The 53,735-nt window shown below is 56.8% G+C and carries 41 protein-coding genes, 1 tRNA gene, 1 rRNA gene and 1 pseudogene; 21 read left to right on the top strand and 23 right to left on the bottom strand.

Annotation, left to right across the window (positions count from 1 at the left end):
* Nucleotides 1-52 precede the first annotated feature (52 nt).
* Genes NF876_RS06805 through NF876_RS06795 form a run of 3 tightly spaced genes read right to left on the bottom strand, consistent with a single transcriptional unit; the run spans nucleotide 53 to nucleotide 3,179 of the window.
* A complete protein-coding gene (locus tag NF876_RS06805; RefSeq protein ID WP_262268060.1) occupies nucleotides 53-1,054 on the bottom strand; it encodes a metallophosphoesterase family protein in 1,002 nt (333 codons plus the stop codon).
* Nucleotides 1,051-2,886, bottom strand: a complete 1,836-nt coding sequence (locus NF876_RS06800) for an AAA family ATPase (protein ID WP_262268059.1) — start codon at nucleotides 2,884-2,886, stop codon at nucleotides 1,051-1,053. The genes NF876_RS06805 and NF876_RS06800 overlap by 4 nt, the downstream gene beginning before the upstream one ends.
* Nucleotides 2,883-3,179 (bottom strand): hypothetical protein, encoded by a 297-nt coding sequence (locus NF876_RS06795; RefSeq protein WP_262268058.1) that lies wholly within the window; start codon nucleotides 3,177-3,179, stop codon nucleotides 2,883-2,885. Before NF876_RS06795 ends, NF876_RS06800 begins: the two co-directional genes overlap by 4 nt.
* Nucleotides 3,180-3,469: 290 nt before the next feature.
* On the opposite strand from NF876_RS06795, the gene NF876_RS06790 reads away from it, so the two are divergent.
* Genes NF876_RS06790 through NF876_RS06780 form a run of 3 tightly spaced genes read left to right on the top strand, consistent with a single transcriptional unit; the run spans nucleotide 3,470 to nucleotide 4,809 of the window.
* Nucleotides 3,470-4,084, top strand: coding sequence for a hypothetical protein (locus tag NF876_RS06790; protein ID WP_262268057.1), 615 nt, complete (start codon nucleotides 3,470-3,472; stop codon nucleotides 4,082-4,084).
* 5 nt (nucleotides 4,085-4,089) lie between these two features.
* Nucleotides 4,090-4,503, top strand: a complete 414-nt coding sequence (locus tag NF876_RS06785) for a hypothetical protein (protein ID WP_262268056.1) — start codon at nucleotides 4,090-4,092, stop codon at nucleotides 4,501-4,503.
* Nucleotides 4,504-4,533: 30 nt separating this feature from the next.
* Complete coding sequence (locus tag NF876_RS06780) at nucleotides 4,534-4,809, top strand: hypothetical protein (protein ID WP_173945587.1); 276 nt, start codon at nucleotides 4,534-4,536, stop codon at nucleotides 4,807-4,809.
* Between the two features lie 52 nt (nucleotides 4,810-4,861).
* Here NF876_RS06780 and NF876_RS06775 read toward each other — a convergent pair whose 3' ends face one another.
* A complete protein-coding gene (locus NF876_RS06775) occupies nucleotides 4,862-5,668 on the bottom strand; it encodes a class I SAM-dependent methyltransferase (protein WP_210806854.1) in 807 nt (268 codons plus the stop codon).
* 246 nt (nucleotides 5,669-5,914) lie between these two features.
* Here NF876_RS06775 and NF876_RS06770 point away from each other — a divergent pair, with 246 nt between their 5' ends.
* The gene (locus NF876_RS06770; protein ID WP_285892596.1) at nucleotides 5,915-6,415 is read left to right on the top strand and encodes a single-stranded DNA-binding protein; all 501 of its coding nucleotides are present in this window, start codon (nucleotides 5,915-5,917) and stop codon (nucleotides 6,413-6,415) included.
* Between the two features lie 92 nt (nucleotides 6,416-6,507).
* Here the strand turns inward: NF876_RS06770 and NF876_RS06765 are convergent, their stop codons facing one another.
* Nucleotides 6,508-7,422: a hypothetical protein gene (locus NF876_RS06765; RefSeq protein ID WP_247654127.1), complete on the bottom strand. Its 915-nt coding sequence runs from the start codon at nucleotides 7,420-7,422 to the stop codon at nucleotides 6,508-6,510.
* A gap of 703 nt (nucleotides 7,423-8,125) precedes the next feature.
* Between NF876_RS06765 and NF876_RS06760 the strand changes: the two genes are divergently transcribed.
* A complete protein-coding gene (locus tag NF876_RS06760; RefSeq protein ID WP_371823100.1) occupies nucleotides 8,126-9,130 on the top strand; it encodes a glycoside hydrolase family 5 protein in 1,005 nt (334 codons plus the stop codon).
* A 1,427-nt stretch (nucleotides 9,131-10,557) separates the two neighbouring features.
* Here the strand turns inward: NF876_RS06760 and NF876_RS06755 are convergent.
* The 6 genes from NF876_RS06755 to NF876_RS06730 all read right to left on the bottom strand — a co-directional run bounded on the left by NF876_RS06755 (nucleotide 10,558) and on the right by NF876_RS06730 (nucleotide 17,753).
* A complete protein-coding gene (locus NF876_RS06755; protein ID WP_262268055.1) occupies nucleotides 10,558-11,337 on the bottom strand; it encodes a LuxR C-terminal-related transcriptional regulator in 780 nt (259 codons plus the stop codon).
* Nucleotides 11,338-11,979: 642 nt separating this feature from the next.
* On the bottom strand, nucleotides 11,980-12,366 hold the full coding sequence (locus NF876_RS06750; RefSeq protein WP_210807112.1) for a DUF3572 family protein: 387 nt from the start codon (nucleotides 12,364-12,366) through the stop codon (nucleotides 11,980-11,982).
* Between the two features lie 633 nt (nucleotides 12,367-12,999).
* Nucleotides 13,000-13,329 (bottom strand): VanZ family protein, encoded by a 330-nt coding sequence (locus NF876_RS06745; protein ID WP_210807110.1) that lies wholly within the window; start codon nucleotides 13,327-13,329, stop codon nucleotides 13,000-13,002.
* Between the two features lie 670 nt (nucleotides 13,330-13,999).
* Nucleotides 14,000-15,244, bottom strand: a complete 1,245-nt coding sequence (locus tag NF876_RS06740) for a calcium-binding protein (RefSeq protein WP_210807108.1) — start codon at nucleotides 15,242-15,244, stop codon at nucleotides 14,000-14,002.
* A gap of 270 nt (nucleotides 15,245-15,514) precedes the next feature.
* Nucleotides 15,515-16,300, bottom strand: coding sequence for a WecB/TagA/CpsF family glycosyltransferase (locus NF876_RS06735; protein ID WP_256439479.1), 786 nt, complete (start codon nucleotides 16,298-16,300; stop codon nucleotides 15,515-15,517).
* Between the two features lie 316 nt (nucleotides 16,301-16,616).
* Nucleotides 16,617-17,753: a glycosyltransferase family 4 protein gene (locus NF876_RS06730; protein ID WP_210807104.1), complete on the bottom strand. Its 1,137-nt coding sequence runs from the start codon at nucleotides 17,751-17,753 to the stop codon at nucleotides 16,617-16,619.
* Between the two features lie 644 nt (nucleotides 17,754-18,397).
* Between NF876_RS06730 and NF876_RS06725 the strand changes: the two genes are divergently transcribed.
* Nucleotides 18,398-19,348: a glycosyltransferase gene (locus NF876_RS06725; protein ID WP_262268054.1), complete on the top strand. Its 951-nt coding sequence runs from the start codon at nucleotides 18,398-18,400 to the stop codon at nucleotides 19,346-19,348.
* 213 nt (nucleotides 19,349-19,561) lie between these two features.
* Here the strand turns inward: NF876_RS06725 and NF876_RS06720 are convergent, their stop codons facing one another.
* From NF876_RS06720 to NF876_RS06705, 4 genes are all read right to left on the bottom strand, one after another.
* Nucleotides 19,562-20,707, bottom strand: coding sequence for a glycosyltransferase family 4 protein (locus NF876_RS06720; RefSeq protein ID WP_256439478.1), 1,146 nt, complete (start codon nucleotides 20,705-20,707; stop codon nucleotides 19,562-19,564).
* A gap of 252 nt (nucleotides 20,708-20,959) precedes the next feature.
* On the bottom strand, nucleotides 20,960-22,168 hold the full coding sequence (locus NF876_RS06715) for an HAD-IIIA family hydrolase (RefSeq protein ID WP_210807098.1): 1,209 nt from the start codon (nucleotides 22,166-22,168) through the stop codon (nucleotides 20,960-20,962).
* Between the two features lie 20 nt (nucleotides 22,169-22,188).
* Nucleotides 22,189-22,794: a D-sedoheptulose 7-phosphate isomerase gene (locus NF876_RS06710; protein ID WP_315974915.1), complete on the bottom strand. Its 606-nt coding sequence runs from the start codon at nucleotides 22,792-22,794 to the stop codon at nucleotides 22,189-22,191.
* On the bottom strand, nucleotides 22,776-23,810 hold the full coding sequence (locus NF876_RS06705) for a GHMP family kinase ATP-binding protein (protein ID WP_210807096.1): 1,035 nt from the start codon (nucleotides 23,808-23,810) through the stop codon (nucleotides 22,776-22,778). Before NF876_RS06705 ends, NF876_RS06710 begins: the two co-directional genes overlap by 19 nt.
* 582 nt (nucleotides 23,811-24,392) lie before the next feature.
* On the opposite strand from NF876_RS06705, the gene NF876_RS06700 reads away from it, so the two are divergent.
* Nucleotides 24,393-25,808 (top strand): O-antigen ligase family protein, encoded by a 1,416-nt coding sequence (locus tag NF876_RS06700; RefSeq protein ID WP_210807095.1) that lies wholly within the window; start codon nucleotides 24,393-24,395, stop codon nucleotides 25,806-25,808.
* A 263-nt stretch (nucleotides 25,809-26,071) separates the two neighbouring features.
* Here the strand turns inward: NF876_RS06700 and NF876_RS06695 are convergent, their stop codons facing one another.
* On the bottom strand, nucleotides 26,072-27,172 hold the full coding sequence (locus tag NF876_RS06695; protein WP_210807094.1) for an acyltransferase family protein: 1,101 nt from the start codon (nucleotides 27,170-27,172) through the stop codon (nucleotides 26,072-26,074).
* Nucleotides 27,173-27,532: 360 nt separating this feature from the next.
* Nucleotides 27,533-28,711 (bottom strand): acyltransferase family protein, encoded by a 1,179-nt coding sequence (locus tag NF876_RS06690; protein WP_210807093.1) that lies wholly within the window; start codon nucleotides 28,709-28,711, stop codon nucleotides 27,533-27,535.
* Between the two features lie 437 nt (nucleotides 28,712-29,148).
* Here NF876_RS06690 and NF876_RS06685 point away from each other — a divergent pair, with 437 nt between their 5' ends.
* From NF876_RS06685 to NF876_RS06675, 3 genes are all read left to right on the top strand, one after another.
* Nucleotides 29,149-30,588: a GumC domain-containing protein gene (locus NF876_RS06685; RefSeq protein ID WP_210807092.1), complete on the top strand. Its 1,440-nt coding sequence runs from the start codon at nucleotides 29,149-29,151 to the stop codon at nucleotides 30,586-30,588.
* Between the two features lie 117 nt (nucleotides 30,589-30,705).
* Nucleotides 30,706-31,887: a glycosyltransferase family 4 protein gene (locus tag NF876_RS06680; RefSeq protein ID WP_210807090.1), complete on the top strand. Its 1,182-nt coding sequence runs from the start codon at nucleotides 30,706-30,708 to the stop codon at nucleotides 31,885-31,887.
* 220 nt (nucleotides 31,888-32,107) lie between these two features.
* Entirely contained in the window at nucleotides 32,108-33,619 is a 1,512-nt protein-coding gene (locus NF876_RS06675; protein WP_262268053.1) for a flippase, read from the top strand.
* Between the two features lie 561 nt (nucleotides 33,620-34,180).
* Here the strand turns inward: NF876_RS06675 and NF876_RS06670 are convergent.
* The 4 genes from NF876_RS06670 to NF876_RS06655 form a co-directional block, all read right to left on the bottom strand.
* Nucleotides 34,181-36,442, bottom strand: coding sequence for a cellulase family glycosylhydrolase (locus tag NF876_RS06670; RefSeq protein WP_210807086.1), 2,262 nt, complete (start codon nucleotides 36,440-36,442; stop codon nucleotides 34,181-34,183).
* Nucleotides 36,443-37,067: 625 nt separating this feature from the next.
* A complete protein-coding gene (locus NF876_RS06665) occupies nucleotides 37,068-38,447 on the bottom strand; it encodes an exopolysaccharide biosynthesis polyprenyl glycosylphosphotransferase (RefSeq protein WP_210807084.1) in 1,380 nt (459 codons plus the stop codon).
* A 1,519-nt stretch (nucleotides 38,448-39,966) separates the two neighbouring features.
* A complete protein-coding gene (locus NF876_RS06660) occupies nucleotides 39,967-41,604 on the bottom strand; it encodes a hypothetical protein (protein WP_210805870.1) in 1,638 nt (545 codons plus the stop codon).
* Between the two features lie 470 nt (nucleotides 41,605-42,074).
* Nucleotides 42,075-43,454: a glycosyltransferase family protein gene (locus NF876_RS06655; protein ID WP_210805868.1), complete on the bottom strand. Its 1,380-nt coding sequence runs from the start codon at nucleotides 43,452-43,454 to the stop codon at nucleotides 42,075-42,077.
* A 97-nt stretch (nucleotides 43,455-43,551) separates the two neighbouring features.
* On the opposite strand from NF876_RS06655, the gene NF876_RS06650 reads away from it, so the two are divergent.
* The 11 genes and pseudogenes from NF876_RS06650 (at nucleotide 43,552) to NF876_RS43400 (ending at nucleotide 53,364) form a co-directional block, all read left to right on the top strand.
* Entirely contained in the window at nucleotides 43,552-44,196 is a 645-nt protein-coding gene (locus tag NF876_RS06650; protein WP_210805866.1) for an acetyltransferase, read from the top strand.
* Complete coding sequence (locus tag NF876_RS06645) at nucleotides 44,186-45,307, top strand: DegT/DnrJ/EryC1/StrS family aminotransferase (RefSeq protein WP_262266296.1); 1,122 nt, start codon at nucleotides 44,186-44,188, stop codon at nucleotides 45,305-45,307. The genes NF876_RS06650 and NF876_RS06645 overlap by 11 nt, the downstream gene beginning before the upstream one ends.
* On the top strand, nucleotides 45,300-46,067 hold the full coding sequence (locus NF876_RS06640) for a glycosyltransferase (RefSeq protein ID WP_210805864.1): 768 nt from the start codon (nucleotides 45,300-45,302) through the stop codon (nucleotides 46,065-46,067). Before NF876_RS06645 ends, NF876_RS06640 begins: the two co-directional genes overlap by 8 nt.
* On the top strand, nucleotides 46,064-47,296 hold the full coding sequence (locus NF876_RS06635; protein WP_210805863.1) for a glycosyltransferase: 1,233 nt from the start codon (nucleotides 46,064-46,066) through the stop codon (nucleotides 47,294-47,296). Before NF876_RS06640 ends, NF876_RS06635 begins: the two co-directional genes overlap by 4 nt.
* Nucleotides 47,297-47,409: 113 nt before the next feature.
* A pseudogene (locus NF876_RS06630) lies at nucleotides 47,410-47,554 on the top strand (integrase core domain-containing protein); the annotation flags it as partial.
* 53 nt (nucleotides 47,555-47,607) lie between these two features.
* The gene (locus NF876_RS06625; protein WP_262268052.1) at nucleotides 47,608-48,267 is read left to right on the top strand and encodes a hypothetical protein; all 660 of its coding nucleotides are present in this window, start codon (nucleotides 47,608-47,610) and stop codon (nucleotides 48,265-48,267) included.
* 80 nt (nucleotides 48,268-48,347) lie between these two features.
* Nucleotides 48,348-48,542, top strand: a complete 195-nt coding sequence (locus tag NF876_RS06620; RefSeq protein WP_210805859.1) for a hypothetical protein — start codon at nucleotides 48,348-48,350, stop codon at nucleotides 48,540-48,542.
* Nucleotides 48,526-48,705 carry a helix-turn-helix domain-containing protein gene (locus NF876_RS06615; protein WP_210805857.1) on the top strand — a complete coding sequence of 60 codons (180 nt, stop codon included), beginning with the start codon at nucleotides 48,526-48,528 and terminating at the stop codon, nucleotides 48,703-48,705. Before NF876_RS06620 ends, NF876_RS06615 begins: the two co-directional genes overlap by 17 nt.
* Nucleotides 48,706-48,878: 173 nt before the next feature.
* On the top strand, nucleotides 48,879-50,585 hold the full coding sequence (locus NF876_RS06610; protein WP_210805855.1) for a site-specific integrase: 1,707 nt from the start codon (nucleotides 48,879-48,881) through the stop codon (nucleotides 50,583-50,585).
* Nucleotides 50,585-51,646, top strand: a complete 1,062-nt coding sequence (locus NF876_RS06605) for a tyrosine-type recombinase/integrase (protein ID WP_210805853.1) — start codon at nucleotides 50,585-50,587, stop codon at nucleotides 51,644-51,646. The genes NF876_RS06610 and NF876_RS06605 overlap by 1 nt, the downstream gene beginning before the upstream one ends.
* Nucleotides 51,643-53,364 carry a recombinase family protein gene (locus NF876_RS43400; protein ID WP_210805851.1) on the top strand — a complete coding sequence of 574 codons (1,722 nt, stop codon included), beginning with the start codon at nucleotides 51,643-51,645 and terminating at the stop codon, nucleotides 53,362-53,364. The genes NF876_RS06605 and NF876_RS43400 overlap by 4 nt, the downstream gene beginning before the upstream one ends.
* Here NF876_RS43400 and NF876_RS06590 read toward each other — a convergent pair.
* Nucleotides 53,321-53,397, bottom strand: a tRNA-Met gene (locus NF876_RS06590). The two genes, NF876_RS43400 and NF876_RS06590, sit on opposite strands and share 44 nt — an antisense overlap.
* A gap of 251 nt (nucleotides 53,398-53,648) precedes the next feature.
* Nucleotides 53,649-53,735, bottom strand: a 5S ribosomal RNA gene (gene rrf / locus NF876_RS06585); the annotation flags it as partial.

Raw genomic sequence — 53,735 nt, 5'->3', positions numbered from 1 at the left:
GGGGGGGCGCTTTGGGCCGGGCGGCCCCCCGGCCCCCCCCCTGAACGATGCGCTAGGACTGCGTCGCGTGGCGCTCGACCGCTTCGCCCAGAAGGGAACGCACGATGGCGCGCACCGCGTCCGACGTATTGTCGGATGCGAACTTCGCCTCGATCTCGTCGCGGATGATCGACCCGTCGCCGCTGCGTTTCAGCTCCGTGGCGGATTCGGCCTGCAGCAGCGTGACGAAGGCGCTCTCGACCTCCCGCGCCACCGCATCCCCGTCAGCCGCGTCGACCACGCGTCCGGTGAGATCGAAGACATTGCTTTCGAACGGCAGAGCCTGAGGTTCGAGTCCGCCTCCGGCATCCAGGATCCAGGCGCGGGGAACGTGATCCACGAGATCGACGGATTGGCGCGTGATGGTGCCGGGATTCATCCAGCGGGTGCGTCCGGCAAGAACGGATTTCTGCGTCTTGTGGATGTGTCCGTTGATCAGCACGTCGCAGCCCTCGACCGCGAAGGGCGGCACCGCTCCCGGATAGCCCCCGTCGAACGCGATGTCATGATGCGTGAACCAGGCGTGAAGGTCGACGCCGGCGAATGAGCCGCGCGCATCGGTCGGAATCGCCTGACCGTAGGGCGTCATCCCGATGCCGATCCGCCGCGCGCCGATCTGCACCTCGGTTACCGGAGATGGCGCGGCCACAACGTCGATCACGTCGCACAGGCCCAGGAGCGCCAGCGAGTCGCTGTCGGTCAGCGTCGTGTGCTGGATATCGTGGTTGCCCACGTTGACGATGGGCCGGTGCCGGAAGCCCTTGAGAACGCGGATGAGCTGGTTCTTGAGGGCCTCGTCGGTCTCGACCGGCCGGTCGAACAGATCGCCCAGGATGACGACGGCAAGCCCGCGCTCGTTGGCGATGGCAACACAGCGCTCGAGCTTGCCGAGAACGGCCTGCGGCCAGACGGCGTCCTTGCGCCGCCCCGGCCGCCGCGAGCCCACATGCGGATCTCCGATGACCAGGACACCGTTGCAGGCGACAGGGGGAAGTCGATCTCCGGACAGGATCATGCGGTCAGCCGCTCCGATGGCGTGGGGGAATGAGAAGGATGGGCGTGATGGTCCAAGAGGGTCTCCGGCTTGACCGGTGAGCCGCAAGTGGGGCAAAGGCCGCCAGTTTCCTCAATGAGCTTCGCCATGTCGGCCTGGACGGATGCAAGACCCTCATCGACCTTCGCGAGCCGGCCCTGAGCAATCAGAGCGGCGCTGCGAAGATCGTTCACACGTTTCAGAATGTTTTGCGCCGACGCAGTGTTTTCAAGGACTGGAACGCCATCGGGCAAGCCGCGCAAGGCGGCCAGCCGCGTCCTGCTCTGAGCGAGGCGCCGTCCGAGCTGCAGGACCCGCTCTCCCAGCCGCTCGCGCTCGCGCGAGCGCTCCACCGTGCGCGTCAAACGCGTCAGTTCCTCGGCGTCCGGAAGCGTTGCCGTGACGGTCGCCCGAGCCTTCGCCTTGCCCAGCCGGCGATCGAGATCCGCAATCTGCGACATGCGCTGCTGCAATCGCTGGAGGCGTGCTGCGGCGTCATTGAGATCGTCCCCTTGCTGTCGGATGGCCGACAGCCGGTCCTTGAGACGATCGAGAACCTGCAAGCCTTCGAGCGTTTCCTCGACGGCGATCAGTTCCCGTTCGCCATTGCGCACGAGATCGTTGTCCCGCCGGCAGCGCTCGCGATGGATGACGAGCATGTCGCGGATATAGCCGGCCTCCTGGCCGATCGAGAGCACGGCCGAGCGGCGCGACGGCGTCTCGCCGAGAAGGAACACGGGAAATTTCTGGTGCGCGATATGGACGTCGAGATCCTCCACCTTGCGGATGCGGATGAGATCGGCGACCCAGTCGGGAACATTGCGCCCGCCCGTCTCGTAGCGCATGCCCCGCTCCTCGACGACGGAACCGTCCGCCTCATGCAGGGACCAGACGTTGACCGGGGAACGGCGGGGCTGACGCGTGAAGCGCAGGACCCTGTTGCCGGCGAGGCCGATTTCGACCCCTGCCGCCTTCGCGCCCGCCCGCACGAGGCTGTCTCGGGCCTCGCCGTAGAACACGGCCCGCAAGGCACGGATGAAGGTGGATTTGCCGCGGTTGTTCGGACCGATGAGCGCGTTCACGCCCGGGCTCAGAGGCAGCGTCGCATCCTCGTAGGCCTGCACGTTGACGAGCCGGATGAACCGCAGGCCCGGCTGCCCATCGTCCCACGCGGCGGCTGTGTCGGTCGACTGCACATCGACGCCCGAGACCGGCTCTCCGACGATGCGGGCGATGTGGAACTTGCCCGAGAACTGCGACAGGTCGTGGTGAGACACGGCCAGGCACTGCACGCCGAGCCGGGCGGCGCCGTCCTCCAGCACCTTGTAGAAGGAGGAGACGCGATCCGGTGCAATCCAGCAATCGGCTTCGTCGAGGGCGAGGAAACGCGCGACATCCGCCTTGACGACTGCGATCAGGCGCAGCGCCATGCCGATCACGTTGGTCAGCGCGCCGCCGTTGTCCTCCAGCACGTCCTCGAGCGTGCCGTCGGGACGGCGCACGCAGATGTCGAGCGAGGCCAGGCCGCGCTCCGTCGAGAGATCCAGAGCCACTGGCTTCTCGCCCGGCAGCACCTCCTGGACGAGGGCCGTCAGAAGCGTCTCGAACGCCGAGAGGCTGCGGCGGTTGGCGCTGCCGTGCACGGCCTCGATGAAGGCTTCCACCTCGTCCTTGACGGCAAGCCGCCCCTTGGCGAGTTCGATCGCACGCGTCAGTTCCCCGCGCCGCGTCCGCAAGGCATCGCGCCGCCCTTCCAGACGTGCGAGGGCAGCGGCCGCCCGCGCGAGGTCATGATCGACGGACGGCGCGATCAACGCTCGTCTCCAAGCTGCTTGAGACGGGTTTCCACCTCGCGCAGGGCAGCGGCGAATTCTTCGGCGAGCTTGGCATTGCGGGCCTGGGCATCCTCGATCAATCCCTGGAGCTGCCCCTCGTCGTCCGTGCCGAACTCCGATAGGGCGAGGGCCCGCGCTTCTTCCAGCTCCCGGGCGAGACGCTCGACTTCGCCCTCCGCCCGGATCCGCTCCGCCCTCAGTCTGTCGAAGGTTTTGCGCATCTCCTCCAGGCGTCGGAGCTGGTCCGTTTCGAGGCGTGAGAGAGTGGTCATGGCGTCGCGAATCCGCTGCGTTGGAATGGTCGAGCTTCAGTTATCGTCAGCGGTATTTCGCCGCAACGACTTTGCCTCTTTTTGAGCGGGATCGGGAGCAAACTCTTCAATCCTGGCATCAGTCCCTCCACATAGTATCGGTTACTCCAAGATTACAGTCCCAGAGCGGCGTCTTTGCTTGACATCGCGGAAGCCAGGAGTATGTTCTTGGTTTGTTCGCATCCTGTGTATGCGTCGTGGATGTGACGCCATTAGGGCAGCCGCGCCTGACCACCGCGAAGGAACCTGCGATGACCGCCATGACGGATGAACGCCCGATCTTCGAGAACGAGGAATGGCTCGTGATCGACAGCGGCCTGGAGCACAAGCGGACCGGCTATTTCATCGACCGCGAGAGCCTCGGGCAGCGTCGGGAGGATGGCCTTTGGACGTGGCCGCTGCACATGGCCGAAAAGAGCTGGTGCGCCATGCAGCCTTTCTCCGAAGCCTTCTCCTGTGCGGCCTCCGTCTATGGTGTCACGACCGGCGCCGAGCTGGCGCGGACCTTCAGGATGGCGCGCTGCGAGATTTCGCCCTGGCCGAAGGCCGCGCGGGCAGCTCATCGCGGCGCCAACCCCGTTCCGTTGATCCCGCAGACCTTGCATTCGCAGGACTCGAACCCCATCTTCATCGAGCCGCGTTCTTCCGAGAAGTCCTTGAACGGTCAAGGTTTTCAGAGCCCGGACAATGCCTGGCGCATGCGCCCTCAGACGAGCGCGCGGCTGTTTCTGAAGTCCCTGCGTGAGCGTTCCGAACGCCCGAGTCTGGCACGGGAAGCCGAGCTTCCCTGGCGGGCGCAGCGCCGGATTCGCAGGACGGGAACAAAGCTCGTCCGGCTGCTGCAGGCAGCCTGGACCACACGGTGAGAGAAATGCCGAGCTTCGGACTTGAAGAGATCATGCGCTACGGCGCGAACGCCTTTGCGGGAGACGTCTCCGGCGCGCAGACCAGCTCGCCCGAGACGGCGGAGGAGTTTGCGCAACACGTCATCGAGGCGATCTGCCATACCAGCGTGACGCCGAGCGTCGGACGTCGCACCTTCGAACGCTGCATGCGTGCCTTGAGCCTGGGATCAACGGCCCGAATCGGCTTCCGACATCCCGCCAAGGCTGAAGCGATCGACCGGGTCTGGTGCGACCGCGAGCGTCTGTTCGACGAGTACAACGGGAGTTCCGACAAGCTGAGCTTTCTCGCGACGCTGCCCTGGATCGGTCCCGTGACGAAACATTCCCTGGCCCGCCGGCTCGGCATCTACGCCGAGCATGGACAGCGGGCCGTCGCCTGAAAACGAAACAACAAGAAGAGGTATCACCCCATGGCCAAGGTCCGCGCAAGCGATGTCGGCTTCTGCGTCGTCGATGACAACGCCAATGTCATCGCCGACAATCTCGTTCACCGCATCCGTGAGGCTGCCGTCGACATGGAAAGCCAGGTCAACCGGCTCTACCGGGGACGCCAGGCCTATGATCTCGAGGAAGGCACGAAACTCGATCTCGACAAGGCGATCGAGCAGCTGGCCTACATGGCCCGCACCCTGCGCGAGATCCGAAACGAGCAGTCGAAGGTCGTCTACCTCCAAGCCGCCGAGTAACGCGGCTGAGCACCCAACGCCCTCGAGAGCGGTGACCCTGTCACCGCTTTTTTCATGCCTTGATGGCCGATACGAACAGGACGAGCGGCGCGTGCCGATACCAGCGGTCCAGCCAATCGTGCTTGCGCGCCAGCTCCTCTCCCGGCCGCGGCTCCTCGACCCTCACGATGCGAAAGCCCGCGTCAATGACGGCATTGACGTAGTCGGACAGGGTTCGCGGAAACCGCGGTACCGTAAAAGGCTCCCGCCCGGCCTGCCCTTCACTCCCGTCCCGCCGGCTGAACCGCCAGTGCTCGACGAAGGGCATTCTCTCGAAATAGTGCCCGACACGAAGCCCGAGAGGAGCCCCGGTCTCGTCGGTCAGCCATTTGATCGCGGGCGTAATGAAGCAGGGATGCAGAACGCTGAAGCACAGGGTCCCGCCCGGCTTCAGCACGCGGAACGCGGCGTGCAAGGCGGCTCCAAGATCCGGCCCGTCCATGAGCGCCATGGTGGACAGGGCACAGTCGAAGTCTCCATCCCCGAATGGGGCGAGTTCACTGAAGGATCCGATCTCGTAGGAAATCCCGAGAGGCTCCTGGGCCTCCTGCTGCCGGGCCTGTTCGATCATCGCGGTGGAGAGATCGATCCCGGTCATCATCCCGCCGAGCCGCGCGAAGCGGCGCGTGTTGGAGCCCTCGCCACAGCCCAGGTCGATCGCGCGCCTCCCCACGATGGGAGGCATGAAGGCGAGGAAGGCAGGCAGCGTATAGAGCTCGCGGTAAAGATCGAGCCCGTTCCGCACCTCCCGGGTCCAGAGATCGGCATTGCGGTTCCATGCTGCGGCGACGGCCGCTTCGTCCAGGATCGTATTGGTCAAGGCAGGCTCCTGAAGCTTCGATTTCCGTATTACACGGGCAGCGACGCCCCTCGGCAACCGAGCTCCGGTTGCTTCGAAAGGCGTCCTGCTCTGGTCCCGTTCTCGGCACCCTCTTGTGTTTCACGTGGAACAAATATAGAACAGTCGGTGATGCCTCCCGTCAGGCAGGAGTGTGCAACCGACCTGAAAACGTGAGGCATTTCCGATGCCCCAGCCGTTCAGGAGAGATGAAGTGGAGAGGCCATCATGGCTGGAAGCGTGAACAAGGTGATTTTGGTAGGGAATCTGGGGCGGGACCCTGAGGTTCGGCGTCTGTCGAACGGGGAGCCTGTGGTGAACCTTCGGATCGCCACGTCGGAGACCTGGAAGGACAAGGGCACGGGCGAGCGCAAGGAGAAGACCGAGTGGCACTCGGTGGTGATCTTCAACGAGAACTTGGCCCGGGTGGCGGAGCAGTACCTGAAGAAGGGCTCGAAGGTGTATCTTGAGGGTCAGCTGCAGACGCGCAAGTGGACCGACCAGAGCGGCCAGGAGAAGTACACCACCGAGGTGGTGCTGCAGCGCTTCCGGGGCGAGCTGACGATCCTGGACAGCCGCGGCGGCGGCGGGGCGTCGGAGTTCGGCGACGACGAGCCGGGCCAGATCAGCCGCGGCGGCGACTTCGGACGATCATCCCCCATGGAGCGCAGGCCCGAGCCGGCCGGCGGCTCCCGGCACAGCGACTTCGACGACGACATTCCGTTCTAGGGCTTCGCCGTTCTAAAGAACACTGCCCACCAAACGTTCGAAATCCGGGCTCCAGCCCGGATTTTTCGTGCCGGCCTCCGCTTGGCCCCACCTCAGGCGTCGATTGAGGTCTTGCGGGTCTGATGCCGCGAGCGCTGAGCCCGCTCCACCTCCCGGAGCCTCCGCGCCCTCTCCTGCAGTTCGTCGCGGCTCGACCACCACCATCCCCGCGCGGAGCGGATCTCGGATGCCTCTTCGGCCTGCACGGGGCGTGTGCGGTAGATCTCCTGAAGGGTCGGCATCCGCCAGTGACCCCAAACGTAGTGGGACGGATCTCCCTGGAGATGAGCGTAAAGCCTGGCCGCGGCAGGATCGTCGATGGGATCGACGTCGATCGCCTCGAACACGACAACCCCCCAGCTGATCGTCGAGAGCGGAAAGCCCAAAGGGGGAGGATCGTCGACCGGCACCGGGTAGCGCCTGCGGCGGCGCTCCGCCTGCAGCGGAGCAGCCTCATCCGGGCCTTCTCGCCTCTTCTCCTCGCGGCGTCTCCGGCGGGCCTCAGGCTCGTTGCGCCGCGCCGCCTCCTCGATCTCGGGCCAGCGCGACTTCAAATCCTCGTAGGAGCGGAACGGCACCCGCCAGACCCTGTCCTCGGAATCCCAGTGGGCCCACGGAATCGACCGCAGTGCTTCCACGATGGTGCGCGAATAGGGCGTGCGCACCATCAGATCGTCAGCGACGGTCAGATAGGGGCTCTCCAGAGGCTCGAAGACAAAGGCGTCCCGCCCCTTGGCGTCGGCATGCCGGTCCAGGGTCTCCAGCTCCTGCGCCGTCCAGGTGGTCAGCCGCTTCGCGGCCGTCGTTCCCGGCACGAACCAGCGCTCCTCCCCGGCCCGCCACCGCGCCCGAGGGAAATGCTCCCGAAACCGGCGGACGAGATCGCGGTCATAGGGAAACCGGGCATAGGCACCCGGGCGCTCCTCGTCATCAGAGGGCAGAATCTGGAAGGCGGAGGCGATCTCCATCGGCCGTCAGAACCGCTCGCGATTGGTGTCTCTGAGCACAACCGCCCGTCTTGATTTTGGATCCCGCCGCTAAGCGATACCGTCACGGGAAATGCCTGTCAGGCATCTCCCGCAGTGTTGGGCGAGCCATAGACATCCTGACCTGTCAGCCCACGCAGGACCTCGTATGTCTGATGGAGCCTTGAATGAGCAGGGGCCCAAATGCAAGCCAACGCCTCAGATACGCCGCTGCCTCGTGCGGCAGAAGCTCCGACACATGGGTGCGAACGCCCTCCAATGCCCGTTGCTCCAGGTAAGCAAACCGATGGAAGTGGACCTATCGGGCAAGATCGTGCCGCGCGAGTGAGGAAGGAACACACGCCATGCTGAAGCGTCTCCACGGTCGCATTGTGAGCAGCGGACTCCAAGCTAAAACAGCCTGCTGTCCATCTGGCGATCGTCGCAAGTACCATGTGGCTGGCAGTTAGATGCTCAGACCTGGTTTTTCATGATTCCGAACTGAGCACCAACTGCCACCGTGAACAAGCCTCTGGCGAAAGGCGACGGCAAGCCGGTGTCCGACCCCAGGGGCGGCCCGGTGCACGACCCGGCCATAGTGCGGGCAAGAGCGCTGTCGATGCCAAGTTAACGGCACAGGTTGTCGTCACGCTGAAATAGGTCTACGCCGTCGTGGTATGACCTGAGATTGTAAAAGGCCTCTGTAATGGCATCTCCTCGCGACGGATCCTCCCCCCTCCCGTTCTTGAGGGGCGTCAGCTTTACAGGGATGAACTATACGCCAGGTGAACAATGGCCCCGAGCTGAGGCGGCGGATTACTTCATCAAGCAGAAGCGGATGAACGTCGTCCGGCTCAGCCTTCTTTGGGAGCTGATGCAACCCATCCTCGGTGGGCCCCTGGCCGTTGCTCAAACCAGAGGCATCCAAACTCAGATCGGACGAATTGCTGGGCTTGGGGCTTATGTCATCATTGAACCGCACATCTACGGTCGCCGCACGGAAGGCGGGGCAGAGCACATCATCGGGGAAGGCCCGATCGTCACCATTGACCACTTCTCCGACTTCTGGCGGAAAGTGGCCGCCCAGTACAGCGGTCCGATGATCCTGTACAGCCTGATGAACGAGCCGCACGATCAGAACTCTGGAAAGCTTGTCGAGGTCATCAATGGCGCCATTGCTGCCATTCGCTCCACAGGCGCGACGGGCCCGATCCTCGTTCCAGGCAACAACTGGACGAGCCGCACGAGCTGGAGGCGGGGTTCCGCGAATTTCTCCATGATGGCGGATATCGTTGACCCGCTGAACAACTGGATCATCGACTACCATTGCTACTTCGACGAATGGTCGGCTGGGCAGAAAGCAACCATTGAGAAAGGCTTCATCAACGATGTCGCGTTTTTCTCGAATTGGCTGGGCTCAAGTGGGCGGAAGGCGTTCGTCGGCGAATTCGGCTGTGCCGCAGATGTCGAATCCTTGAAGGCACTTCAGCGTTTCCTCGACCACATCGAAGCTAACAGGGAGTGTTGGGCCGGTTGGGCTTACTTCGCTGGAGGCGGGTGGTGGAAGTACGATCATATGCTGCGGCTCGACCCTTACGCATCGAAGTGGGATCCACACAATGTCTTCGCGAAAGAGGCTCAGACTTGGGAAGATCCTCGTCCAGACATGCCGCAGATGCGCACGTTGATGAGGTATCTCCCGCATCCATGAATGTCCATGGCATGACTGATGCCGGGTGCTAGCGTGAAAGTCTGGTAGGAGAGTTCTTCGCTACGGCTCACGTTCGAGCTGAGGCTCTCCCTGATAGTTCGACAGTTCCTCCGGAAGTATGAGCGGCGTTTCCGGCCCAGGTTTATTGTGCTTGGCTCCAAGGCACTCGTCGCACATCGATCGGACAGAGCGCTTGGCCGCTGCACGATGGCGATCGTACATCTCGTTCCACCCCTCGCGTCGAGCCGGTGCCTTAGGTTTCGGAGCCGCGACAATAGCTCGGAACTCGTCCGCATTTTCAAGTCGTGGTGGTGTCCCTTGGCCGATGTCCTGTGCGATCGAAGCAGACGCCAGCATTGATAGAGGGAGAATAATAAGAACTTTTCGCATGGCACGATTACTGTTCGAAGGTGCTGATCGGTAAGGGCCGATGTCAGTAGAAATGCCGCTCGAAAAGGTTCTGCGGTGTGACAAACAAACGCCCCGGCTGAGCAGCTTGCAGACCATCTCAACCAGGGCGCTCATGGCTCTGTGGGGGCGAGCCATAGACGGAAAACTATCCTGTTCCGGCTGGGTCTCAATGTCCCAATCGGTGAGTGCCGATGGCGCGAAAACCCCATTCATCGCATCAGTGGTAGCTCAGGTAGACAAACGCCCCGGCCTTGAAATGGATCGGGTCACCTGCCGCCGGAGCGTCAGCAGCACCTGGGCCGCGGTGTTTATCCAGGCTGATTCATGACAAGCAGGACAAGGCCTCTGACCGAGCAAGCTAAACGATCAGTATGGCGGTATCGAACCCCCCTTCTATCACGATTAGCCGGCAGGAATCTTCTCCCGAACGGCTCGCAACAAAAAGAGCTGCAATCTCAAAGATTTTTGATTAACATAGGTGAATAAGAATAAATAACTTTGTTTCAAATGGAGGAAACGATGCTGTGGTGGGTAAGCTTTCATTTGAGTTGTCTATTAGGTTTCTTAACCTTGGTCGGTGATCCGCCCGAACTACCCTGGCACGACTGATCCAAACGAAAGCGCTCCGATTAGGGCTCAAAGAGGCGGTGCTCAACCTGTGCGCTCAGCCGAAAGCCTCTAAGGAGATTTGCATTGGCAGCGCCGCCTTAACCCTGACCTAGGGCTAGGGTGATCTGGATCGGGCGCTCGTCGGCACCCGCCAAAGGATCGTTCTTTTTCGTCAGGCCGCCAGGGGAAAGCCCATGCCGCCGCCTGCGGCCCGTTGCGCCGCGCGATCAGATCGAAAGCATGAATGGACCTGATCCAGGGGTGAAGCGCGCTGAACTCCTCCTCTCTCTAACAGAAGTCGTCCAACAATTCTGTCAGAAATGCCCATGCTCTGGACCTCAGCCGGGCCCGCCAAAGGTCAGCCCGAGCGCTTGGGCGCTTGCCGTGTAAGATCGTGCGAAATCTACTCAGATCTCTCTCAGCAACAACCCGTTATCTCCCACGGCCAGGGGCATCCCCGCATCCTCAGTCGGAAGAACACCTCGAGGACGATTTGGGTAGGGCCGCGCACCGGCGACGGCCGCTGCAGCCCGGTTGTTGACGCCAAAGTAGCGGAAGATCGCCGCCATGTGGATCTTGACCGTCCCCTCCCCGAGCTTGAGCGCCAGGGCGATTTCCTTATTCGATTTGCCCTGGACCAGAAGGTCGAGCACCTCGCGCTGGCGCGAGGTCAGGGCATGGACCGAAGCGGCGGGCGCAGGCTCGGGCGGCACCGGCTGCGGCTCAGGGGCGACGTCCGGCAGCTCCCGAAGCGGCTGCAGCGAGCCGCCGGATGAGATGTCGGCCAGGCATGGCGGCACGTAGATCCCGCCCTCAAAGACCACGCGCAGCGCCTTGACCAGATCCGCAACCGGCAGGCTCTTGAGCATGTAGCCGTGAACGCCTGCCTCCAGCGCCGAGAGGATGTCCTGACGGGCGTTCGATGCGGACAGGACGGCTACGCGGGCATGCGGAAAGCACTCGCGGATCGCCCGCAGGTTGGTCGGGGTGCGCATGCCCGCCATGGACAGGTCCAGCAGAGCGGCTTCGATCCGCTCGTTTTCGGTGAGCCGCTCCAGCGCCTCGTCGAGGGACGACGCCTCGATGAGCTCTGCGAAGCCGAAGTGGTGGGTCAGGATGGCGGCCGCCGCAACGCGGAAATAGGGATCGCCATCAGCAATAAGCCCCATTCCTTTACCAGCACTCATGACATCTGCCCCAGCGATCTGTCGTTCGAAGCGACGATAGACCCCTACGATTAATATGTCGTATTCCTCTTACATCGCGCCGGCGCTCTGAAACTCTATATCAAACTGGTCCGCAATTCGACATTCTACCAGTCGAAGACGCTTATTAGAGAGTACCGGGAACTTCGTATCGAGGATCCCGGACAGAGCGTGCAGACTGGGGCGATGTCCCGCTGCGGTCCTAACTCTAGGTTGGCAGGGGCGCGATGGCGGGACGTCGAGGTGAACAGATGAGACCGTCGGACGAATGCGCCCCTCAATCACGGTTCAACGAACCGCGCAGATCGACCATCTTGAGCACGCAGTCTGAGTCGGGAAGTAAGCTCCAAAACGGTCACCGATCCTGTTCAAGCCCTCCACCTTTGATTGTGCGAATTTGATCGCTCCGTCAAAATTATCGATGGTGGGGCAATGAAACTGAGCCGCCAGATATTACTTTCGGCAGTAAGCGCTGCGAGCCAGCGCATTCGACGCGCTCGGCTAAATCTAGAACAAATCCGGTTCCAGGAATCATAGAGGGTCACAATGCCCTGTCGTTGCCACGACGCACATTGCTTCGAGTCGCTGGGCATACTGGAGCAACAGTTGGAATCCCAGCCGCCCCTATGTTGGCTCTGAAGATCCGTCGCCCTGTCGGCTGAGTTGCACGATCTCGACAGACACCTGAAATAACAGGCGAGCCTGACACATCTGAACAATCTCGTGCGTGATGCCCTGCTGTCGCGCGAGAGCGCTCAAAAGCTGCTGATCTTTCGAAACAGCATCTAGGATCGTCAACATGAACAAAGGCAGTTGAGCAGCCGCTTGATCCGCGTCCGGACGAAAGCCGCTCGTTCTCAAAAAGCTGTGTAGCCTCTCTTCATCCGCAATAATGAAATCCAGAATACGTGCAACGGTAGCCTTTACCTCATCCAAACCAGGATCGGAGACAGGAGCGACATTCAGTCTTGGGAGGGGCGGACCCGGGTAGAACACAGACCTGTTGCGCATGAGATGACTCCAGCCGACGGACAACCTGTTCTAAAATGAGTAGGCATTTTTCTCTACATAGGCATATTAGTTATCTACAAAGCTCGGAGGGACCAACTTCAGTCCGAGAGCAGTACCCCCCGCAAAGAAGCACCTCAGTTGAAGGCCGCGGGCGTCACTTGAACGATCACGAACCAGTCAGTTGGTGGAGCTTTGCTTGCAACAATGAAATGCATGCGTCGTAACAAAGGCAAGGGTATGGCAGCCGATACTCGGAAAAGCGTGTTCTAAATCTAGCCAGCGGCGGTCACTCTCGAGCGGGGTATGCTCTTCTGTGAGATCTCAAACGGATTGTCCGCTCGCTGAGAGACCAACCCGATAGTTCTCGCCCTGCTAATTCACGACTGGATGCCGATGGAAGGCCATGCAACAACCTGCATAGAGCGGCTGCATTAAGAGTTTATTGACCCAGTTTCGCCCGACATTGCAGCGTTGCTCGTCGTGACGCCGCTAGCTCTGAAAATCCCGCCACCTGAGGCAGAAATGCCGTTTGCCGCATGCAAGTGCCTCGAACGCACAGCGTCGGGCTCACCAGTTAGCTCCGTTAATAGGCAGTCAGAGGCTCGTCGATTCTCACTCTCCAGAACGTTGGCCCTAGCGGCTCAAAATTCTGGCGACCGCCACCCCGAGAAAGGCACCCGATAACTTGGTGATGCTGTCAGGCAGTCGCCCGTGTCGATCCGGAATGTAGTTCTGGGCCATTTCAAGGAAGCCAACAAGGCCAATCAGCAGGACAAGAACAACGGCGTAGCGCTTTGGGTAGGCCAAAGAGAAAACCGCTCCAAGCGCAGCGAAAGCGGCAAATCGTTCCGCCGTGGCCGACGCCCCGGTGGTGGGGCGAAGATCCAGCGGGGAAAGTGTGACAAACACAATCCCAATGATGAGAATAGCTGCAAGGATGCGGAAGAAGATCGTGGATTTCATGGCGCGCTGTTTAGGTCACTTCAGAACGATCCTGTAACTCTTATTGCCCGAGTGTCAAAATATGATCATGCGTCGGTCTAGAAAACTCGGACGTTACGATGCACGATTGCAGGCGGCTCCGATGGCGCACCCACCTGTTGGAGATTTCAATCTCGGCATGTCGTGGACGCAAGCTAGGGGGAGAAGCCGTCATGGGGACATTCGCGCCATCCACGATTCTCCATCGAGCCTCATCGCTCCCGCGAAGCGTCGTTCTGAGATCTTCTTCTGCGCGCGCTCGGTGGCCCATGTGCGGGAGAGGCACTACAAGTTGCGCGAGACACCTGACCAATTCGGATAGCTTCTGCAAGGAGCCGCGATCCAGCCAATGGACGTCGGCGCCTCGCAGGGCGCGGAGCCCTCCACGCATTAGGGGTAGACGCTCCCTCGACCGTCATCGAAAGCGCCAGTCCCTTGTCAGCCGCACATCATACATGCTGCAGGTGAGCCTCGCAGTCGGCGCCGCTCCATGCTTGGCACCCGGATCAAATATCGCGACTCCGTCGGCATAGCGCATCGGGCTCAACGGGCGACACCCTGCCGGATCAAGGAGTTCAATCCACACATGCCTAGGATCCGGTTGCCCTTTGCCATCAATCCATGGAAAAGGGCAACCCTTATTCTCCTCGGCTTAGACGACGAAGAAATCCTTCTCGGTCAGCTTGAGGTTTTTGGCGAGTTGAGCGAACTCGACGGCCTTTCCTTTGCCTGATCCGTCTGCGTCGTACGACAGGATTCCGGTCTTCTTGTTGTAGAGAATGAAGTCGTTCTTGTCCGCCGCACGACCGCCGACGTTGAAGTAGTCTGCCTTGAGTTGCTTAGGATGAGATCCGCTGCCAGCACCAAGCTTCTTGAAAATCGCATTGTCTAGCCAGATCGAATCATTCTTGACGGAAAAGTCAGTGATTTTGTCGAAGTTCACTTTCCGGTCCGTCTTTGACGTCCCGAGCTTGGTATTGAAGACGAACTTATCCTTACCCGTGCCTCCGGTTAAGGTATCGTTGCCATGCGCTCCATTGATAGAGTCATCTCCAGAGCTTCCGGCAATCGCATTAGAGATTGAGTTCCCCAACAACTTCACAGATGCCGGTCCAAGAGCAGTCAAAGACTCTACTTCGCTATTGGGGTTAAGCGAGAAGCTCGTCGTCGTCAGGACCGTATCATAGCCCTCGCCTGCATATTCGATGACAACGTCAGAGGATTTGTCGACGAGATAGGTGTCGTTTCCCGTCCCTCCGAACATCGTGTCCGAGTCAGATCCGCCATCGAGCGTGTCGTTGCCGCCTTGGCCATACAACGTGTCAAAGCCAGCGTCACCGTACAGGTAATCGTCGCCGTTATCATCGAGAGCGAGTTCGCCGGATACACCGGCCCAGACATGCGATGCGATGGCTGCATCCGTCTCTCCGGAGTAGCCGACTAAAATTGAGAAGGCGTAAGGCTCACCAGTCCCACTTCCACCGAAGAGAACGTCGTTGCCGGCGCCGCCGGAGATTGCGTCAGATCCATAACCGCCCCACAGAACATCGTTCCCGTCGCCACCATCAACCCGATCATCGCCACCACGGGCATTGACGAAGTCATTTCCTGCACCTCCGAAGATGGTGTCTGCTCCCCAGCCCAGTATCCAATCGGCATCTCCAGTGGCGCCGTACGAATACAGGCTGTCGTCACCAGCGATCAGATTGTCGCCACTCGTGGCGTCAATATAGTCCCTGCCTTGCCCGCCAGTGATCGTATTCGACCCTACGGACGTCAGCACGTAATCGTCGCCAAATCCCGCATTCACGATGCTATTGCTGCCGACCCGGACGATGAACTCCTCATTTCGCCCTCCGATTCCTGTGTATGTAGCAACGCTATAACCTAAAGACATGACTTTCCCCAGCACTCAAGAGTCCTAGGCGGTCAGATGTCACAACTAGGAAGACAGTTCTAGCGAAATGAAATGGTTTCTCACAAAAAGCCTGCTCACAACGATCAGGCAGACATGTGACTTTCGAACATTCCGCCCTGGAGCCAAGGCATCGCGGGAATGCTCTCTTTTGCGCGCTCGCTTGATTCTTCACCTGAGAGTAAATGCCACGTGAGTGATTCTGCATCTCCATTCGCAGGAACGATGCACCCTCAGGCTACCCTATCAGCCTCAGCCCAATTCTCGGGCCGCCGAATTCACCACCTCTCTTCGAACGATTGCGACGCGAGCCAGGAACAGTATGTTTCCCACGACATATCGTGAGAATAGTCGCCTCGGTTCGCGTGCGAGACGGAAAGCCCATTCAAGATGCAAGCGTCGCATCCAGCGCGGCGCTCGTTGAACACGGCCACTCAAAAAATCCAGTATGGCACCTCCGCATATAATGAGGCATGGATCTCGCAGATGTTGGCTTAGCAACCGTGCTACGCGCTCCTGCTTCGGCATCCCCATTGCCAGAATTATAAGTTCGGGCCCCGTCCTTTCTGCATCCTCGAGGTAGACCTCATCAGACTTGAATCCATCTATCGTGGTCACGACATCGATAGCGCTGCCCCTGAGCACCTCCGCCGCCGTTGAAAGGAACGGCTCGGCAGTCCCAAAGAGTGCGACCCGTTTTCCAGCAAATTTGGCGACAATTTCAGGAATAAGGTCGGTGCCATTCATGTTCTGCCCTGCTGGCAAACCCAGAGCGGAATACAAGATCTGCATGCCTATCCCGTCGCGGACCAGGACCGTGCATGATCGGAAGCAAGATCTGGTGAAGGCGTCGCTCCAGGCCAGGTTGAAGGCGTGAGCGTTAACAAACCCGAGAACCTCTGGGCGGTCAGGACTCGAAAGAAGCTGAATCAGTCGTTCTCTGTCATCATGATCTGAGACAATCGTCACTTCATGGATAGCCCAAGAAAATCGGCTGGATCTTTGAGCTGTATCATCACTATATCTTTGACCGAGCATGACCTTTCCACTTCGGTAACTGCCAGTTATGAACACTATCGCGGTTGAACATGACACTCTGCCGCATCTCGAATGAGCTGCACTCAAGTGCCTCTCCTGCCAAATCAATATCGACGCCGACAATGAGTTGGCTCGCACTGCCGAATTGCAAGCCTTGACCTGCACGCTTTAGGACAATCTCTGCGTCGACACAAACCGCTCCCTTCCTAGGGTTCAGGAATTCTGTGATTCCAGCACTCCTGAACCCTTGTACTGACCGTTCAAGAGTGGACGATGCCGCCAATCACGTATTCCGAGCGCAGCAGGAGAAGAGGATCTACCTAGTCGGATGCTTTGGACATCCACCATCGGCATAGATCGTTTGGAGCCGTTCCATATAGCTCTCCAAGGCGAAGTTGTCCTGATATAGAGCTCTCGCATTCGCTGTGAGAGCTTTTGCGAGGCGAGGATTCGAAATCAGTTTGTTGATTGCGCTCTTGAGCGCTTGAGAGTCACCAGGCGGAACCAACAAGCAATTCACGCCGTCAGTAAAGACTTCTGGAATCGCACCAACGGGCGTCGTCACGACCGGAATCTCGGCACTTACTGCCTCGAGGATTGACATGGGCAGACCTTCATTGAACGAAGGCAGCACGAATACGTCCGTCCGCGCCAGAATGGAACGAACCTCGTCTCGGTTCACCCAGCCAGTAAATTCGACGACATCGTCATCCAAGCCGAGTTGTCGAGCCTCTTGCCGATAGCGATTAATCTCGCCTCCCCCACATAGAACGGCGTGAACAGGTATACCTTCAGCATGGAGTTCCGAGAGAGCCGCGAGGAACTCGGAAACGCCTTTCCGCGGAGAGAGGTTAGCGAGCAGAAGGAGGTTTGTTGCTCCGGACTGTGGGTGTGACGCACTCACACTTCGTTGGCGGATCGACTGCACATGCGAGCGTAGATCGGATACGGCGTTTGGAAGCACGCACACCCGACTTGGAGTGGCGCCAACGATGTCGACCAAGAACTCCGCCGCCTTACGACCTAAAACAATGTTGACATGCGCCATTGTAACGATGGACTTCGTCCAGAGCATAAGACTTTGGTTTGCACCCAAATAAAAACTCTCGAATTCTGCGCCATGGTGATGCAGGATTGTACGCTTTCTCAACAATCTGCCGAGAAAAACAAAAATTCCCTTTCTAATTACGCTGGTTCTTTCTGATACTTGCACGTGAAATATCACGCGGCGAGATATGATACTCAGGAATATTGCCTGGACGAATGCCGAGATGAGGTAAAGCGGGGACAATAAAACTGTTCCCTCTCCTCTCGGATCCAGCACGCTGACGCGAACATCGACATCATTGATCTCGATCCATCGCGCTATGCCGTCTGTTACGGATCCGATCCCTCCGCCCCCGCTTCTCCCGCCTGGCGAAATCAAGATGATTCTGTCGAAGTGTCTGATCATAGGAATATAGATTTCATACGGTGCTCTCTCTCGGCGTTTTATCGACTTCTCCGATCTTTGGCCACAGACGCATCGCCGGGATCGGCAGCACCTCTCACTTGCGACCACCTCGCTTGTCGGTTTCGCCGGCATGAGGGTCCAGCGTATTGCTTGCGACGTGCCCCACCAGAAACGCTCCTCCCGCGACGAGAGGCTCGCATACTTCGCCCTGGAAGCTACCCGGGGCAAGGTCGGCAGCTTGAATTCGATGACGCTCGCCTACTCCGGATCAATATCTATCAAGCCCTCTCTCAGCTGCAGACCTCATGTCTCATTGAGCCAAGGCAGGAACGATCACGGATTTCGCGCAACTGTTACGGTCGATCTTCGGGCCGAACGACCGGATGGAACCAGCAGGACGGCCCCTTCTTCAGTTTCCTGTTAACCCGCCGCCCTACAGACACTGAGTTTCACCTTTCTTGAGATCCGGATATAGCTGTCCACGCTGGCTCGATAATCAGTCGTAGACTACAACAGCATGTCAGTCGCCCAAGCAAATATGTGGTTCGGAGCTCTGTGCTAGAATGAAGTCAAATACCCCAACCGCAATTATTATTCTAAACTATAAGGGGTGGCGTGACACGATAGCCTGCTTAGAAACTCTCTTGAAGCTGCAGCATGACGGGTTTGGAATTTTTGTTGTCGACAATTGCTCGCCGGATGATTCCGTGGTCAGGATTCAGGACTGGGCCAAGAACGGATTAGCGAATGGAAACTCTCACCGCGAAAAAACGGGCCTTCACCCGTTAGAGTTTCGGATGGCCGACAGTGATCCGGATGGCACAGATGCGCCGATCTTCCATTCCACCTCAAGCATGCCATCAATCACATTAATCAAGGCGGAACGGAATCGTGGGTTTGCGGCAGGAAATAACATTGCGCTTCGAAAGGCACTCCAAGCTGGATACCAGAGCTTTTGGTTGCTGAATAACGATACCGAGGTCCTTCCAGATACGCTGGATTGGATGCTGAGCCGAATTCAAGAAGATGCAAGGATTGGGATGTGTGGATCGACGCTAGTGTACGCGGACCATCCTGAAATCGTACAGAATCTAGGTGGAGGGGGCTTCCTGAGGCTCAAGGGAAGAGGCTACGGCCTCGGCCAAGGCATCCCGGCCTCGCAGCGAGTCGATCGGAGCGCGGTCGAGAGAGAGTTGCGCTTCGTAAGCGGCGCGTCCATGCTCGTAACCCGAGAGTTCCTCGAGAGTGTAGGCTTGATGGAGGAGAGCTACTTTCTGTATTGGGAAGAGATGGATTGGGCTGCGCGGAGCAGCGGGCGTTTTCGATTGGGATATGCGCCTCAATCCATTGTTTTTCACAAAGTAGGCGCCTCGATAGGAACGAGCGACTTCGGCGAGTCATCGCCGCTGTCTGACTATTATATGACACGCAACCGCATCCGATTCTGTATTCGGTTCTCGAAGGTCTCCCTACCATTCGTTGTCTTAGATGTAGGTCGAGCGATAGGCCGCCAGCTTCTGCGTGGCCGCTGGTCGCGTGCGAAACTGCTAGCCGGCGCAGCCATCGGATTTCCCTACACTCACAAAGGGGTCTGAAACCCGTGTCGCGAGACAGCATGCAGTCAAACGCAGGTCATCTTTACTTGGAATGAACCATTGCGCCCGCGAAGGCTCAGCGTTTGCCGCATCATCTCATGGTCACAGGCGAGGAACTCTGCTGCCGTCCGCAGCCAAGGTGGTCATGACGAGCCATCCCGCTCCCGGTCGTTCGGTTATCGCTACCCGTGATCATTGTTTCCTTCTACGAGATCACTCCTGCTTGATCAATTTCACATAGGCCGATCCAATGTCGTCCCAGGACAGTGTTTCAGCAACACGTTCAGCACCAAGCGCCGCGCGTCGGTGCCACTCATCGATAGGAATGGAATAGAAGGCTTCAATACCAGAAGCGATACTTTCGGCGGTCACCGGGTGCTCGATCACTTGGCCGCTCATTCCGATTTCGAACAGTTCCGATAGTCCTCCCGATCTCGTACCAATGACAGGGCGTCCGGCAAGTGCTGCCAGTACGGCGACGCCGCTTTGGGAGTGAAAATTGTCATAGGCAAGGACGAAGGCGTCAACTTCGGCGAGAAGGCTTGGAAGATCATCGTCAGAGATGAAAGATGCCCTCACATCAAACCCTGACGGATCCTCCGAAATCACCTTCAGACATTCGTCCCAATAGCCAGGCTCTTCCCGAAGGGGCTCACCAGCAAGTATAAGCTTGACATCCATCCCCTTGCGGCGGGCCATAACAATGCCCTGAGCAACTTCAAGCACGCTCTTGTTTCGGCGTAGACTTCCGAACATCAGCAAGTGACGGAGCCCAGGCGCCGGCGGCACGCTATCAACGACGAACGGACCGTGAGGTATTACGACAATCTTGTCCGGTGCAGCATCGATCATACGAGTCAATGCATCGCGGACAGTTGGCGTTAGAACGATGATCTTTGTTGCAAGTCGGTATGACCATAGATGCGCGGATCGTTCGAGGGCCCGAAGCGCTCCGCTGAACTTCCATGCATGTGGTTCCGCATCGTGCACAAGGAAGAGGATCTGTCTTCTGGTCAGGCGAAGCAATACCAACAATGGCAACGTGAATAAGAGTGGCTCCGGTATCATGAACAGGAACGCGTTAGTCGCTTTCTGCTGCCTCAGAGCAGCAAAGCTACTGCTCATTATGCGGCGGAGCGATGCAATGGCACGCCTCCAACGAGGAGCATCCTCCGTAATCTCACGCGGTACAAGAATTCTTTGTAGATTTTCGTCCCTCGGCTCTCGCGCTTCAGGCTCGGCCTTGGGTGCAATAAAGACAACCCTTGCACCTGCGCGTGCGATCGCACCGGCAATCATCTGAGCCTGCCAAGCCGCGCCGCCACGCCACGTCTTCGTTATGATACATAGGTCAGCCAACTTATTCCCCTTTGGCGTGATGATTTGAGGCGAAGCTTTGAGAGACAGCGTGTCGAAAGTCGGAGCTTTGGCTTGTTACGAGGCATCCTGCTGCCCAGTTGACCAGGTGGATCTCAACCGAGCTTGACCTCTACAGTGCTGCGGAAAGGATCAGTATCGTTGATACTTCAGCGTCGATCGCCACGCTACAACGCCGCTCGGCAGTCGCTGGAACAGGGCGAGTGCTACATGGCGAGACCCAAACGTTTCAAACTAAGATCGCAAAACTCTGTTCGTGAGATCATTCAGGTTCCCACCACTATACAGCTGCCCATGAACGCCCGCAGCATGCGCAGCATCCATGTCACTTTGCTTGTCGCCTATGACAACGCTGCGCGAGAGGTCGATTGGCCAAGCCTTTGATAGCTCAAGGATCATTCCAGGTTTCGGCTTCCGGCAGGGTGAATCGACTCTATATTTTTCTACGCGACCTTCCGGGTGGAAGGGCGAAAAGCGGAACTCGTCTATGTGTGCATCGCTGTTGGCAAGTTCGACGTCCATCGTCTCATGGAACAGATCAACCGCGCGCTCCGAATAGTAGCCTCGTGCCACGCCTGCCTGATTGGTGATGACGAATGCATACCATCCTGCGTCGTTGACGCTTTTCACCGCCTCGATTGCAGCATCATTCCATACAAGATCTGCTGGTTTATGGGTGTAACCTCGATCATAGTTCAAGACGCCGTCGCGGTCGAAAAACACGGCTGGGCGTGTTCGAGCCTTCGAGATCAGCTCGGGCGCAGCAGCAAGATCTTCTGGAACACCGATGTCGATAAAGAATCCGCGGTATGAGTTTGCAGAGATGCGTCCGGAACTCGCGAGAACAGGAAAAACATCGTTCTCGAGTGAACAGGGAACTCTATCGACCATATCGATGATGTCGCGCCGCATTACATAGATACCGGCGTTTATGAGCCCCCTGCCCGCTCCATTGGCTGGAACTCCAAATTCCGAAACCCAGCCTTCGCTGACTTGGACAGGACTGAACCGACCAGTTTCATGCACCTCGCGTAGAGCAATGTGGACCAGCGCCTTCTCATGAAGATGTCGAGCAGAAGCAAAGGCTCTGAGATCGATATCGAACCAAGAGTCACCGTTCATCAACACGAAACAGTCTTGAGCGTGCTCCTTGAGGGAGACCAGGGCACCACCTGTCCCAAGAGCCTGAGGCTCAACAAGAACCTTGATCGTTACATCTCGTCCTGCCAAGCGCCTGACGCCCGAAAACTGTTCCGCTATGACTTCACCGCGATATCCCGCAAGCAGAACGATTTCCGTGAATCCGAAGCGTGCAGCTTCCAGCAGCAAATACTCCAGAAATGGCCGCCCCTGGATGGGCATTAGCGGCTTTGGCGTCGAACGGGTGAGTTCTCCCAGCCGGGTACCCATCCCACCGACAAGGATGACGCACTGACGAATCACTTCCCAATCCTTAGTTGATTTTATCTTGAAGCATCGCTTCGTGGATGTATGGCTTGTTCGACGAGGGCGCACAGAATGTGTCCCACGAGGAGATGCCCCTGCTGAATAAGCGGCGTTCTGTCGGAAGGGATGCGAATTTCAAGATCGCAGAGATCAGGCATATCGCCGCCATTTCCTCCCGTGAGTCCAATGGTATGGACCCCAAGTTGCCTTGCCGCATGCAGGGCGGCAAGGATGTTCTTGGATCGCCCAGATGTAGAAATGCCGACAAACACATCGCCCGCGTGGCCAAGAGCCTCCAATTGCCGCGCGAATGCACGGTCGAATCCGTAATCATTGCCAATTGCAGTCAGGATCGACGTATCCGTTGTAAGGGCGATACCGGCCATTCCGGGACGATCATAGTTGAAACGGGACACAAGCTCCGCCGCGAAATGCTGAGCATCGGCAGCACTTCCTCCGTTGCCGGCGAAAAGGACCTTCTTTTGGCTGCGGATCGCAGTCACAACAACTTCGGCTGCAACTGCCACTTTTTCGATGAGCTCGCCGTCATCTAGAATCCGGCTGTAGACATCCTTAGAACGCTCAATGTAATGGACAATATCATTTACATAGCTGAGTGCCACGACTCCGCTCCTTTCTCCGTAAAATGACACGTGAGCACGGGAAGATCGAGCTCTTTGAGCCGACGAACGAGTGTCTGTCGTCGTTCGGGGCGTGTGAGAAGCATCATGTATCCACCGCCTCCAGCTCCAGAGATTTTCCCTGCGGTTGCACCGGCGGCTCGCGCCTGATCATAGATCTCGTCGATACGGCTGTTGGTGATGCTCGCGGCAGTAAGCTTCTTTGCGTTCCATGACCGCTCCAGGACCTCGGCCATCCCTTGTATATTCCCACTCAGGAGACAGACCTTCATGTCCTGAGCGTCACGTTTGATCTGGTGCATCGCTTCAACAGATTTGCTCGAGGCCTGCTGCATTCCCGCGATCTGGTTTTCAATAATCTCGGAGGATACCCGCGAACGCCCCGTATGGCAGACCACCAGCGAGGTCTCCAACTCCAAACGGTACTCCTCGTGGATGCGGAGCGGATTTACAACGACCCGATCATTCGGAAGAAACTCGATGAAGTTACACCCCCCGAAAGCTGCCGCGTACTGATCCTGCCTCCCCCCTGCCATTGCAAGGTCCACGCGCTCTATTTCATAGGCTAAGCGAGCGATGTCATAATCGCCCAGAGGCAGCCTGAGGAACTCGCTGAACGCTTTCACCAGGGCAACTATGAGAGCCGAGGAGGATCCCAGACCGGAACCCGGCGGAGCATCAACGGCGGTGTAGACGCTTATCGAGAGAGGGCGTCCGGCGTTGAAGTCGCGAACAATGCGGTTGTACACGGCGCGATGCAGCGAGAGACCTTCGTGCGGCGGCAGAAAAGGCTGCGGCGCAACCTCATCCTTCTTCTCGATGTCATCTGCGGAAAATACGACGAGCCAATCCGCCCTTTCTTCTATGACCGCGTACGCGTAGACGCCGATCGTATAGTTAAGGACACACCCCCCGAAGTCATCACAATACGGGGATAGATCCGTCCCCCCTCCTGCAATTCCCAGTCGAAGTGGCGCTCTCGCTCGAACCTTTTTCATAGTCAATCTCGGTGGTGCGCATATGGCAGCGTATCGGCATAGTGACAACTTGCGTTAACCCGTCGAACGTCTACCGGCAAGGCGTTTCAGTCACCCGAGCGCACAAATGGAAAGTATGTTGCATCCTTTCCTCTCGGTCTGATGCCAGAATTGGTGGCCGCTCTGACCGAATATAGTTTCAGAGGGACTTTGGCAGCCGTACAGAACATCCAGCGCGCTCAGACCGCTTCCGACCGTGGGGCCTCATTGATCGACCGCAGGCGGGCGATTTGGTGCTGAGCTGCACCGAACTAAGTCACACCTGTCGCGGCAAACCGCCGTGAGGACGGGATCCTCGCAACATTTCGCAGCGATTGATCGTCCGATTTGGGGCGCATTTGGAGAGGGAGCGTCAATATCTACACGTTCTCAAGCTTGCTGCGTCTTCTTCACTACAAGAAAGAACTCCATACGGTTTGAGCGATTCTGCGCGAAGCGGGGCATTCCTGTTCAATGATGCGGCACCAACCACCCTCGGTCATCCGGCAGCGCAACACGCTAGGCCGCATTCCTCCGCAACGTTGAGAATCCAGCGGGCCCACCATGTTCGCCAAGCCTCCATTTCTGCAACTTTCAAGCCATCGCTACCTTACGCGTTTTGTGGTTTCGCCACCGATGGGGATCCTGTATAAGCGAAAGTATAAACAAACAACAGCACCTGCTCGCAGCCTCTGCTATCATGAGCAGATACTAATCGAGCAATATAGCCCAAGCGTCATGACAGATACTCAGAGAACAGAAGCACAGAATTTTGCTGGCTATAATCCAATATACCCCCTGTGGATACACAAGTCAGCAGTGTGGGTTCTGCTTGTAGCCGACGTAATTTTCACTTCGCGACTCAATCGGATTATTGACAACCCTAATAGCCAACCAGCGCTTCTGGGGATTTTTTTACTGTCCTTCCTGATCTATACAGGAGTGATCCTGATCAACGGCCGAGCATTGATCGCTCTTGGAGCTTTTGCTGCAGCTGTATTGATCGTTTTTCAAGTCATGCTGTTTTCGAATGTAACGGGTATGCCAAGCCCCATTACGACGGCACTGCAATTTTTTCCCGTTCTAAGTTTTACAGTATTCTTTTCCTTGGCAAACAGCGAATTACGACAATATACCTGCAGAACATATTACTATATATCGCAGTTGTATGTCTTCATTTATCTACTAGCTAGTATATGCTACATATTCAATATTCTACCGACTAACATATTGCGATCGCTCGTCTTAACAGATGTTGAAAGAGGAGAACGCCTATTCTTCTATCCCGCAGCAATGGCTTTGTGCTGGTTCTTCAGCCTCAGTTCAGTTCGCAGAAACATATCAGCGACCTCCATCACTCTATTAGCGATCAACGGCATAGCTAATGTCTTGACACTCTCGCGCGTGTATCTGCTCTGCCTTCTGGCAATAAGCCTCGTATATATAGCCACATCCGAGCGCCGCATCATTCGGTTCCTCAGCCTGTCTGCTCTGTTCTTGACGTCCGCAGTGCTGGTCTATGGCATCATCGATACGCGATGGAATCCATTCGAGCTGTTCTCAGGCGACTCGTCCGGAGGAGCGCGAGCACTGGAGTATCGAACAGCTCAACACTTCTTACGGCTCTACCCCATCGCAGGCATTGGGATAGAACCTTCATCGTATGAGGTAGGCTTTCTGACAGGCAACTACTACTTCGCAGCGGGCGATTTGGGCGCGGTTGGCGTGTGGTGGAACTTCGGATTATGCGGCCTTCTACTCTTCCTCGTCGCATCGATCATTAGCTGCCAACCGATCCGAAATCTGGATACAAAATTTCAATGGCCCTTTTTTCTGACCGGCTGCCTAATCGCCGCCTATGGGAGTATCGCGCCCGTTATTTTTGCGGCGGGTGGATCCACGTTTTTCGCGCTCATCTTCGGAATGTGGCTCAGCGGCAAGGAGTTGGAGCGTCAACGTTCGAGGCCGCCTCACAATTAAACCGCGGGAGAGGAACAGGGCTTCGAAAGGTTCCCATCCGGGTCTGAGCTGTGGTTCCCTTCCGATTATAGCCACAGGAACTCTGGAGCTGCTTCAATGCCGCCGAGTACGTGTCCGATGCTCTATGGGCCTGTGAGTGCTTGATCCAGTCGAGGGTAGCGACGACACAAAGTACTCCAAGGAAGGATCGGGCGGCTTTCAAGATCCCGAGTTGCGAACCATGCACGCTGACCCGCGAGCCATTGAGCGGCTCTTCGTGAAATCTATGGTTTCGTTTGGACCGTGTGAGAATGTCTCCGCAGGAGGCGCTTCTCTATGAGCGTCCAGGAGAGTAGGCCGGCCGCATAGGACGCAGCCAGCACTAGGTAGAGGTAAGCGCTCCGACCAACGAGGCCGAACTCAACGCAAAGGTTCACGAAGAGCCCATGATAGAGATACGTCCCGTACGAGATGTCGTTTCCCTCCAGCCAGTTGCGCCTCACGAACGTGTAGGCGGCAGAGATGGTGAAGAGCGCAAGGAATATCTGGCCGAGGACAATCCACACCGCAGTGGGGGGAACGAGAAAATGACAAAGGATTACAGCCACCAGCCACACTGCCGCTCTTCCCTTCAAGAAGGAGCTGGTATGCAACGCCAAGTAATAACATATGGCGCCGATCAGGAACAGGTAATAGTGTGAGATGAAGCTATATTTAAGCAGCTTATGGAAAGCCGGAGCCGCATCTGTGCTTTCCAAACCCATCACGCTGGGAGCAATGATGCGGATCAACACGGCGAGGGCTATCGAAATAAACAGCAATGCGAGTAGAAAAGTCACCTTGTGATGACAGCGCCTTAGCAGCAGAGCCAGAACCGGTACTGTTGCATAGAACTGAAGCTCGACAGGAATCGTCCAAAGGCTTCCGTTATATGAGCCGAACCCAAACTCACGCAGGAAATTGGGAGTGTATATCAGCGCTGCAAGCTGAGTGAGGAACCATTGTCCTCCCTGAAGGCTGATCAATGGATAGCCCAGGAACCAGACAACTGCCGCCGTTGCGGCGATGCAGCCCCAGAGGCCAGGGAAAATCCGGCGCGCCCTGCTCAAGGCATAGGACTGTACTGACGAACTCCGCTCATACGATGCCGTGATCAAGAAGCCGCTGGTGACAAAGAACATCGGGACTCCCGAAAAGGGAGCCAAAAGCGAACCCCATTCGGGTGTCGCGATCTGCAGATGGTGAACAGCGTGGAAAAGCAGCACCTGAGTCGCAGCGAAAATACGGATATAATCGAAGTTGTTGCGAAACAGCTCGCTCTTGCTCGCTCCCATATACGGGAGCGAGCCACCTAAGGCATGCCCTCTCAGTGATAATGGCTTCACGAAAGGCTCTCCCCCAATTGGCCAATGTTGCCAAGCTCACGTGTCTGTAGTTGATTTTTTCGTAGTCTTTCAAGGTAAACCTGCCCATAGGCGCTTCGAATTTGTATAGGGACTCACAATACGCATCTGCGCGATCGCGATCAGGATCACCGGAATACGTGCTGCGGCATGGTACCTGGCAAAGCCGCCCCGCATGGCCGTCCAGGTCAGCACCCATGAAGCGCCTGATCCATGTTCATGAAGCGAATATGAAATGCCTCGGATGATCACGATCTAAATATCGCATTGTCTCAGGTCCGAGAGTGTTGCGGCAGAATGTCCTTTCTCCAAATGCAGATCCCGACTTAGCGCAGCCTACGCTTACTCGGTCGATTCGTTTGGTCTCCCGTCGACGCGAGCTAAAGCAGAACGCTGAACGAAATTCCGCATCATGTGCCATGTCGACCGTCGGCTAAGACGCACTTCGACAACACGATGGAACAGGTAACCGGCCGCTGCGGCCCCGGTTACAAGCAGGAGGAATGCAGCAGACAGCGGCAGAGTCTGCCCACTGAAGCGCACAAGAAGCTGTGAGATGAGCGAAAGCGCCACGCCGTGTACCAAGTAAATGGCATAGGAGGCCGCTCCTGCTCCCCGGAACAATCCGTGTACCTTCATCCCATAGCTTCGCTCCCATTCGACGAGGCCGAGAATACCGAGCAGCGCGGATGTGCCAAATGCCAAACGCCCAAGTAGGGAAATTTTGAGGAAATCAGGCGCGCCCAAGGCAAGGACAATGAACGACGTGCAGCCAAGAACCGCGAAAAGGGCTGGAGCTGGGATTCTTGTCCGCCGCAGACAAAGCGCAGCGAGAGCCCCCATGAGGAATTCGAGGTTGAGTGCGTTCAAGAATATCGATGCCGGGAATGGCAGGCGGGAATACCAAAGCTCAGCCAGAACGATCCCTGCGATCCAAACCGGGACAAGCCAGAGCAATCGCCGGCCAGCAAGAATGAGCAACCCGAACAACGAATAGAAAAAGATCTCGTGTACCAGCGTCCATGCAATCCCTAGAACGGGTGGCTGCGGGTACGGCAGAAGCATGGCCGAGAACACGAGGTTGATCGGATCGTGCTGGCTCGGAGTCCCAGCGCCTGGATTGAGGGAGTAAAGAAGCGCCAGGGGAAACAGAACCGCCCAATATGCGGGATAGATCCGCAAAAACCGCCGCTTGGCATACTGCCCGAGCCGTCCAGGCTGGCCCACATCTCCCCAATGCACCCAGGTAATGATAAACCCGCTCAAAACGAAAAAGAAGTCGACGCCGGCACCGCCAAGCGGCAGAAGAATTCCGTCCCAGATCTCCTGCCCATAAAACCGCGGCTCGGACATGATCGCGGTGGCGTGGGCGAGCACAACCCAAATGGCCGCGACCCCTCGGCAGACCTCAATGCCTCCGAATTTACTGGTGTTGCCCCCCTTCTCCGCGACAGCCGCGCCTTGGTGATCGGCGACGACATTTGCACTGGCTTGTGGTGGCTGGCTCGAAGGCATGGTCATTCGCAACCCTTACTGCAAGATCAAATAATGGCGCAAGGGTCGAAGCATCGGTGTTCAGCCGAATACGGTTAGCTTAACCGTCAGGGAGATCCGCTTGGCCGAGGGCTTTATGTAGCCTACTCTTTCGATGCCGTAGTATTGAAGATCTCAGATCTCCATGCCCTCAAAGAACTCCGAGCCCTCCGACCATGCTCCTCGTTGCTGTTTGATGTCGCACCCAGGCCTGAATCCAATGAATTATTGATGCCCAGGTGCCTTGGCTTCTTGCGCACCTGCCATCCCTTGTCTAATGCAATCCTATGACGGTCCGGCGCCAGGGCGGCTCCGCAGATATGCTTTGATATAACGCGCCAGCTCGCTGCTCCTCTGCCTCCTTGAGGGTTTCGATGAGCAGATGCTGTCGGTCCGCAGTTTGTAATACGATGAGGGGCTGAGAGATGAGAAGTAGTCCGTCCCGGACCTTTAGGCGCCTGGCTTGGGGATTCGCGATCCTCACCGCGTTCATTCTTCCTCTAGGGTTGGCCGCCGCTCTTTCGTTTCTGCCGTCGAGGCGTTTTGAGGCAGCCACTTGGATCATGGTGGATGCTAGTCGAGGGACGCAAGCTTTCGCGAGTTCCGAGGCGCAACGTGCCGGAAACGAACTCATCACTTATGACCAGGTTCTGAAGACACAACTCAGCATCGCAGGATCCGAGGATGTCGTCCGCAAGGCCCTCGCCGCGATGCTCCCTGTTCGCCTGTATCCCGAACTCCTCTCCCCTTCGGAAACAGCACAGACCGAACCAGCGGGCGACACGGTTGACAGCCAAACCTACCGCCGCCAACCAGCTCTTGAGGATCGGGAGTATGCGGCTGCGGTTGCGAACCTCAAGCTGAGCGTCGAACCGAACACCTTCATCCTGAAGATCGCGTTCAGACATAAGGAGCCGATCCTTGCGGCGAAGTTCGCCAATGCGCTTGCAGCCGAGTTCCTGGCGAGGCGCTCGGCGCTGTATAGCAATCAGGGTGACGTAGACTTCTTCAAGGCACAGGAGGCGCGATTCAACCGTGACTTGCGAGAGGCGAATGTTGCGTTAGAAAAATTCAGCCGAGAAACCGGCGTTTTTGACGCGGCGGTTCAGCGCAATCTCCTGCTCGAAGCGCGGGCTCACGCGGCGAAGGAAATTGCCGATAATGCCATGCGCATCGCGAGAGCTGAAAGTGCACTCGATTCGTTGAAGCGGCAGATTTTCGCACTGCGAAGCCGGACGACGCTGCCTCCGGAGATCTTTGGCGAAACGAATGGTCCGACCGCGGATAAAGGCACGAGCCGCGACAATCCCTTGGCCAGCGACCCGCCACTACTGAATATCAAGATCTACCAGGATGCCGCCGCCAAGCTTGTGGAGGCGAACACCGAACTTGCCGGCTTCAAGGCTATCGAGGCAAGGCATGCCGAGGATCTGCGGCGGCTCGACGGTGAGTTGGCGAAGCTCGCGGAATCAGAAGCCAAGTTCAATTCGCTGCGCCGATCGGTTACTCAGGCCGAGGGATATATAGACAATCTGTCAAAGCGAGCCGGCGAAGCACAGATCAACAGCGCTTGGCGGTCGAATGAGGCATTCTCGAGCGCTCAGATTCTCCAGGCGGCAACTGTTCCACTTGCTCCTGCATTTCCGAACCCTCCAGTTTTTCTCGCTGGCGGTACATTGGTCAGCATCTTCCTGTCTCTGAGTGTTTTCTTCTTGAGCAGAAACATTGGAGCTCGTCGTATCCAAGGTCACGCCACCGGTCTTCAGGATCTCAGTAGACAGCAGCCCGAGCACTATTCCGAGTTGGACACTGGCCGCTACGACCAGAGTGCAAGAAGGGGCCACATCACAGGCGTTCCAACCTAGGGCCTGATCGTAGACTGCAGGGTACTGGAATGTGACGCCGCGTCTACCGGCGTCACCAAGAGAAACAACACGTAAAACACCTTAGAACTAATCATCATAGGGTGATTGGAGCAATCGATGCCGAGACAAGGGACACGACTGACAATCGTTCAGTACGCCGGAGACTTTCGAGAGGCATCTGAGCGCCTGTCGCGTGGAGGGCCTGAGACCTACCGCGGGCAAAGGTACACAGTAGAATATGTCGAGAAGCTTACTCAACGCCTCGATGCCGTTACAATCATCACCGGATTTACCGATGAGGCATATGATGTTGTGTTGCCCAGCGGGGCAAGGGCTATCGGAGCAGGATTCACCAACGGATTCGATGGTCAACGGATTGCTCAAATCGTCGACAGCACAGCACCTGATCTCCTAATTCTGCGTTCGCCGATACGACCGGTTCTTTGGTGGGCTGTTCGGAAACGCTGTCGCACACTCGTGCTCCTTGCCGATTCATTCAATGAAACATCACTGAAAGGTCGTGCAAGCCAGGCCATCCTGTCGATGTTCCTCAGGTCCCGCGTCTTCGACTGGGTAGCAAATCACGGCCATCGTGCTGCTGAACAGCTTGTAAAGGGAGGCGTCTCATCGAACAAAGTTCTCCCATGGGATTTTCCTGCATTTGACACGCCAAGGACGAGGGCGGCCAAGCTTCAGGCTTCAAAGCAGCCTCGCATTCTATATGTTGGAGCAATGTCTGCCGAAAAGGGTGTTGATGACCTCATCGTTGCAGCTAAGCTTCTTCACAAGGAGGTAGGATCTCTTCAGGTTGATCTGGTCGGCAAGCTGGATGCGGGGAGAATTTCAGAGTTGATCTCAAAAAATGGACTGACTGGGGTTGTTAACCAGGTAGGTCCGGTAATGAATTCTGAAGTCGTACCGCTTATGGCGCGGGCGGATGTTGTTGTTGTGCCCAGCCGTTATGATTTCCCAGAGGGTATGCCACTGACGATTTACGAGGCGTTCTGCTCCCGAACCCCTCTTGTCGCTTCCGATCACCCGATGTTCGTCGGAAATGTTATCAATGAGGAAAGCGGATTGTTATTCAAAGCTGGACAGGCTGATGACTTGGCTGCCCAAATAAGACGCTTACTCGACAATCCAAGCCTATATAATAAAGTATCGGAAGGTGGCCTTGCCTCTTGGGAACGGCTTCAGATTCCGTTGAAGTGGGCGGATTTGATTGATCATTGGCTTGAAGATTCCGCGGAAAGCCGTAGTAGGTTGGCAGCTTATAGTATGGCCTCAAACTACAGATAGCTGATCGGTGAGACGCCCAACTGGCCCCTTGGATAAAGAGCCTGGTTCATCAACAGTAGCACTGCCGAGGTCGAACATGCTTCAAATAAGTCTGCTGCTGATGAATGATACATCGAAGCCATCTATTCAGCTTATCCTGCAGCCTTGACCTCTGAAGAGCCGCGTAGTCTTCGAACTTGACATTACAAGCCGCAATCATTTTCGGCTATGCGCCCCAGCATTGATCGAAAAATTATCCCAAAGTGAGCAATATTCGATGATGCAGAAGGGGATCAGCAAACATTTTGTAATCAATTCGGCTGGGAACGTCTTCACTCTCGTCGTTTCGCTTATAATCGTACCTATCTATGTTCACCAAGTTGGTGATGCACGCTACGGTATCATTTCGATTGTCTGGCTGCTGTTGGGCTACTTCGGCTTCCTTGATCTCGGCCTTTCACGAGCATCGACAAACCTGCTGTCGCAACTCAGCCATTCGTCGGACGAAGAGCGCACTCGGGTCGTTGCAACCTCTTTGATCCTGAACCTGGTTCTTGGTTGCATAGGCAGCGTTATTCTCTACGTGTCAGGCGCTTTTTTGCTAGAGACGATCGTATCGGTTCCTGCGGAACTCAAGCCTGAGATATCGGGCTCTCTGCCCTGGGTGGCTATCCTGCTTCCATTGGCTCTCGTTTCTGGCGTTGCGGTCGGAACCCTTGAAGCCCGTGAAAGGTTCGCGGCGGCGAACGTTCTCCAGGTCATAAGCACGACGATAGGACAGGTTGCTCCCGTGGTCTGTGCGGTGCTGCTTGGTCCTGAACTGACAATCGTCATTCCGGCCGCCGTGCTGTCTCGAGCCTTCGGCGTGCTGCTGATTCTCGCATACGTCGCGCTCTTCAATGGACCTTGGACGTCGATCAGGTTCCATAAGGCTACCAGCCGCCAGTTGCTGGGCTACGGGGGCTGGGTCACCATCTCAAGCGTCGCAAGCCCCATCCTACAATCTCTGGATCAATTCGTGATCGGCTCCAATCTGGGCGTTGCTGCCATTACGTATTATGCGATCCCCATGAACCTGGTGATGAGGAGCCAGCTCTTTGCGGCGGCGTTGTCGCGAACCTTGTTCCCGCGAATGTCCCGGCTCAACCCGTCGGAATCGAAAGCTGTCTCTGAAGCCTCTCTTGTCACCCTGTCGTTCGGCTACGCGGCTCTGTGCGCTCCGGCAATCATCCTCGCAAAGCCCTTTATCTCTCTTTGGATCAGCCAACCTTTCGGCGACATAGCAGGTCCGATCGCTCAGGTTCTTCTCATCGGGGGCTGGATCAACGGTCTAGCGTTCATTCCCTTCAGCCTGCTTCAGGCCCAAGGCCGGCCGGATCTTACTGCGAAGTTTCATCTCCTTGAGATCATCCCGTTTATCGGTATTCTTTGGTTTCTTTCTTCGGCATTCGGACTCATGGGCGCAGCCGTGGCCTGGACGCTTCGTGTGGGAGTTGACGCAGCGCTTCTGGCGTTTGCAACTCGCATCAGTGTCCGTACGCTCGCGAGGATTGCCCCCGCCGCACTCTGTATGCTCGTGTGCTATGCCATTGTCGGGTTCGTTTCCATGACCTTCTGGCAGGCCTTTGCAGCAGCCGTCGTTGCAGGCTGCAGTGTCGTCGGGCTCGCCATGTATTTCGACTTGGGAGTCAGAAGTTTACTGTTGCGATTTAGAAAGGGCGTGCGCGACGATGCCGTCCGTGAACTTGGCTAGGGTAAATGGCCCGACAGGCGGTCGACGCCCTCTTTGGTGACCAAACAGGTTGAGAGCGAAAGCCCGTGGCAGCAGTCTGTCGCAGGGTTGTCGCATTCGGTGGCCCAGCCAGGCCAGTCGGGTGATCTTAGATCCCCCAAGGTATCACTCATCGGTTGCCCAAATCGTAACCCCGACCCTGCTGATGACCTCTCGATATCCGAGAGGTTCGACAGAGAAATGCCTTTGGCTTGCTATGCCGCCGAGGCAGGGCTCCAAGCTCTTGAGGCTACCTCCCGGACGAGACATCGCGAGTTCTGTCTTCCAGATCAGCAGCATCAGCGTTGTCGGCGAGGTGCGCCTCGGGCGCTATCCGATGATGCCAGGCCATTGACGTTCGATGCTCCGTGCCGGAGTGCCTGCTGACGGGCGAGCCTGCCAGTGAACGTCTGGGACTCTCCGGCGTGGATCGGCACGCTGCACGTAGTTATCCCAAGTCATAGTCTCCTGTCGCGCAGGCCGCATCAACGCGCATTAATTGAACTTGAGCGGATAACCGGTCGCGACAGTCACGATCAGCCCTTAGATGACGAAAAAGTCTTTGTACGACATGGCAGGATGCTTCGAAAACGTAGCAATCTCAACAGGCTTGTAGTGGGACTCTGAACCGTCTGCATCGTAGTAGAGCACGCCCTTTTTGGTGTCGTAGACGATGTAGTCGTTCTTATCCTTGGCTTTTGTACCGAGGGCAAAATTATCCTTCTTCAGCTGCGTCGGCTTGGCTTCGGTGCCTTTGCCCAATTTAGTGAACACCTTGTTGTCGAGCCAAATGGCGTCATCGGACGCCTTGAAATCGGTTACAATATCTCTGTTCTTGGCCGCGTTTGGCTTTGAATTGAAGACGAATACGTCTGCTCCACCTCCGCCAGTGAGACGATCGTTTCCAAGCTCGCCCCTCAGTTGGTCATTCCCTGCACCTCCGTTGAGGCGATCATTCCCGGATCGAGCCCACAGAGTGTCGTTCCCCATGGTTCCATTGAGGGTGTCGTTCCCTACTGTGCCCCAAACGTTAGTGTCGCCGGTGACTGCCTTCATAGGGATGGAGTCGACGAAATTTACGACGCTTTCGAGACCTCTCGGATCGGTCACGACAGGGTAGTTGTCTGTTGGCCCTTGGATAATCGTCTCGCCGCCAGAGCTGTCAGTGGCAGTGCCACCGGTGCTTGAGGGAGATCCGTTCGGAGCCTGTAAGAGACTATCGATGATTTTCTGCACATCCGGCAGCTGAACTTGGTAGATCTTGGACGGCTGGCTGCCAGCGTTGAAAGCAGTCCACGAGATCAGCGCCCATGAGGCACTGAACTCGGCCCGATTGGCAACCAGACCAGACTTCGTATTGTACGTGTCGATCGTATTCCGCCCGTCCTCATATTGGATCTGAACCGAGGCGACAGAACCTTGTGAGTCGAACGTCGTGCGCATTTCAAGGCGCCATTTCAAGGTGTAGTGCTCGGTTCGAATAAGTGCCCCATTCTGGTAACTGAGCAGAAGGTGTCCGGACGCATCATTCTTAACAACTTGGGTTAGCTCGCCTGCTGCAGAGTAGCTCGTTTCCAACGCAGAATCGTGAACGCCTCCCGGGAAGAACTTCTCAACCCTCGAGCCATCGTCGGACCATACGATCTCCTGGATGCGCTGATAGTCAGCATTGTATGTCTGCGTGCTCTCGACACGAGCTCCGAAAGTGTCATAGGTCGTTAGCACCCAAGTGCCGTTTGCTTTGCGAGAGATCTCGCGCTGCGGATGCGACTGGGCATCCCTAATGGTTCGGGAAATGAGATCCCCGTCCTGGTCGAGAATGTCGATGATGCGGGGAGCGAGGCTATTGTCGCTGATCGTCTCCACCTGAGTGTTGCCGTCAGCCAGCGTCGTACGGATCGTCTTCAGGCCGGTGTAGTTTTCGAGCACATCCATTTGTGCAACGTCTAGGATCCCGAGATCGGGCGTTGCCGCGAAGATGTAGCCCTCCGGCAGCCCTCCTGCAGCCCAGTATGCTGCCCCCTTCCAGACATCCTGGTTCCCATCGAGGAATTTCAGCATGTTGTCGAGCGCGGTGAGGGACATCGAGTTTGCTGCCACGCCGAACTCGCCCAGATAGAGCTTGGCTCCGGTGGTTCGAGCCCAATTCGTGATGGCCTGAAGGCGCTCAACACCAATAGTCTCCGAGACGACCCATGCGTTCTGGCCCGAGGTGTCGTCGAGGTATTGATGCACCTCGAACATCACTTTCGAGAGTGGGTCGATCACGGCTCCCGGCGAACCGATTACCTTGGCGTTGTCGGTTGTCGTCCAACGATCGGCCGTGTCCCAGTAACTGCCGGACACGAGGATCTCTTGCGTGGCTCCAGCATCGCGGATCTCATCAATGGCGGCATTCACGGCAACCAGCCAATCGGCTGCCCGTGGGAGCTGAGGCTCGTTCATGAGACCGAAGACAACGTTATCGTAGTCGCACAAGGCCTCCGCGAGCTTGCCCCACAGATTGGCGAATGCGGCAACCGTGACTGATCCAGTTCCGATGAGTTGTCCGTTGTAGGCACCGTAGTTGTGCACGTCGACGATGACCTTGAGCCCAATTTTCTGAGCATAGGTCACCGTCTTGAGTATCTCAGAAAGATATCCTTGATCGAGTTCACCGTTCAAACTCGGCTGGACCTTCTCCCAGTCGATCGGCAGCCTGACCTGCTGGAAGCCTTTGGCAGCGAAGTAGTCAAGGTGCTCGACTGTGGGCGCATAAAAGCGTCCGTCTTGTATTGCGCCGAGCAGATTAATTCCGAGTTCCATGTGCCCACTGACCGGTTGGGGTGCTTGGGCCTATTGATGGGCAGGGCTGGGAATTTGGTCTATTCAGCTTGACGGTCTAGAACCTGACCTCGGACCGAACGAATGGACTAGACATCGTATCGCGATCATAGAGCAGGGCATCGCTCTCGCTCAGCGGCCTACGACAAACAGCTTAGGCCAGCTTGTGCTCATACTCCGTCGATGACTTGAGTTCTGCCACTCATGGTTAACGTGTCGACGGACAAAAATGCCTTCGATTGACAACATGTGTCACCCGCGTTCAGGAGCCCATCTGCTCAGACTGCAGGTGGTACGAGACCGGATGCGCGGTGCAACGTGGCACCGCCACCACTTGGTGAAACCGATTTATCTATGAATTACCGGCAGGTCGAGAACATCGATCTCGTCCCCGACGAAGGGATCTGACCTGAATGCAACAGTCGCGTAATGCGGACATGCAAAATGATCCGATCCAAGCAGCTCGAGGGAGCCTCATGAATCGACCATGACGTGATGGAGGGTAGATTTCCGGCACGCAGAACGATCACCGCAGATCTGGAGCCAAGCCCCGCTGGGTTCAATGTCTGCACGTCCAGGCTTGGTCCGCGACGTTTACGGAGATGCTCTAGTAGGCATGTGGATCATGGAAGACCCGTAAGGCCGTCATCAGAATGATCTTCAAGTCAAAAAGCACCGACCAATTCTCGATGTAGTACAGATCGAGATCCACTCGCCTCTTGACCTGCTCCCGTGAGTTTAACTCGCCACGGGCGCCATTGACTTGCGCCCAACCGGTAATGCCTGGCTTCACGCGATGACGAGCCGCGTACTCTTCAACGATCGAGCCAAGAACCTGCCCCTCGGCCGAGGTCTGCAAAGCATGTGGGCGTGGACCAACCACGGACATTTGTCCGGTCAGCACATTCCAGAACTGCGGCAGTTCATCAAGGCTGCTGCGGCGGATGAGGCGGCCGATGCGAGTGACCCGGGGATCATCCTTGCTGGTCTGACGGGAAGCATGCAGATCGGTCCCTTCGACATACATCGATCGAAACTTCAACACGTCAATGAGGCTGCCGTTGAAACCTTCTCTCTTCTGCTTGAAGAGAATAGGGCCCCGACTGTCGAGTTTGATGGCAAGAGCAACCAGCAGCAGGAAGGGAGCCAGCAGGAAAAGAGCAGTACTCGCTATGACGACATCCTCGACCCGCTTCGCAAATCTATCCCATTCTGCAATCGGCGGCTCCGCTACCTGCAACAACGTTCTGCCGCCGAGATGACGCAATCTGAGCATTTGCTGCAGGCCGTTGCCTGAGTGGGGCAAGATTAGCACTTCGGCTGCGTGCTGTGAGAGCGCCTTTAGCTTGTTCATGGCCACATGAGCTTGCGACCATGGAAGGCTGAGAACCACGACCTCTGGATTCAACTGACGCAGGTAAGGCGCCAGATCCGGCATCACATCTAAGTTGTCGGCACTGATCGTACCAATCGCGCGGACGCGGTTCTTCGTTTCTAAACTCAACTGGTCCCCTGTCAGAGGGCTGTCTCCACAGGAAACGATCAATGCCCGCTGCAAGCAGGCTCCGCGTGCGAGCCTTGCTTCAACCAACGCGAGAACGACAGCGCGCAATACCACTGTCAGCGCAAGAGACAGCGAAATCCATGAGAAGAACCATACGCGCGAATAGTGATCGGACGTCTTCGTGGCTATCCCGAGAACCATGAGGACGAAGAACGTCAGGAGGATGGATATGACCGCCCGCGGAATAATCTGCGGCCACTCAAAGATGTGCGCTGCCCTATAAGCACTTAACGCATGGGCAGCCAGCAGAAACACGAGCACTCCCCCGGCAACGACGGCAACGAGATGCCCCAGCATCGCGAACTGAATGCCGTCGTAAAGCACTGCTGGTGCGATCCCGGCCAATGCTATAGCCACGATATCCATCAACATCAGCGTTGCGGCGAATCCGTGGGACGAAATACGCCCAGAGGTCGTTTTCACGCGGAGCTCTGAATCAAGCTGTCTACGAAATGCAGGGTCGAGAGCTTCGACCGCTTCTGGCAAATGCATTATGCTGCCCCCAGCCTTTCGTCACCCACAGACGAAGGCTTCAACGTCTTATAAGGCTTTCTTTACCTTTGGGGAGGGGCTAATTCAAATGGCTCAAAAGGGGTAGTGATCCAGGAGCAACAGCAATCCACTGGATTCGCGATGAGCGTCAAACGCCTGGTTCTGCAACGCAGGACCTAAGCTATTACTTACGGCTTCGTCAAAACGCCGACACTTGGAACCGTGACAACCGAATGATGGTCACTGGGCATGCTTCTCTGCCCCAAGCCCATCAGCAACAGTGCGATGAATGCTGCGCCGCTGCCCGCCAGGGGAGCGACAGCGAACGCGATGAGCCAGCCGTAGGACCAAAGTGCGGCCAGAGCAAGCGCCCCTCCAGCGTACGCTGCACAAACTATCACGAACATCGTGGCTCCTGCGACCAGACGTTAAAATCTTCTACAGGCTCATACAATCCGAGTTTCTGCTAAGTTTCTAGTCAGCCGAGCAGCCTAGACCATCTGGCCTAGTTGCAACTTTGCAACTGCCACACTGTTACGATGGAATCGATGTGGTGCGGCAGTGATTTCCCCCCGCATCTCGATGGGTTTGGTTGGGGGAGTGCATGCATGGCCTCTCCTGTCCTCTCGGTGGTTCTGGGGCAGGGCCGGCGCCACTCCGGCCTGCCGCGACCCGGTCTGAGGGGCGGCTCCTGCCCGCTTGGTGAGGCACCGTGAAGAGCCCGATACCGCAAACGATGCGCCACAGCAGGGGTTCAACAGCGAAGGGGTCTCCGCACTGTCGGCGCTGGAGGGCTTTCATGATCTGTTGTCGCAGCCAGATGCACTTTTTGCGCTGGCCTTATGAATGCCGAAGCCCCCGTGTCATGTCTGACCGGGGGCTTTGCGGTGATGTGGTTGCGGGGACCTGAAACTACCGACACTAGTGACGCCGATTGGTCGACTTACCGTTTAAGCAGAGTAGTGTGGTGAAGGTTCTGCAAATCGCCTGATCGGGGCGGTCATGGCAGGATAGTGATGTCCAAGTCACCCTCCGAGAGGACCCCACCATGACCAGCACCAAGGATAAGTACGAATTCCCAGGGCAAGCAAAGCAAGATCCGCAATAGCCCAAAGGCTAAGGCTACGGAACGAACCGACCCTTCTGCAGATCGATGGCTCCCTTAAGCTTGATCACGGCCTCGGCCGCCTTGTCACTGTCGGTGAAGGCTGACGATTCAACCCGCATGACTGAACACGCGAAACTCTTTCGCTTTTCATATAATACGGGACACGAATCCAGCACACTTCCTCAATTATGGAATAGCCCGCAGTGCTATCTTGCATCGCGGGCTTTCTGCTACTGATTCAAGCATATGCCGATGGGCAGATTGACATAACAGCATCCGCAACACTGTGCGTCGGAGACATTGTCACGTGAGCGCCGGTAGAACTCAAATCTGATTTGTTCGCTATCGTTGGAAAAGGCAGGTTGTATCTGTTGTGCCGAAGATCGCAACGGCTCTGGTAGGAGCAACGTGTCCTTTATAGTGACCAAACCACCCTGAGCGTAGGTCCGCTCCAACTTTGACGACGTCACCTCTGCTCATACCGGGAAAGCCAAATCCGATGACCGTATCTTTCTCGTCAAGCAGCACAATGTAAGTAGGCAACGAGGTTGTCTCAGTATTCCAAGCCCATCCCCATGCGCGCCCGCCACTTGCCAATGGGGCTGTAGCATCAAAGGTCCCCTGACATGCTGCGTCAGCGCGTGGCTCGAAGGGCAATTTTCCAGCAAGCCAGTGAGGCCATTCTTCGGAAAAAATATTGAGGCGCAACCGCTTTAGCCGGGCCGCTTCTAACAACACCCGGTCTGGAAGCGGAAACAGGTGACCCAGCATCTCTTCGTCGTTCACCTCGGCAAGCATAGCGGTAAGACCTTGCTGCTTCGAATACTTCGCCTCTTGTGCATCGTTAAGGTATCGAGCTTGCGTTGCAGCGGTGAAAACGATGATGAAGACCGCAGTCCAGGCCATAATCCTGAATTCACGCGTTAAGACGAGCGCGATCGATAAATAAATCGGAAAGACGATTGTTCCATAGCGAGAGGCGGCCGCTTGTTCGTAACCGAAATAATTCCGGCCAATTGCGGTCAGTAATGTCGCCGCCAATGTCACAACAATCACCGCGCCGGCAAAGAGGTCCATCTCGTCTAAACGGAATCGCCTGCGAATAAGCACAATCAGCGAGCTAGCTGACATAATTAGCACTAGTAAACCCATGAGGCCGGCAGCGGTAAGATTTTCTAGGCCCGTCCATGAAAGGCAGCTTTGGAGCGGACTGCCCAGGTAGTAAACCGAATATAAGAAAATGCGTGCTAGCGAATGCACGGATTCGGCTGGCTTTGGCCCGGGTTGGAAGCCCCAAAAGTACATTCCCGTGATCGCCAATATTGCGAAGGTAACAAAAGCGGCAATCTGCCAGCGCGGACGAGCAACAAAGCACAGCGCGATAAGGATGAAAGCGCTCAAGATACCCGTGGCAATGCACAACACGGCTATGGCCATGAGAACGACCGAAACGATCGCATGTCCCCAACTATTAGGCGAACGTGCAAAAACAGCGAACGAGGCCACATAGAAACACACTAGACCAGTATATTGCGTTTGGAACGGCCAGGCGAAGTTCTCGTATTGATACCACCAGAAAGTGAGAAAGACTGCTGCTACGGTGAATAGAGCTTTCATCCTCGACGTCAGGCGTTTGTCGAGTGCTATCATCCAGACAAACGTTGCACCTGTTCCTATTTGGAAGAGGGCGACGAACACCATAGAAAACCTATAGCTCATCCTGAAAAATTCGGCGTCTATGGTATAGATGATGCGCGCTAGAACAATGCGGTGCTCGTTGTGTTGAATGAAATAACCTGAAATTCCGTCAGGTTTGTAGAGCGTGTTCCACTGGTCCCAAAAGGGTGCCAGAAAGCTGAACTTCACTGTTGCATAAAGGTACCAGAGAAGCCAGCCGATAGAGGCAATGAACGCGGTAAGCCAAATCAACCTGTCAAAAAGAATAGAATGGCGCGTTGGCGGTGTCGTCGTGTGTAGCACAGTTGATTAACTCCGGGAGCGATGAAAGCGGTTGTGGCGTCACCGTGGACGCAGGACGAGGGCGAAAATTCCTGCAACTGTCGTACCGGCCGCCACCCTTCGAATGCAACCAGCGCCTGCTCCAACCATCGCGATATTTCCGACGACGACTTTCGGAGCACATTTGGCACCGATACCTAACCCGGCTTGGTTACCTATGGTCACGGCACCTGCTAATGCGCAGGATGGACTTAACCTCGGGAAGTCGTTGAACGGGCGATCATGGACAACGGTGACACCAGGTTGGATCAAAATGAGCTTCCTCAAGATGGCTTTCGCAGATACTGACGAAAGACCAAAGATGATAGATCCCGCGGGGGCGAGGACTACGAACGTCTGGTCGAAACTGGCGAGATGCTCCTCTATCTTGCGATAAACCGCATCCTGCTCTGGCGCCTCACGTGAAAGGAAAGATAATTGCTCACCAGTCTCTAAGTCCTGTTCAGCGGTCTCCGACTTCGTAATCTTCTCAAGGTGTGCCCCATATGATTGACTTCCAACCTAAGCTCTTGAACGTTTTTCGGCTGAGTTCTCAGGTCGTTTAACTCAGCCGTCAGAGCCTCAACTTGGCGCCTAATTTGAAGCATGGAGCGCATCATCAGATAATCGTTTTGGACCTCAGTAGATAAATCTACATTGTCCTCCATTAGGTGCCGAAAGATTATCTGGGATCTTGTCATTAACTGCTTATCAACGTCAATAATCCGCCGAAATGCACGATAGGTACCATGAGCGAGTTTATAGAGAGCCGTCGGGTCACGTAAGTAGGCGAGTATCTTGCGAGCAGATACTTCAACATCGTCGCCGACAAGTACTAGATCAATGCCATCTCTGAACTGAGTGTTTAGATTTAGCGGATCGCTAATAAAATTTGCAACTCCCATGAACCCAGCTTCTAGGCACGATCCAGTTGGAAAACCGTCAAAAGCGCCCGAACTTGATAGGAATGGTCTGTTCACCGAAACAATCGCGTCCATTCGCGAATAGAAGCTTCTAAAGAACGCGGCAGGCTGCGGGCCGTAAAAAGTGATCTTTCCTTCTATACCCTTCAGTGGCAAATCATCGGGGCCGTAATTCCCAACAACATGGAACCGGACGCAATCTAGCTCACTCGATATTAGGTTTGCGATCTCGATAAATTTATCATATCCTTTGGATTGCAAATCATTGTTGTATTTGTACGCGACAAAGCAGACATCCAGCGTACTCTTATTCCCGCCATAAAATAGTTTGTCTTGGCAAAAATCAAATGGGACATTACTGTCAAAAACTCCGCCGAAAATGTGATGCACCTTACATGCATTGAAGCCGATATGTTCAGACGTGATATAATCCCGCGATATAGTCTGGGTCGTAATGACGCCCTTACATAGGCGATTCAGCAATACAGAGCGCAATTTCAAATCAGTCTCTACTTGACCGATTTCAAATCCTCCACCCGGATACAGCTGAAGTATAAATGGTAGATTTCTCTGTTCGAAGAAAGGCAATAAATTGTATGCATTGTTCAAGAAAGTGACATACGCTAAGCGCGCGGCAATATGCTGACTTTCACTGAACCTAAATATTCGGCGTTTGGCATTTTCACTGAACTCCAGCTCATCCAACTTGCCTTCAAAGGTCGTTCCCTTTTCCCAATTGTGCCATCCTTCTAGCGACAGTAGCGCCGCGTCAAAATTGTACAAATAGTGCCGGTATTCGATTGTTCGGAATGGCGACAAGCTCGAAGGCAATACGTCATCAACGATGAGCAGATCTGTAATTTTATTACCAACAGTTCCCTCGACAACAGTGTTGCTCGATTGCATCATTCAGGCCCCCAATGGGTTGCATAGAACCCGAACGCTGGCAAACGTTGCACGACTAACGTAGAAGGCCGTCAGTGGTCAACAGAGCCGATGAAGTAAAGTGCCAAAGCCGAGATCGATCATATATGGCGCAGGGGGCCACGCGCGCGAACTTGCCTTTCAACTGGAGGCGGCCGGCACGCAGGTGCTGGCGTTCGTCGATGATTTCAACTCAGACCGTCTTTTGGACGGAACTCCGGTCGTTTCTTATGAAAAAGCAATAACGATGGCGGGAGGCGCATCCTGGTTTGTAGCTATAGGAAGTATAGAAGGCCGAGTTAGGCTGGTCCAGCGATTGAGTTCGTCGGGTACAAGGTTTGGGACTTTTGTGAGCCCGCGCGCCGTGGTGTCGCCAACCGCAAGAATTGGCCAAGGGGTCCAAGTCTTCGCAAACGTTGTGATTTCTGCAAATGTCAATTTGGGTGATCATGTGATCGTCAACTACGGGGCAGTGCTGCATCATGATGTGAAGATCGGATCATTCGGCTTTATCGCCGCGAATTCAACGATAGCCGGCCATGTGGAGGTTGGCTCGCGGGTTTGGATCGGCGCTGGAAGCGTAATCCGAAACGGTGTAGATGGCAGCCCCATGAGGGTTGGCGACGGGGCAGTCGTAGGCGCTGCTGCATGCGTCATATCAAACGTCGATCCCGGCCTGACGGTAATTGGTGTTCCTGCGAAGCCGAGGAGTTCTCGTGAAAAATAATCCTATTTATGTAGCGCGCCCCATCGTGCCCAGTGTAGATGAATTTTTATCTTATCTGCGTCCCGCTTTGGAGAATCGGCGACTCTCGAATGGAGGGCCGAACTGCCACAATCTTGAGCATAGGCTTTCGGAGATTTTAAGAACACCTCACGTAAGCCTGATGTCCAACGGCACGATAGCAATAGAAATTGCTGCCAAGGCACTAAATTTTCGCAACCGCATAATAACTACGCCTTTTACGTTCGCAGCCACTGTAAGCGCGCTGATTTGGATCGGTCTGGATCCTGTTCTTGTGGATGTGGAAGAGGATTATCTAACGATAGACCCGAATGCCGTAAAAGAACATCTTGACAGCAATGTTGGCGGTATCCTCGGTGTTCACGTATATGGATGCCCCTGCAACGTTGACGCCCTAGACGACTTAGCAAAAGCGGCGTCAATACCCATTCTCTATGACGGGGCTCATGTATTTGAATCAACCTTCAATGGTCGACCGATTGTCGGCTATGGCGATGCAACGACAATGAGCTTTCATCCAACAAAGCAATTCAACACGGGTGAAGGCGGCGCAATCGTAACAAATTCTTACGAGGTGCACGCAAAGGTCGGCCTTTTGAAGAATTTTGGGATCGAATCGGAGGATCTCATTTCGGAAGTAGGTACTAACGGAAAAATGAGCGAGCTGAACGCCGCATTCGGGCTCTCGAACTTGAGCGCAGTATTCGAAGAGCGTGCTAAACGGACCGAGATTGCTGCGATATATACCGATTGCCTTGTTGAGCACCCAAAGATCAAAATCGTCCCGCAACGGCCCGGCACGCTCGGTGCACCAAGTTATTTTGCAGTACGATTGCCCGTGGAGAATGGCATCCGCCTTCGTGACAAGGCGTACCTGGCGCTCAGGGAACTTGGGATCTTCACCCGCAAATATTTTTATCCTTTACTCTGTGATGTGCCGTCTTACAGAATGCATATGACGCAGAAGGAATTCAAGTTACCGAACGCGCGGCGTGCCGCAGAAGAGGTCCTAACACTTCCTCTCCATGGAGGAATAACAAACGAAGCCGCAGTCTATATCGCACAGTCTTTGAAGGCGTCACTCCATGACTAACCCATTGATTACGGTTATCGTACCGACTTATAATCACGCCAAGTACATCGCCGAAGCTATCGATAGCATTATTGCTCAAACCATCTTCACTTCGACAAAGGTCATTGTGTCGGATGACTGTTCCAGTGACGGGACATTTTCGATTGCACGTGCCACCGCACAAAGCCTTTCAAACGTCGAGGTAATTGTAAATGAAGCCAATCTTGGCATCATTAACCATTATCGGAAGCTAACTGAACTTGTTGATACCCCATATGTCGCGGTTCTTGAAGGTGACGATTATTGGATCGCTGACGATAAGCTTGAGCAGCAACTTGCTTTCCTTGAGACCTTTCCGGACATAGGATTGTGCTTCACAGCGTGTATTGTCGAGGATGAAGTGTTGGGGGCAAAGTGGCGGCAGCCAAACTGGCCAGACGGACGGCACAGGCTCCTGACAATGTTAGACTTACTTGATTCCAATCCTGTGGCCACATTTTCAAATTGCTTATACCGAAGCGACCGCTTCCGTGACGCCTTGAGTTACGCAGATGCCAAGGAGGGTTACGACTGGTTGCTGAATCTAACAATCGCAGCTAAAGGCGGCGCAGCACACGTCGCGAAACCGTCCACGTTGTATCGACTTCACCCAAACGGCACTTGGACTAGCCTTAACTCAGAGCATAGGAAGGCAGCAATAATTCGGACCCTCACGGCAGTGGGAAAAAGAGTAGACCCCGCTGTCCGACAGTTCATTAATGCTGCTGTTGAAAGATTATGAACAATCCCCTCGTTTCTGTCCTCATCCCTAGCTACCAGCACGAGAAGTATATCCGTGCGACCCTTGAGAGCGTCCTCGCTCAAACTTTCACGGATATTGAAGTTGTAGTTGTGGATGATGGCTCATCAGACAATTCAGCATCAATTGTTGCAAGTTATCGGGATAGCCGAATTGTTTTGCGGCAGTTGTACGAGAACGTCGGTGCTTGTCAGGCCATGAACGTTGGTCTCGAAATGTGTCGTGGGCAGTACATCGCAGTGTGCAACTCCGATGATGTATGGGTTGCCGACAAACTTGAGAAGCAACTCCAAATTTTTTCGTCCGGGACAGATGTCGCCGCCGTTTTCTCGGATGTAGAGTGGATTGATGATGAAGGTTGCTGGCTGGGAGATCATCCCGGCTACCAAGACGTTTTTCGTCAAGCTAATCGTTCACGTTTTCAGTGGATGAGAGATCTCTTAGAGGGTGGCAATCGCTTGTGCCACCCGTCGGTGCTGATAAAGCGCGACGTATATGACAAGGTTGGACTGTACAACAACTTCTACCGGCAGCTACCTGACCTTGATATGTGGGTGCGAGTGCTTGAGCACTTCGATATCTTTGTAATGCCGGAGCGACTCGTAAAATTTCGGGTCCATCAAAATAACACCAGCCGTCCAAGTCAATCGGCAAGTAACCGGTCGATCAACGAGCACCGACTCATCCTTGTAGATTTTATGAAACGCGTCTCAAGCGATAACTTCTACAAAACATTTGGATTTAAGGAGTTGAAATCCATCGGTGACCCCGAGCGCCTAAAGATCGAGATAGTGAATTACTTGCTCGAGTACAGGGGCATCGACGTCTATGAGCGGATGTTTCATCAGCTTGGGACGGAGATCGCGATGACCGTGCCACCTAAGACACTGATTGATAATGGCATTGCTGCGCATGACTTCCACCAAATGGTCGGACGGGACTCGCCATGGATTCCAGTCATTGTTTCAACACCTGTCGATGCTTCCGAGGGTTCAATTGTCAAGGAGCAGCCGGCAGTTGTCGAGCAACTTCATGATCCACAGCTTGTCGAACCGAGTCAGGTTCCTCCGAAAAAGTTAGGCCCAAAAAAGTCAGGTCCGAAAAAGTTAGGCCCGCTGGTGGCGGAAACCCAAACCAAAACACTGATCAGAATTGTTCTAAGCCGCTTACGCACAAGGACTCGCTCCTATTTAAGCGGAAACCGGGATTGACTGTGTAGTCTGAGCGCCTCTTTTCATCCGGCGATCAGGAGAACTCGTTGGTAGTGTGGTCTAAGCCTCGTAAACTCCTCCACGTAGGCAGGTCCACACTTGAGAAGGGCCCGCATTGGTTCCTGTCCCTTGCATTTGCACGCGAAAAGATGGAGCACTGGCGTCGATACTACAGTGAGGACGACCCCATGGTGCGATCGGGAGTAGGCCCCGATCGTGCTGACGAAATTGGGTGACCCAGCCAGCCTACCACCCTGATTGAGGTTGGAAAGGTCTCACCTCGGGTGGTGCCAAAATGGGCTCAGCGCACAATGACCACGAATCCCGACGGAAGGCTTTTGAATTGGCTCAAGAAGGACCTGCAGCATCTCGGGCATGGACCGTCCGACGAGGCCCTAGTTCAACTTGTTGAAGATACTAAACGTATCATCAAGCTGTACTTGAAAAACCCCGTGAGGCTGCGTCCCTCGGCAGTCGCCCGCGAGCTTAACAGCCTGGCAACTAATCTTGCGAAAGCAGAAAAGAACGCCGAGAAGCTCGGGAACCAAGGTCTCCTGATGATTGTCGCGATGTCCGAGGTCAACCTCGATTGTGTCGCCATCGAGATGCGGCAGCACATCCTTTATCTGCAGCGGATGGCGTCCTTGAGCCGCAAAGCCGCGGAGGTCGCCAAGGAGCAGAGCCTATCTGCCCAGGACAACCATGGCGGACCGACCCCGACTCAGGAGTTGCGGGAACTGATCTCGGCGCTGATGCTATCCTATCAGGAGGTGCTTGGCATCAGGCCCGCTCATACGGTGGACAAAATCATCTTTCTGGCCGAACGCGGCTTCACCGGCTTCGTCAAGGAGGCGCTGTGTCTGTATGCGCCCAAGGGCGTCACGTTCGAGCCGCGGCTAATCGACAAGGTGGTCGAGGAGAAGCTCCCGATCCGTGACCTTGAGTACTTCGACCCACCGTTCGTGCCCTGAGGTTGTGCAAAAGCTGGTGAGTTAGGGAGTTCGACCAATCGAGCGTCCGTCATGATTGTCCTGCCCATTGGAGGTCACCAGTGGGCAAGACAGCAAACCGTGAACCAGCAACTCGCAGCCATGAGGAGCCGGCATCTTCGCCGGTTGCGTTGATTGCTTTCGTCCGGTTGCTGGCCCGGCACGCGGCCCATGAAGCGTTTGCCACAGCCGAACCAGCGGTTCCCTCCGAGCACGATCACCCCGAACCGGAGGATACCTTTGAAGCCGAAGTCTGAGCCGCTACTGACCCTGGAGGACCTCGCCACTCGCTGGCAGGTCAGCCTTAAATCCGTGCGCCGCATTGTGGCCCGCGGCGAGCTCAAGGTGCACCGCATTGGTCACCAGATCCGCATCTCCCTCGAAGACGTGACCACCTACGAGAAGCTCCATCGCGAGTAGGTGCGATGGGTGCCTATGTCCGCTTCTGTCCAACAGCGTCAATGGCTTAGCGGCTGTCGGGAGACCGCTCCCGGCTGAACGCCGTAGGACCAGAAAGCTGCTATTTCCCGAACTGCCCCTCCTGTCCACGCCTGACCTCCCGAGGCCAGAGCTGACCATGTGAGACGATCCCGATGCAGTATGTCGACCCCAGATTCCTCGCCCGTAGCAAAATGGCTTTCGCCTCCCAGAACCAGGCCACTCTGGCGGAGGTGAAGCGTCTCGCCGCGTCGGATCCCGACCTGACCAACACCCAGCGCCGCGACCTCATCTCGGCCCTGAACCGCGTCGGGCAGATGTTCGGGGCACCCTTGGAGACGCTGGAGGCGAGTCCGCACCGGGTGCGTGAGCTGTTTGCGTCCAGAAGCGCCGCCCAGGTGAACCTGTCCGAGAAGACCTTCGCCAACATCCGCTCCCTGGTCGTCCAGGCCCTGGAACGCTATGCGCCGCGACCCCTGCCACTGACCCGCCGTATTCCACTCGCGCCGTCCTGGCAGGCGCTGCTTGACCGGATTGAGGCCGCCTATCAGCGCCAGGCGCTTTATCGCCTCGCCACCTACAGCACCGTCATGGGGATCGCGCCGGAGGAGGTCACGCCTCAGATCCTCCTCGGTCTGTTTGAAGCGCTTGAGGCGGAAGAGGCGCTCAAAAACCCGAAGGATATCCTCAAGAACACCATCTCGAACTGGAACCGCTCGGCCCGTACGATGCCGGACTGGCCACAGGTGCAGCTGTCCTCGCCATTCAGGCAGGAACCGTATGCGCTGCCCCTGAGCGCCTTTCCGGCCTCGTTCCAGGAAGATGTGGGACGCTGGCGTGAGCGCATGGCGAACCCGGATCCCCTCGACGAGGAGGCGCCGGCACGCGCCCTGCGCCCGGCAACGATCGAGCACCGGGTTTACACCTTCCGCCAGTTAGCTTCGGCGCTCGTCCATACCGGCTACCTGTCGACGGAGGCGATCACGTCGTTGAGCGTCCTGTTCCAACCGGAGGCGTTTAAGGCAGCCCTTCGCTTTTTCTTGGATCGTTCGGGCAGGAAGACCCAGCGGGTGCACAATCTCGCCCGCTCGATGCGTCTGATCGGCAAGCACTATGGCGGATTGGACGAGGCGTCTGTCGCCTCCCTGGAGAAGATCTGCCGCAAGCTCGATCCCGGCAACCGGCGTCAGATGACGGAGCGTAACCGCAAGCGCCTCGCTCAGTTCGATGATCCGCGCAACGTCGCCCGCCTGCTCACCTTCCCCGAGCGGGAGGCCAAGCGCGCCCTGGCCGAGACGAACCCGCTACGAGCCGCGAAGGCGATGGAGCGCGCGGTGGCAGTTGACCTCCTGATCCATTGCGGTCTGCGCATCGGGTCCTTGCGGACGTTGGAGCTTGCCGACTTCACCTTCCTGAGTTCGGGACTCGCCGTGCTCATCGTGCCGGCAGAGCGCACCAAGACGGGCCGGCCGCTGGAGTTCGAGCTCAATGCCGAGATCACCGCGCGCCTGAAGCACCACATCGCAGCATTCCGCTCGCGTTTGCCGGAGGCCGATGGGCCTTACCTGTTCCCGGGTGTGAACAGGAAGCCTCGTTCCAAAACCGCGCTGTCGGATGCGATCCGCCGCAGCATGCGCCGGGCTGGTCTCGAGATGAACCCGCACCTGTTCCGGCATTTTCTTGCCAAGATCACCACGGAAGCTGATCCCGGCGCCTATCTCGCGGTTTCGCGCGTACTTGGCCACACCACGCTCGACACCACCATGGGTCATTATCTCGGCACCGGATCGAAGGCGGCTGGACGTCACGTCGATCGCCTGCTCGACGCGGCCAAAGCCAAAGCCCCAACGGGGAGGCGCTGATGGGCCGCCCTGTTGATCCGATGCGCCGCGCTCTGCCGGTGTCCGAGTGGCCGCAGGTCGACCAGGAGGCCTGGGCGGCGGCACAGGTCGAAGACGACATATTCGACGAATGCGGTGGTGCGGCCCATTGGGCATCCGGCACCCGCCGGACCAACGAGCAGCATTATGGCCGTTGGCTCGGTTACTTGCTTTGGACCGGTCAACTGGACCGTGACGCAGACCCCGCCGATCGCGTCACGCGCGAGAGGGTTCGCGCCTACAACCTCCATCTTGAGACGCTCGTCGCCCCGCGTACACGCCTGTCGATGCTGGTCGGCCTGAAGGTGATGATGCAGGCGATGGCTCCCGATCGGAACTGGCGCTGGCTCCAGACCACCTGCAACCGGGTCCAAATCAATGCCAGGCCGAGCAAGGACAAGCGGACCCGGATGCGCCCGACCGCGGAGATTTTCGCCGCCGCGGTCGCGGAGCTGGAGCGTCTTCCTGTCGGTAACCTGTCGCTCAAGCAAGCCGTGGCCTACCGCGATGCCCTGATGCTCGCCCTTCTGGCGCTTCGTCCCCTGCGGGTGAAGAACTTTTCGAGCCTCGAACTCGGGCGACACCTGATCCCAACCGAAGGCAGCTGGCTCATCACCATTCCGGCCGAGGAGACCAAGACCCGTCAGCCGATCAGCTTCGAACTGCCCGAACCGCTGCTGCCCTGGTTCGAGCACTACCTTTCCGCGGTGCGCTCCTTGTTTCCGCAGGCGGCCGAATCGACCAGGCTGTGGCTCAGCAAGGAGGGCGTTATGCGCGATTCCCACGCCGCGTATCACCGGATCACCAAGCTGACCCGCCGCCTGTTCGGGACGCCAATCAACCCGCACCTCCTGCGCGATTGCGCGGCCTCGAGCCTCGCGGCTGTGTCCGCCGATATGGCCCGCGCCGCGGCGCCGCTGCTCGGCCACCGGCATTTCTCGACGACCGAGCGTTTCTACATCCAGGCCGACAACCTCGCCGCAAGCCGACGCCTTGGCTCGATCCTCGATCAACTCAAAGCCGCCGGGGAGGACCTCGTATGAAGCGCGCCGCGATCTATGCCCGCTACTCGAGCGAGAACCAGCGCGATGCCTCGATCGAGGACCAGCTCGAGGTCTGCCGCCGCTATGCCGCCCAGCAGGGGCTCCAGGTGACGGCGACCTTCCAGGATCGAGCGCTGTCGGGCGCCAGCAACAATCGCCCTGGCTACAGGGACCTGCTGGCACAATCGCGACGGGGAGCCTTCGACGTCGTGATCGTCGAGGCGCTCGACCGCCTGGCGCGTAAGCTCTCGGATGTGGCCAGCCTCCATGACGAGCTGCAGTTTCATGGGATGAGCCTGCACGCGGTCAATGTCGGTGCGGTGACCACCATGCATGTCGGAATGCTCGGCACGATGGCACAGATGTTCCTCTCCGACCTGAGGGAGAAGACCAAGCGCGGACAGTTGGGTCGCGTGCTGCAGGGGCGTGCCGCCGCCGGTAAGGCCTTCGGCTACAACGTGGTCGAGGAGGGCGAGCGAGGAGGGCGCACCATCAACCGTGATGAGGCGGCTGTGGTTGAACGCATCTTTAGGATGTTCGCTCACGGCGTAAGCCCACGGGCCATCGCCCGGCGCCTCAATGAGGAGAGCATTCCCGGTCCCGAGAGCCGCCCGTGGCAGGACACCACCATCCGCGGCCAGAAGGAGCGCGGGACCGGAATCTTGAACAACGAGATTTATATCGGCCAACTGGTGTGGAACCGCTGCTCCTATGTGAAGGACCCGAGGACAGGAAAGAGGGTGGCGCGGCCGAACCCGCCCGAGCGCTGGGAGCGAACAGAGGTACCGCACCTGCGGATTATCGACGATACGCTCTGGCAGGAGGTGAAGCGGCGCCAAGCGGCAACCGCCTTCGAGATGGGCCGGGATGAGAGCGGCAGTGCGCTCAACCGGGCTCACCGCCGCCGTTTCCTCTTGTCGGGCCTTCTAACCTGCGGCTGCTGCGGCGCGGGGTACACGATCATGGCGAAGGACCGCTATGGCTGCGCCGGGCGGCGCTCGAAGGGCATGTGCACGAACGACCGTACGATCAGCCGGAAGGAGATCGAGGCGCGCATCCTCAGGGCCCTGAAGCAGAACCTGCTCACGCCAGAACTGGTGGCGGAGTTTACCCGCGCGTATCAGGAGGAGGTGAACCGGTTGACGAAAGAGGCAAGTGGCAAGGCTGCCGAGACCGAAGTGAAGCTCGCCGGCGTTCAGCGCAAGATCGACGGGATCATGAGCGCGATCGAGGACGGGCTGTACCAGCCGTCGATGAAGGCGCGTCTCGCTGAACTGGAAGCAGAGAAGGCGAGCCTCGTCGCGCAGCAAGCAAAGTCCGACGTCATGCCGAACATCTCGGTGCATCCGAACCTTGCGGCGGTTTACCGCCGCAAGGTCGAAGAACTGGAGAACTTGCTTGAAGACGCTGAGCACAGGGACGAAGCGATGGAGCTCATTCGCTCGCTGATCAACAAGATTGTCCTGACCCCAAAGGAGGGCAGTGGCGTGGACGCGCTGCTGCACGGCGACCTTGCCCGCATTCTCACTCTATGCGCCGCCGGGCAGCAGGGGGCTGAACAGCAAAAAGCTCTCCGCGCGGCGGGCGCTGGAGGGCTTTCGGTATCTGCGGACTCGCGGGTGTCGAGATACGAAGAAGCCCTCGCTGGGGTTACCAGTCGAGGGCTACTGTCGGTGGTTGCGGGGACAGGATTTGAACCTGTGACCTTCAGGTTATGAGCCTGACGAGCTACCGGGCTGCTCCACCCCGCGGCAAGGCGTGCGAGTTTGGCTGAGCCAAACCCCAAGGCGTGCGAGTTTGGCTGAGCCAAACCCCAAGGCGTGCGAGTTTGGCTGAGCCAAACCCCAAGGCGTGCGAGTTTGGCTGAGCCAAACCCCAAGCCGAGGGCCTTCGACGCCGGCGTCGAAGGCAAAGGGGAGACAAACACAAACCGCGGCGCTCGTTTTCACAAGACACCGCGGGGTGATTGTCAGATCGTCAAAGAGGCGGTTGTCCTTGGCAGGCCCGGCAATGACCTACTCTCCCGGGTCTTGAGACACAGTACCATCGGCGCTGAGGGGTTTAACGGCCGAGTTCGAGATGGGATCGG

Source organism: Microvirga yunnanensis (assembly GCF_025460875.1).
Note: the sequence above shows the minus strand (reverse complement) of the source record. Positions and strands in the feature narration are given on the sequence as shown.

Bases quoted from the DNA above. Each gene is read 5' to 3' on its own strand.
- NF876_RS06805 (WP_262268060.1), bottom strand. From the start codon at position 1,054: ATGATCCTGTCCGGAGATCGACTTCCCCCTGTCGCCTGCAACGGTGTC.
- NF876_RS06795 (WP_262268058.1), bottom strand. From the start codon at position 3,179: ATGACCACTCTCTCACGCCTCGAAACGGACCAGCTCCGACGCCTGGAG.
- NF876_RS06790 (WP_262268057.1), top strand. From the start codon at position 3,470: ATGACCGCCATGACGGATGAACGCCCGATCTTCGAGAACGAGGAATGG.
- NF876_RS06785 (WP_262268056.1), top strand. From the start codon at position 4,090: ATGCCGAGCTTCGGACTTGAAGAGATCATGCGCTACGGCGCGAACGCC.
- NF876_RS06780 (WP_173945587.1), top strand. From the start codon at position 4,534: ATGGCCAAGGTCCGCGCAAGCGATGTCGGCTTCTGCGTCGTCGATGAC.
- NF876_RS06770 (WP_285892596.1), top strand. From the start codon at position 5,915: ATGGCTGGAAGCGTGAACAAGGTGATTTTGGTAGGGAATCTGGGGCGG.
- NF876_RS06765 (WP_247654127.1), bottom strand. From the start codon at position 7,422: ATGGAGATCGCCTCCGCCTTCCAGATTCTGCCCTCTGATGACGAGGAG.
- NF876_RS06760 (WP_371823100.1), top strand. From the start codon at position 8,126: ATGGCATCTCCTCGCGACGGATCCTCCCCCCTCCCGTTCTTGAGGGGC.
- NF876_RS06755 (WP_262268055.1), bottom strand. From the start codon at position 11,337: ATGAGTGCTGGTAAAGGAATGGGGCTTATTGCTGATGGCGATCCCTAT.
- NF876_RS06750 (WP_210807112.1), bottom strand. From the start codon at position 12,366: ATGCGCAACAGGTCTGTGTTCTACCCGGGTCCGCCCCTCCCAAGACTG.
- NF876_RS06745 (WP_210807110.1), bottom strand. From the start codon at position 13,329: ATGAAATCCACGATCTTCTTCCGCATCCTTGCAGCTATTCTCATCATT.
- NF876_RS06740 (WP_210807108.1), bottom strand. From the start codon at position 15,244: ATGTCTTTAGGTTATAGCGTTGCTACATACACAGGAATCGGAGGGCGA.
- NF876_RS06735 (WP_256439479.1), bottom strand. From the start codon at position 16,300: ATGCTCGGTCAAAGATATAGTGATGATACAGCTCAAAGATCCAGCCGA.
- NF876_RS06730 (WP_210807104.1), bottom strand. From the start codon at position 17,753: ATGATCAGACACTTCGACAGAATCATCTTGATTTCGCCAGGCGGGAGA.
- NF876_RS06705 (WP_210807096.1), bottom strand. From the start codon at position 23,810: ATGAAAAAGGTTCGAGCGAGAGCGCCACTTCGACTGGGAATTGCAGGA.
- NF876_RS06700 (WP_210807095.1), top strand. From the start codon at position 24,393: ATGTTCGCCAAGCCTCCATTTCTGCAACTTTCAAGCCATCGCTACCTT.
- NF876_RS06690 (WP_210807093.1), bottom strand. From the start codon at position 28,711: ATGACCATGCCTTCGAGCCAGCCACCACAAGCCAGTGCAAATGTCGTC.
- NF876_RS06685 (WP_210807092.1), top strand. From the start codon at position 29,149: ATGAGAAGTAGTCCGTCCCGGACCTTTAGGCGCCTGGCTTGGGGATTC.
- NF876_RS06680 (WP_210807090.1), top strand. From the start codon at position 30,706: ATGCCGAGACAAGGGACACGACTGACAATCGTTCAGTACGCCGGAGAC.
- NF876_RS06670 (WP_210807086.1), bottom strand. From the start codon at position 36,442: ATGGAACTCGGAATTAATCTGCTCGGCGCAATACAAGACGGACGCTTT.
- NF876_RS06655 (WP_210805868.1), bottom strand. From the start codon at position 43,454: ATGATGCAATCGAGCAACACTGTTGTCGAGGGAACTGTTGGTAATAAA.
- NF876_RS06640 (WP_210805864.1), top strand. From the start codon at position 45,300: ATGACTAACCCATTGATTACGGTTATCGTACCGACTTATAATCACGCC.
- NF876_RS06635 (WP_210805863.1), top strand. From the start codon at position 46,064: ATGAACAATCCCCTCGTTTCTGTCCTCATCCCTAGCTACCAGCACGAG.
- NF876_RS06625 (WP_262268052.1), top strand. From the start codon at position 47,608: ATGACCACGAATCCCGACGGAAGGCTTTTGAATTGGCTCAAGAAGGAC.
- NF876_RS06610 (WP_210805855.1), top strand. From the start codon at position 48,879: ATGCAGTATGTCGACCCCAGATTCCTCGCCCGTAGCAAAATGGCTTTC.
- NF876_RS06605 (WP_210805853.1), top strand. From the start codon at position 50,585: ATGGGCCGCCCTGTTGATCCGATGCGCCGCGCTCTGCCGGTGTCCGAG.
- NF876_RS43400 (WP_210805851.1), top strand. From the start codon at position 51,643: ATGAAGCGCGCCGCGATCTATGCCCGCTACTCGAGCGAGAACCAGCGC.